Origin of the sequence: Bifidobacterium gallicum DSM 20093 = LMG 11596 (assembly GCF_000741205.1) — a bacterium.
GTDB classification, from domain to species: Bacteria; Actinomycetota; Actinomycetes; order Actinomycetales; family Bifidobacteriaceae; genus Bifidobacterium; species Bifidobacterium gallicum.
The window spans coordinates 1-57,671 of record NZ_JGYW01000011.1 but is presented as its reverse complement, the minus strand read 5'-3'; the positions used below and the strand labels follow the sequence as shown (position 1 = coordinate 57,671).

Below are 57,671 nucleotides of genomic sequence, written 5' to 3'. Positions count from 1 at the left end.
TCGTGATGAGGATGACGGTTGGGTCTGCGTGTTGTTGGCGGCTCCTGTGGAGGGGGCGGCACCGACGAATCCATGGTGCATCATTTGTTCAATCAGACGCTTCGTGGCCGTGGGCGCGATGATCGCGTTGCCGTCACGCACTGTACGGATGGAACTGAGCAAGGTTTCCGGCTCGGTGTCTTTGAGCAGGAATCCGGATGCTCCGGCATTGATCGCGGCCATCACGTATTCATCAAGATCAAACGTCGTCAAAATGATCACGCGCGTGGGTGGCGTGCTGTTGGTGTCGAGGCAAATTTGCCGTGTGGCCTCAATGCCGTCCATGCCTGGCATGCGCACATCCATGAGCACCACATCAGGATGCAACGTTTGGGCCAACGCTACCGCTTCGGCGCCGTTGGCCGCTTTGCCCACCACATGCATGTCGGGTTGCGAATTGATGACCATTGCGAAGCCCGCGCTCACGAGTTCCTGGTCATCGGCGATGATGACACGGATTGGTGAGGATGCGCCGCCCGGTGTAGTAGGCAATGCGGTGGCGATGCCAAGTCGCATGATTGACGGATTCGCGGACGTGGCGCTCATGCTGTTGCTCCTTTCTGATGGTGTTGCAGTTGTTGCTCCAATGGCGCGGCCGGAGTCAATGCCATGGGCTGGGTATGCGTTGCGTCGTCGGTGTCGCTGCTGGCCGTGCTACGCAGCACGCCGAGCAATTCACGCATACGTGCCAGAGCCATGCGTCCTTCCTGACCAATACGTGCAAACGCTTGCGTGATCTGATTGCTGGTCGGGGTCGCGCCTTGTGCGCTGGCCGTATCAATCATACGGATGCCGGCTGTGGCTTGTGCGGCCACGCTCGTGAGCACCTGGTTGACATCTTGTTGGATTTGCGCACTGATGCGGCTGCGCTCCTCATTGGCCGCCTGGACGGCTTGCTTGCGCCGCATGTCTTGCAACGTGTGTTCGCGCTGCTGCAACAACAGCGTATTGGACGCTTTTGAACGTGACCACAACGCCGCGAACACTTCAGACATGCAGAGTGCAAACGACAAGAACGTGAATTCCAGAATCGTGCTTTCCAAGTTCAATCCGGCTGAAGGCACGTCGCGTACGCCTATAAGCGCATGCCATAACGTATGGTATCCGGCTCCGAGAGCCCCGCATTTGAGTCCGAAGGCAATCGATCCGGCTGCGCAAAGCGGAATGACCCAGGCGATTGTGCCACGTTTGCCATACGTGATGACGGAATACACCGACAACAACGTAAACACGACGTCAGCTAAGTAAATGGGCGTCAATACGACCAATTGCAGGAACATCAACATGGCCGTCGCGAGCGCACTGCATCGCGGGAATCTACGGCGCATGGACAACGCGATGACGATGCCGGTCAGCAGCAGGTAATACATGGGCAGTTGCATGGTCGGTGTGACCGGCGGATTGAACGGCGAGGGATTGATTACGGTGTCGGACGCCTCACCAAAAATCAGTCCGAGCAGCACGGCTATGCACGTGTCCATCAGCACATAATGCCGTTCTGTCCATCGTGAGAAGCGTTCAATACGGTTCATGTGCACGTCATGTGGCACATTGGCTTGTTCGATAGGCCGCGATCGCAACGCGCTGAGCAAACGCGGTTTGACATGCCGCCGACGCACCGCAGACGGCAATGGCAACTGTGCATGCACTTGGAATCCATGGTCAGGTTGCGCCGTGGCGTCGAAAGTGCCGTCCAATGCTTGCATGCGTTCGCGCAAACCGATCAGCCCGAAGCCGTGTCCAGTCAACGCGGCCGGGGGCCGGGCGTCTGATGTTGGCGTGCCCGCATCGTTGGTGATGGTCAAGGTCAACGATTGCGGTTGCCAGTCTTCCTTGATCGATACGCGCGCATGGCGGCCGGCATGGCGGCGAATGTTTGTCAATGATTCCTGCAGCACATGCACGATCGCATCAGTGTGTGACGCATCAAGATCGCTGCGGCGCGATCCATGTACCACATGGTCCACTTGCATTGTCGGGTCGATACGCATGGCGTCGGCGAGGATGACATCAATGGCATGCGTGTCACCGGAGCGCGCATCATTAACGCAAGCCGTTGCGTCGGCGGCATGCTGCGCGGCCATGGCCACGGAATGCTTGTCAATGGTTTGCGCCTGCTCTTGTGCTTGGGGTGGCACTGCAACATCCTGGGGTGTGGCGCAAGGGTGTGCGTCCAACGGGTTCGCCTTGGTCGCCGGCTCGGGGGAGAGCGTTTGCAACACGTCATGCATGGCATGCAACGCGTCATGTGATTCATGTTCAATGGTTTGCATGACCGACCGGGCCAATTGGGCATCATGGGCCGCCGCATACCGGCCGCCATCCGATTGGATAATGATCGTGGACAGTGTATGGGCCACCACGTCATGCATGTCACGCGCAATACGGGCCCTTTCGGCTTCAGCAGCAATACGCTGCTGCTCCTGTTCGGATTCCTGCAATGCCGCATTGCGCAAACGCAGCATCTGCATCGTGGATTGGCGAGCCCGCTGCCAAAACCCTGCGATAACGGTAGGCGTGACAATAATCGCATAAAACACCCACATCACAGCGAAATTGAAGACGGTCAAATCCAACGCTATGTTGCCGAATTCCTTACGCATGAACAACGAACCAAACGTCCACGTCACCGCAATCAACAGCATGTCAATCGTGATGTACAGGTATGCCAACGCGATATAGCGTCTGGAACGTTGTTTGGGTACGCGCACAATCAGCGTATAGAGCACCGGCATCCCCATGACATCGCCGATGACCGCGAGCGGGCCGACCAGCATTTGCAACGTCACAATGATAATGAACGCATTGGCTGCACCGACCGGATAGCGTCGATGAAACACAAACGGTATTGTCGCTGCAATTGTCCATAAGAAGCACACCCACTCGGGGAAAGCCCACAACAACCCCACATCGTTGTTCATCGATAACGGCCCTGCGAAGAATATGAGCAACACTACGGCCAAGGCGGCATCCTGTACGATGACATGCTGCTGCCACCATTTCCATACGCTGCGCATGAAGCTAACCCTAGCGCAGTTATAATGGCATCGGATATCCGTCTCACGGATGATTGACAGCAGGTACGGCGGCGAGGTCCACCCATGAACATTTCCGGCAACCAGCCCATGCAGCAACGTAGCGGTACGCGACGCTATGCTGTGCCAGGGTTGCATATTGAGGAATCATCAATCCAAGTGCCACTCGACTGGACCGGCAATGAACCGGGACATACCGTGAGCGCAGAGACAATCGACGTGTTCTACCGTGTGGTGGACGCGCCGGAACATGTGCACGCGGACCTGCCGTTCCTGATGTTCCTGCAAGGCGGTCCGGGCGGAGCGGCCCCGCGGCCGATGAACCCTGAATCGGATGGGTGGATTGCGCAAGCCATCCAACATTTCCATGTCATCCTGCCTGACCAGCGCGGCACCGGACGATCCTCACACGTGGACGCGCGCACCATCGCCGGCATGAGCGGCACACAAGCCGCAGACTATCTCAAACATTTCCTCGCCGACTCGATCATCCGTGATTTTGAACACCTGCGATTGACCAGATTCGAAGGTCGCCAACTCGTGACCTTAGGCCAAAGCTACGGCGGATTCCTGACACTGACCTACCTGTCGTTGTTCCCACAAGCGCTCGCTGCATGCTTCACAACAGGCGGTATTCCGCACGTGCCAGCCTCGGCAACTGAAGTCTACGAGCATACAGTGCCGCGCATGCAACGCAAAACCGAACAGTATTACGCGCGTTACAAGCACGACAAGCAGCGCGTGGCCGCCGTCGCCGATTTCCTGACGGCCGCCCAGCGTAACGACACACCGGTGCTATTGCCCAATGGTGATGTGCTGAGCGTGCCGCGCCTGCAAACCGTGGGGCAATGCCTCGGCATGAAACCCAGCTTTGAAACATTGCACTGGCTGTTCGACACAGCGTTCCGCACGGGCTCGGGCGACGCTCCATCCTTGCAGATGGATCCTAGGGATGCACTGACCGACGCATTCGTGCATGAAGTGGGGGAGCACACGTATTCGCGCGCATTGTATTGGCCACTTCAGGAATTCATTTATGCGAACGGTGAGCTTGAGGAGCCAATCAACTGGGCGGCCGCTCATGTGGTGGCATCCCAACCGCAATTCAGTCCGGAGGCCAGGCCGTTGCTGTTCTTCGGGGAAGCCATTTTCCCATGGATGTTTGAGCAGGAGCGTGAGTTGCGGCCATTCAGGCCGGCAATGGATGTGCTGATGCAAGACACGCATTTCGGGCGCATCTATGACGCCGACCAGTTGGCACGCAACGAAGTGCCATTGCAAGCCGCCGTGTATTTCGACGACATGTATGTGGACGCCACGCTTTCACTCGACACACTGTCACGCTTGGGCAATGCACATGCTTGGGTGACGAACGAGTTTGAACATGATGGCGTGCACGGGCCCGTAGTATTCAAACATCTGTACGAACTGGCATTGGATCGCGGCGACTTGGAACCGCTGTATTGACAGCGCTAACGTGCGCTGTTCGCCATCGAGCCGAAACACGGGGTTCTCTTGGTGACATCGGCGGCTAAGGTGAATGCCAGCAACACTTGAGCCATGCCAGACGATCAAGCACTGGCGGACGGAAAGGGACGATCATGAGCGATTTCACCGTAGGATTCATCGGATTTGGCAACATGGCGCAGGCCATCACCAAAGGCCTGATCGAGGCTGGCGTGGTCACCGGTGAGCAGATTATCGCGTGCGCCGCGCATTTCGACCGGTTGGAGCGCAACGCAGCCAAATATGGTGTCAAAGCCGTGCAAACCGCCGAAGAAGTTGCCGATGCGGCAAAGATGATCATTGTCGCGATCAAGCCCTACCAGATTGCATCAGTATTGCAGCCGATGACGGATCTGCTGGCCGACCGCGACTCGTTCATTGTCTCGATCGCCGCCGGCTGGACGTTGGCTGATTATGAACACCTGTTTGGCGACAAGCACGAACACATCCATGTGCAATGCACGATTCCGAACACGCCGATGGCCGTGGGCAAGGGCGTGCTCGTGACGGAAGCCGTACACACGCTCAAGGATGACCAGCGTGTGCTGTTTGAACAGTTGCTGGGCTCAATCAGCCTGGTGGAACGCGTCAACACCGAACACATGGGCATTGGTATGTGTATCGCCGGTTGCGCTCCCGCGTTCACCGACATGTATTTGGAAGCGTTGGGAGATGCGGGCGTCAAATACGGTTTGCCACGTGCCACAGCCTACCGTTTGGCCGCCAAGATGATTGAAGGTGTCGGCGCATTGTATCTGGCATCCGATCAGCATCCAGGTGCCATGAAAGACGCCGTGTGCAGCCCTGGCGGCACCACAATCAAGGGTGTGGCCAGCTTGGAGGAGTCCGCGTTCCGAGGTGAGGTGATCAAGGCCATTGATGCGATCGAACAGTGACGGTCTCATGATCTGATGGCTTGGCTTATTGCATGGCCGAGTGCCGTCAAGTATCATGACAGACGACATGATAATTTCCTTAATGTCATAGCCGCCGCATTCCGCGGCGGTTTTTCGTATAATAAGCGAAGATGTCAAGGGCATTGAGGTGCCAAGATGCCGAGGTGCTCTGGCAGCCGCAAGGCTGCAGGGGATGGCATTGTGATGGCGGGAATCGAGGTGAAGGGTTGGGCAATTTTGATTTCGTGTATGACGTGTTCCCTGACATGTACGACGATTGCGCGCTCGCTGAAGCCTACCTGCATGCCGACTATGCTGTGGCCTGTTTTTATGCGCGGCGTGCGGCATATGCGCTGACTGATTACCTGTATTATTTTGTGTTCCAATTGGCCGGCCCCAGTGATGAGCCTATTGCCTTGCGCGATCAACTATCCGATCCAGATTTCCGTGAACTCGCGGACCTGCACCTGATTCATGATCTTGACATTGTGCGCTTTGCAGGCAACGCGGCGGCTCATGGGCGTGGCATTGGTGAACCTGACGCGTTACGTGCCGTCGCAGCATTGCACCGGGCTTTCTTGATTGCTGCGCACCAATGGCCCGACCAGTACGCCAAAGTCGATGAACACACGCCATTTGATCCGCAAGCTACGGGCGACCATGTGGCCTTGAATCCGTTCCAAGCCCAGGAACTCATTGATGATTATGACAGCGCGCTGCACGAACAGATGGACACGATTGACGAACAACTGTGCCAACTCGATGAGCAAACCCAGCGATTGGAGGAGCAAAACAATCAAATCGCCCGGCTTGCACAGCAAACGTTGAGCCAGCAAGAGCGTATCGCATGGCTCGAGGCGCAGCTGGACCATCAGCTCGCGCAAGGTGGCGTGACTCGCAAGCGGCATGGGGGTAGGCGCCAGCGCAAGCGCACCTGATTGCATGATGAGTTGCGTCCTGGCGATGGGCTCATAATGCTCCGCTCTGGACCACCGGCTGTATTGTTAGAATATACGCAAGTTTTGTGTCGAGGCTGCGACTGATTGCAGCTGATTGGAGGATGGCACGCTCATGCATATCCTGGTTTCCGGCTTGGCCAATGTTGAAGCGAACGCTCCCGTCCGGCAGTTCCCAGTGGACTATTATCCGATTGACTATCCGTTCTTTGGCGTGAATGTTGATGTTTCAGGCGTCGGCGTCAACGTGGCCAAAGCGCTCACCACACTGGGCGACAGCGTTGATTTGTGTTCGTATGTGGGCGATGACGCATGTGGCCGTATGGTCCTCAACGAATTGGCGGACGAAGGCATTGACACACGCAACATTCGTACCTCGTTGAAGGCCACGCCAACGAGCGTGGTATTGCATGATCCGAGCGGACGACGCCAAATTTATTGCGATCTGAAAGATATCCAGGATTGCCGTTACCCGGCTGATCGGGGATTGTTCCAAGACTGCGACATCGCAGTGCTATGCAATATCGCGTTCAATCGGGATTTGCTTGGAGCGGCTCGTGCCGCAGGTGTTCCTATTGCCACGGATGTGCATACGTTGAGCAATGTCAATGATGAATACAACCATGATTTCATAGTGAACGCCGATGTGCTGTTCCTGTCGAATGAAGCCGTGAAAGGTCATGAAGCCGAGTTTTTGCAGGAGCTGGCTGCCGTGTCGCCGGCGCGGGTGCTGGTCATGGGATGTGGCGAGCAGGGCGTGTGCTTCATCGATCGCAGCGGTCTGGGCACGGATACTGCGGATACTGCTGATGTGGTGGTTGACTCGTTGCCAGCCTGCCATGTTGATGATGTGGTCAATACAGTGGGAGCGGGGGACGCATTGTTTGCGGCATTTGTGCATTACCGCGTGCAAGGGTTGCCTGTGCGCGATGCGCTTCAACGCGCTCAGGCTTTTGCCGCGTTGAAGATTCGGGTGGATGGTGCTGCGCAAGGATTTGTCAGCGAAGAGGAAGTCGAATCGTTCTTGGCTGTCTAAAGCAATCGCTTGTGCTGTGGCATCGCTAGGCTGGTAGCCATGTCTCTTACTATCGGAATTGTCGGCTTGCCCAATGTTGGCAAGTCCACCATGTTCAATGCGTTGACCCGTAATAACGTGTTGGCGGAAAACTATCCGTTCGCCACAATCGAGCCCAATACAGGTGTGGTTCCATTGCCGGACAAGCGCCTGCCTGTATTGGCCGAGCTCGTGCACACGCAGAAAGTGGTGCCGGCCACAGTGACGTTTGTCGACATTGCAGGCATTGTCAAGGGTGCGTCTGAGGGAGAAGGCTTGGGCAACAAGTTCCTTGCCAACATCCGTGAAGCCGATGCCATTTGCGAGGTCGTGCGCGCATTTGAAGATGACGACATTGTGCATGTCAACGGACATGTGGACCCGGCAGACGACATCGACACGATCAATACCGAGCTGATTCTTGCCGACATGCAGACGATCGACAATGCACTGCCCAAATTGGAAAAGGATTTGCGCGGCAAGAAGATTGAGCCGTCATACATGGAGGCCGTCAAGAAGGCCAAGCAGATTCTGGAATCGGGCCGCACGATTGATCAAGCTGCCCAAGCCGGCGAGATCGATAAGGCTGACATTTATGACTTGCACTTGTTGACGGCCAAGCCGTTCATTTACGTGTTCAACGTGGATGATGCCGAATTGACGAATGAGGAATTCAAGAACAAGCTGGCCGCATCAGTGGCTCCAGCTCCCGCCATCTTCCTCAATGCACAGTTCGAATCGGAACTGACGGAACTCGATGAAGCTGATGCCCGTGAAATGCTCGCTGACGCCGGTCTCGAGGAATCCGGTCTCGACCAGTTGGCCCGTGTGGGCTTTGACATCCTAGGCCTGCAGACATTCCTGACGGCCGGCGAGAAGGAAGTGCGCGCCTGGCAAATCCACCAGGGATGGACCGCTCCGCAAGCCGCTGGCGTGATTCACACGGACTTCGAGAAAGGCTTCATCAAGGCCGACGTGGTCTCTTATGACGATTTTGTAGCTGCCAACGGCTCGATTCCCGCCATCAAGGAGGAAGGCAAGCTGCGCATCGAAGGCAAAGACTACGTGATGCAAGATGGCGACATTGTCGAATTCAAATTTAACGTCAGCAAAAGCTGAACCAAAACCATAAGAAACGGCGTGCTTCCAACGGTTTCACCATGCGGAACCCTGGAAGCACGCCGTTTTTCACGTTTGTCAAAAATGCTTGGAAGCACTGCATTCGCATCCATGACAGGGTGCTACCTCGATATTTTGAAAACCAGTTCATTTCTTAGGCTCATCACGCTTCGCATGGATAGAGTAGCATTTTCTAATCTCATTCATGTGTGCATCGAGGTCGGTAATCTCGGAGAATCCCATAGCCGTGTATACACGTGTATACATAGGCCATGCGTTCGGGAATTTCTTTTCCTAACTTGGTAAGCAATGACCGCAGCTGTTGTAAGAATTCAAGATATTGTGGCTTAGTGGCCAGGAAACGCAAATCTCGGACAAGCTGGAACACCGTGGCATTGTTGTCGTGCGAATGTGCGCAGTATAGCCGCTCATCATGGGCGCAGATGTTCTTAAAGTCCTTCACGCGCCGATACACCGTATCCAGTCTCGCGGAGGTGATTTCTACTGTATTCGGGACACCGCACATAGTTGTTGTGCAGCTATCGAATAATTATTGGCTGTATGGTTCCGATTAAACGCAGAAAGTGGCCGCGGGCAGGGGAGGGGCCTACGGTCACTGGAGGGGATTCAAGCAGATGCCGGTAAGGCAATGCTTGGGTTGGATTAGTTGCGCGTGGATGCGTTCAGGGCCTGCATGGGTTGCTGGCCGTTGGCTTCGTTGTAGGAAGCGCCTTGCGATTGGTTGCCTCGTTCAGCGCCGACACCGCCGTTTTCGTCCCCTTCTCCGATGCGCGGGTCGTCCGGGTCCATGATGCCGGTTCCGTCTGCGTTGGGAGCTTCGATGCCGTCTGCGGGTGAACCGTCGGTCTCGTCTGTGGTGTTGGCGTTGTCAGTGTCGTCCTGGTCAGGAGCCATGGCGCGGTACTCGCCTTCGTGCTGGAAATCGTTGGCCATGTACTCGGCGTCTACCGGATTGTCTGCTGCGGTGCCGTTGTTGGCGTGGTCATTGTGCTGGCCGTCCGAACTGTTGCTATCTGACGCGTTGTTGCCTATTTCGTTGCCGTTCGTCGCTTCGCTGTCGCGCTCGTCTTGCTGGTTGGTTTGATTCTGATAATCGGTGTCGCCGTCTGAGCTGGCGCCTTCATCTTGAGTCATCTGGTTGGTTGTATTGTCTTGGAACATTGTGTTCCTCCTTTTGGTTGGTAATACCTACTCTACGCAGCCATTCAGGGAGGGGACTGCTGTGCGGCTGGGTATTGGGTGGCCAGTTGACTGGGTGTAGGGCTTGCTCTGTGTGAGGAAAGGCCGATGGGAAGCTGGGGATAGACAGAAAAGTTGAGTTTTGTGGAGTTGAGTTCACCGTAAACATGGAGCTGCCGTGGCGCTCGTGGCATCAGTGACGACGGGCCTATGGATGTGGCATAAGCTTGCTGCACAAGCACCGACCACAGCCATTTCCCAAAGCGCCACCAACGCAGTCATGCAAGACCAATGCAGCACGATGGTCACTGTGGCCGCTTCCGTCAACCAATGGCGTGCGCTATTTGTTCACGGCGCAAGGCCCGGTGCCCGATGGTGTGCTGCATATCGTGCAATTCTCCGACCATGGTATTGCGCCAGACAAAGCGTCCCACTTCCACCTGTTCGCATCCAACACATCGCATGAAGAGACGCTCAAGGAAATGGACCATTGGCCAACCTATTATCCCGACAACATGAGCGGTCATGAGGTGGCGCAAGACATGATGGCGCACTGAGGGCAGGGCGCCCTAGCCGAGCGTACCGATTCCCCATTCCGTCCGACCCCGGCTTGGGCAATCCAATGCCCAGCCGCATGAAACAAAAGCTGTTCAGCATCCCGATGCTCAATCAGGCATGCTGAACAGCTTCATCGTTATTGCCCAAGTATTGAGGACTAGTGCCGCGTTATAGCTGCCTCGTTCCTCAACTGCACGGTATCGTTCATCGGCAACGCGTCAACGCGAAATCGCGTATCTGCTCAAGTACCTGCACGCTCTGCGCCAGCCATGTCAAACACACGGGGAACACATGGCCCAGCGTTTGCGTGCATGGCACTTTGACATCGTTGAGTTGAAAATCCGCGCCGTGCTGAGCCAGCAGTGTGGCCAAATGCAATGATTCGCTCTGCACAAAATCATCGGAACTTGTCACCAGATACACTGCAGGAACGCGGTTCATATGTGCGAGTGCATCCGCGGGATTCAGCCAATCCACACCGTCACCTGCGATGCCGTCAAAGAATGCGTCCCCCAATCCGTCCGCCAGTCGCTTGCGCACTGAGACTGCGAACTCCTGCGGTTGGGCACCCAAATCAAACACGCCGCTGACCAGCGCGGCTCCCTGCAACGGCAGTCCCGACGCACCTTGAACAATGCCGAACGCTGCGGCCGCACGCCGGTCACTTTCCATGACCATCGTCAGCCACGCCAACGCGCCGCCCGCCGAATCTCCCGTCAGGAACATGTTGGATGGGCTGATCGGCCATCGTCCAGCGTTGGCCGCATCCCGGATCCACCGCAGCGCAGCCTGGATGTCGGCCAGTTGTCCTGCAAGATTCGTCTGCGGCGCCGGCCGGTAGTTCAACGAGAACACGGCAAAGCCCAGCGCGGCCAGATGCGTGCAAAAATTACGGTTCAGTTCCTTGTATCCGTAGCTAAATCCGCCGCCGTGGATATCGATGAACACGGGGCACGTATTGCCGCCCGTCAGCACGCGTTCGTGAGGCAGATACAGGTCGAGCAAGTGGCCGCGCACCTGCCCGTTGTCATATCCGCCGTCCGGCAGGTAAGGCATGTCGGCAAACACGTCAACACCCTCAGGATCAATCCAATGGTCAGTACGCGGGTAGTCAAATCGTGCGATGCCGAGTCGATCGGCTGCGATATGTTCGGCGATGCGCGCCGCGGCACCTCCCGCCTGCCGCAATGGGGCAAGGTCCGCTGTGGTTTCCGTCCAATACTGCGCGATTGTCGCCATCGTCGCGTCATCAAGATCATCGGGACGTTGCGCATAGGGGATGAAGGGATATGGGTTGGTGGACATGACAACGATCCTTTCCGTTTCAGGACGCTTGAGGGCTGTTTCAGGGCGCGACGTTGCGCCAGCGATTCCAGCGCGCCGCTAGCCGCTTGCGTTCGCGTACTTGCGCATCGTAAGCATGTCAAGCTGGGAACGCTATGAAGGGTGGGCGGAAATATAGGAGAAATCGTTGCTCGTCCTTGACCAAACGCAACAATGTTGGGCGAGCGGGCGCGCTATAAAGAAAAGGTGAAAGAGTTCTGTAAGAAGTGGGGCAAGCGTATCGCAACCCCTCAGATGGCTGTAATCGCCGTCATCACCTTGATTGCATCATTCATTGGCGCATGGCTCAAGCAGTATCCGGGTTTCAGTTTGCTTGGCGCGTTGATTATCGCACTGCTGATCGGCATGATCGTGCAGTTCCCGATTCGCGCCTGGTATGTGCGTAACAACGAGATCCGCGCTGCAGGTGTCAAGGACGCCGCCGGTTTGATCGCCAACAAACTGTTGCGTCTGGGCATCATTCTGCTCGGTTTCAAACTCAATTTGGACGTGCTGTTCACGACCGGTATCAAATGTTTGCCATTGGCCGCCGTTATCGTGGCCGTCACCGTTGTCATGACCTATACGATCGCCCGTTGGCTCGGCGTCGATCCGCTGTTGGCCATCCTTGTGGCAGGTGGTACGGGTATCTGCGGCGCCGCGGCTGTCATGGCGATTTCCGGTTCCATCAAGGTCAGCAAACACAAGGCTGAAGAGAAGTCCAACGACGAGGTCATCGCTGTGGCCATCGTGGCCATCATGGGTGTGATTTTCGCGTTGATTGAACTCGTGTTCGGTCCGATGACAGGCTTGTCAAAAGAACAGTTGGGCATTGTCGCCGGCGGTTCGCTGCATGAGATCGCGCACGCCGTGGCCGTGGGTGCCGCGCTTGGCGCCGAAGGTGAGACAATGGCCATGATCATGAAGCTTTCGCGTGTGCTGATGCTCGTTGTGGCCGCCATTCTGATCGCCATTTGGTGGGACAAGACCAAGTCCGACGTCAAGTCCGACGGCAAGCGCAAGATCGCGTTCCCGTGGTTCATGCTCGGCTTCATCGCCGCTTCCGTGCTCGGCACGCTGTTCATCAGCTGGTGGGGCCAGGGCGGCCAGCAGTTCTCGAACGTTTGCGTGGATATCGCCTACATTCTGTTGGGCATGGCCATGGCCGCGCTCGGCATCAACGTGAACTTCACCGTGCTCGCCAAACGTGGAGGCAAAGCCTTGCTGGCCAGCGCGATTGCGTCGGTCATCCTGCTCGGCTTGTGTGTGCTGATCGCCATGCTGTTCTTCTAAATGCACTGCAGTATTGTTCCGGGACGGTCCATCAAGGGCCGTCCTTTTTTATTGATTTCCGCAACCCATCATATGGCTTACCGCACCGTCATATCAATCCGTAACAACGAGGCCGCTCTCGTCAAGTCATATGCATGTAACGCGTCATCGAGTACAATGTGCGAGGCGGAAATCCGTGTGCGGCAGACCATGACCTTTGATGCCTACGGGGCATGGGCCAATCAGGCTGCCTGACGCCAATTCGTGGCGTTGGAAATTCGCCATCCCCAGAAGAGAAGAAATTCAAGGATGGTAGTCCTATGTCCAAGTTGTTCTCATGGCAACTCCATGGAGACGGCAAAACGCTGAAACCAGGGGAGATTGTTGAACCGGATGAGCGTCTCGCGTGGTCACGAGTCGTCGGTATTGGCGCCCAGCATGTGGTGGCCATGTTCGGTGCGACATTCCTCGTGCCGATTTTGACGGGATTTGATCCGTCAACCACGTTGTTCTTCACGGCATTCTCCACGGCATTGTTCCTGTTGATCAACAAGAACATCCTGCCAAGCTACTTGGGTTCCTCGTTCGGTTTCATCGCGCCGATCACGGCGGTCACTGCTGCGGGCAAAGGCATTGCGGCAGCGAGTTTCGGTATCATGTGCACCGGTATTTTGCTTGCGCTGGTGGGCGTGCTCGTGCATTATGCGGGTGCCCATTGGATCGATCGCATCATGCCTCCTGTTGTCAACGGCGCCATTGTGGCGATCATCGGCTTCAACTTGGCTCCAACCGTGTGGACGAACTTCCAGGCTGCACCCGACACGGCACTGATCACGTTGCTGGCTGTGCTGTTGTGCGCGATCCTGTTCAAAGGATTGCTGGGACGCTTGAACATTTTGCTGGGTGTGCTGATTGGCTACGCCTATGCCTGCATGCGCGGCCAAGTGGATTTTGGTCCGGTGGGCCAAGCCGATTGGGTCGGCATTCCGCAATTCCATCTGCCACAGGTTGATTTCGCTGTGCTGCCGATGTTCCTGCCCGTGGTGCTCGTGCTGATTGCCGAGAACGTGGGCCATGTCAAATCCGTGGCCGCCATGACGGGGCGCAACTATGACGACATGATTGGTTCGGCGTTGTTCGCTGACGGTTTGGGCACCTCGATCGCCGGTTTTGGCGGTGGTTCCGGTACCACAACCTATGGCGAGAACATTGGCGTTATGGCTGCCACGAAAGTCTATTCGACAGCCGCCTACTGGTGTGCTGCGGCATTCGCGTTGATTTTGAGCTTGTGCCCCAAGTTCGGTGCGATCATCAACACGATTCCGGCTGGCGTGCTCGGCGGCGTATGCACGTTGCTCTATGGCATGATCGGCATGATCGGCGTGCAAATCTGGGTCGACAACAAAGTTGATTTCGCCAAGCCGCTCAACCTGATGACCGCGGCCATCACCATGATCATCGGCATCGCCAACTTCCAGTTCGCGTTCAACGACATCCAGTTCAACGGCATCGCCATCGGTTCCATCGTGGTGCTCGTGGCCTACCACGGCCTCAAGGGCATCGGCCGCTTGACGGGCACCGTGCCACGCACGGCGCATGAAGCCGAAGTGATTGAACGTCGCGAAGCGCATGAAGAAGCGCAGTTCCGCAACGCGACGCGCGATATAGACTAACGTGAGTTGACGTTCTTCGCGCACCATTAGGGGAGGGAACCGCTGATGCGGTTCCCTCCTTTTGGTTGGTGCGTGGCATTGTTTTTACGCAAGACACTGCGTTGCATATGGGAGGGGGTGTTCCCCGCGGCAAAGTAGGCACCGTTGGCTACAATTGACGAGTTTGCGCCGTTGCCGCGCATGAACTTCAAGACGAAAGGCCATGGTGCCACACCATACAACGCTTGCGGATATTGAAACGTCCGCTGATTTTGATGAATCCGCCGCACACGAAGAATCCGTGACATTCGCCGAGCTTGGCGTGCCCGGACCCTTGGTGCGCGTGCTCAACGCCGATGACAAGACCACGGCGTTCCCCATTCAACGCGATACGCTGCCTGATTCGCTGTCGGGCCGTGATGTGCTCGGCCGAGGACGCACTGGCTCGGGCAAGACGCTTGCTTTTTCGATTCCACTCGTCGCACGCCTCGGCGAGGTCGACGGCTCGTTCGGCGCTGAAGATTCGATGGCCGAGTTCCGCAAAGCCGTCAAACAAGTGCAAAAACGCCATCGTGCCGAACGCATGGAAGCGGGATTCGTACCGCATCCGCGTGGCCTCGTGTTGGCGCCGACGCGCGAACTGGCCAATCAGATCAATGATGTGCTTGAACCATTGGCCAACATCTATGGCATCAGCACGACCACCGTGTATGGCGGCGTGCGCTATTCACGCCAGATCGGCGACCTCAAAGCCGGCGCTGACATTGTTGTGGCATGCCCGGGACGTCTTGAGGATCTGCTTGAACAGGGCGCACTGACACTGGACGCCGTGCAAATCGTGATCATCGATGAGGCCGACGAAATGGCCGACATGGGATTCCTGCCACCCATCAAACGGTTGCTTTCACAGATTCGCCCTAATGCACAGCACATGCTGTTTTCCGCCACGTTGGACCATGGTGTGGATGCTGTCGTCAATGAATTCCTGCATGATCCGATTGTGCACAGCGTGGATGAGGCGAATGCGCACGTCGATTCAATGACCCACCATGTGTTTGTGATCTCACGCAGTGACAAGCCCGAACTCGTGCGTGCACTGGCATCTGGCACCGGTCGGCGCATCCTGTTCACGCGCACGAAGTTCCAGGCGAAGAAACTCGCCAAATCGCTGACCCAGCAAGGCATTCCGGCTGCGGAACTGCATGGCAATTTGAGCCAGAACCAGCGTGACCGCAACTTGGCCGCGTTTGAACAAGGCAATGTCAACGTGCTTGTCGCCACCGATGTGGCGGCACGAGGCATTGACGTCAGCGGTGTTGATCTGGTCGTTCAGGTCGATCCTCCCGAAGATCCCAAAGCGTTCTTGCACCGTTCGGGCCGTACGGCGCGCGCCGGCCGCGAAGGCGATGTGATCACAATCATGACACCCGACCAGCGTCGCTATGTCAAATCGTTGTTGCATCGCGCGAACATTGACGCCAAGCCGCATCAAGTCAATGTGAACGATGATGAAGTCATCGCGTTGATCGGCGAAGTCGCTGAACCCGTGTTCGGATGGGATTTGGACAAGACGCAACCGGCAGGCAATCCTCGCAACCGCAGAAATCGTCATGAAGGACGTGGCTCAAGCCGCCCCGAACGCAACAATCGTGGCGGTCGCAAAGATCGCGGACGCGCCAAACCGCAGCGTCAGGAAACCGAACAGGAACGTGAGGCGCGACTGATTGCCGAACGCAAGGCGAAGAAGGACCGTCGCCGCATGCGGGCGGCTGAACGATTGCTGGCCCAAGGCAAACCGTTGGATGCCACCTTGGCCAAGTTCCATGCCGAGCATGTGCAGGACTGGACGGATGAAGCCTCGCGTGACGTGGAACGCGGCAATGCGCATTCACGTAAGCGCCGCAACGCCCAGAAAGGCCATGCTTCGAATCGAAACGGTCGTAACGATCGTGTGAGCATGCGCCGTGACGGCGATGCGTTCAACCGTGACGAACGCTCCGAATCGGCGAAACGTCAAGACCGGCGCAAGCAAGCCCATCAACGTGCGCAAGATGATCGGCGAGAACGTAATGCCGCACGCCATGACAGCAAGATGCGACGCAAGTCCGAGCAGCGTGGGCATCAAGGCAGCCCCAAGCGCATACGTGCCAAACAGCATGCCACGCTGTTCTCGAGCGTGAACAAGAAGCGCCGTTCCGGCAAGAAACGCTGAACAGGCGCGCTGTACGCAAACACGACACCGCGTCGTATAACCATTGGGCTGTCCATCTTCACGATGGACAGCCCAATGGTTATTGCTCCCGTCATAAACCGGCGTGCCGAGAATCAAAACGGATGATGTCAAGCGGCAGTATTGTGTGGCGTGGAGGATGAGGCTGTAGTTGTGCTGGGGGTCGACGTGGCTGATGCGTCAGCGCCGTGAGTCGGGTCGCCACCATTCATCGTTGCCGCGATGGCCGTCATGATGCGCGTGGGCATGATTCGTGCCCAGAATGCGCCAAGCTTGGCGCCAGCTCCTTGGAACGCCAGTGTTTTGCCGGCGCGCATGCGACGATAGGCGAATCGTGCGGCTTGCTCGGCCGTGGCCGGATGCATCATCGTGAAGAAGTTCTTGCCATGCATGGCCGCTTTCTTTTCAAATCCGGTCGTGATCGGGCCTGGGCATATCGTGGTGCAGTGCACGCCGCTGCCGCGCAATTCGTATGCCAATGCCACGCCCAATGAGGTCACGTAGGCTTTGGTTGCAAAATACAACGCCATGTATGGGCCGGGCATGCGGCTGGCCAGTGAGGAAATGTTCAGGATGCGGCCCTGATGCTTCGCTTTCATGTCGTTGCCATACAGATAGGTCAACTGTGTGAGCGCATGCATGTTGACCATCATCATGGCGTTGATCGCTGACCATGGGGCATCAAGGAAACGCGTCCATGATCCAAATCCCGCGCAATTGATCAGCTCAGTCACATCAAGACCATGCGAGGCCGTGAAATCATGGATGGTGACGCCCGCGTTGGCATCGCTCAAATCACAGGCCAGCGTGTACACGTGTACGTGGTAGGTTTGCTCAATAATCTGCTGTTGTTGCGTCAACGCGTCGGCATGCGTGGCGGTCAACACAAGGTCCTGGCCTGTTTGTGCCGCTTGGTAAGCCAGTTGTTTGCCCAATCCGCCTGTCGCTCCGGTCACCACGGTATATGCCATGCTTGTCTGCCCCTTTGTGTCTGGAGGCGCACCATGAGCGCCTCATTGGTTCCAGCATTAGACCGCATGGCTTGAAACAATGTGGGAATCATATCCGTTTTGGCATAGGGCGCAAGAAATTGCGGGACTGATACATGGCCTCCTATGCAAAAAGGGGTCCATCGTTGGCGATGGGCCCCTGGTGCATGCTCACAGGTTGTGGTGACGGCTTATTGCTCAATCAGCGCCAAATAGCGTTCGGGATCGGCGTCGAACATTTCGGCGCAGTGGAGATTGCAGAACGCGATCGTCTTGCCATCCACCTGGCGGGTGGCGGCTGCATATTGCGGATCCACAGTCATGCCGCATACGGGATCGGTCGTGATGATGGTGGGTGCTGGTTGGTTCATGGAATGCTCCTTGATGGTTGCGGCCGCTGGCCGTTCGGAGGTTCCGGACGGCGCGGATACGGCGGGGTCATGTGATGCGCATGATGACGATGCCGTCATCGTAGCGCGGGTAGGGGATGCTGCGGCGATCGCTTGCAGGCTTGCCATATCGATGGCGCTCTTGGAACGCCGGTTGGCGTGCAGGCTGGCATTGTCAGGATGGAATGCGTTGAGCCGGCTGGCATTGAGCACCACGCTCAATGAGGAGAACGCCATGGCGGCACCGGCGATCATCGGGTTGAGCAGCACATGCCAGAGCGGATAGAGCACACCAGCTGCCACTGGAATGCCCAACCCGTTGTATCCCAACGCGAACGCGAGGTTTTCACGGATATTGCGCATCGTGGCGCGAGACAACGCGATGGCCGTGCTCACACTATGCAAATCACTATTCATCAGTGTCACGTCGGCGGATTCAATCGCCACATCAGTGCCTGACCCCATCGCGAAACCGATATCGGCTTGCACGAGGGCCGGGGCGTCATTGACGCCATCGCCAACCATGGCCACCACATGGCCTTGGGCTTGCAATGCGGATATAATCTGCGCTTTGTCTTGCGGCAACACGTGCGCGATGACATGCTCAATGTCGACGTCATGCGCAATGGCTTCAGCGGTGTCTTGCGTGTCACCGGTGACGAGCACTACATGGAACCCCTGAGTTCGCATTGCGGCAATGGCTTGTTGCGACGTGGGCTTGACGGCGTCGGCAATCGCAAAAGCGCCGGCAGGATTGCCGTCGACAACGATGACGACGGGTGTGCGTCCCATACGCGAATTGTCCGAACACCATGCCGTGATCTGATGCCATGCATTGGTTGCGGTCATGTGTGGGTTGAGCTGCTGTTGTACAAATGGTGCGTTACCGATGGCAATATGCTTACCGTCCACAATCCCGGTCACGCCACCACCAGCATGGCTCATGAACTCATGGGCTTCTGCCGCTGGCTGTGTATGTTGCGCCGCTGCCACGATCGCTTGGGCTAGGGGATGTTCGGAGCGTGACTCCACACTGGCCGCCAAGGCCAACAAGCTGTTGTCATCGTCAGTATCACTGACGCTCATGCGATTGACGAGTGTCGGTTTGCCTTGAGTGATAGTGCCGGTTTTGTCGAGCACAATCGTGTCGATACGATGCGCTTGTTCGAGCGCCTGGGCTGACCGGAACAGCACACCGAATTGTGCACCTTTGCCCGTGGCGATCGTGATGGACAATGGTGTGGCCAAGCCCAGCGCGCATGGGCAGGCGATGACGAGCACGCTGATAGCGCAGACGAGCCCTTGCACATGCATGCTCGGCGCGCTTGCAAGGAACCAGATGGCATACGTCCAGATTGCGATGATGATGACCGCTGGCACAAACACGCCCGCGACTTTGTCGGCGATACGTTGGATGGGCGCCTGTGAGGTTTGGGCCGTGCGCACCATGCCAATGATATGCGCCAGCACTGTATCAGCCCCCACGGCAGTTGCGCGATACCGCAACGAGCCCGTAGTGTTCAGCGTCGCTCCCGTAATATGGTCGCCGTCATGTTTGGATACGGGCATTGATTCTCCGGTGACCATCGATTCATCCACCGATGAGGAGCCTGAAATCACGATGCCATCGACAGGGCATTGTTCACCGGGGCGCACTTCGAGGATGTCGCCAACGACCACCTGCTCAGTGGGTATTGTGTGCACAGCGCCGTTACGGACCACATGCGCCATGCTTGGATTGAGATCAGCCAACGCGCGGATGGCGCGCCCCGTACCAGCGCGCGCTTTGGCCTCAAACATTTGACCCACAATCATCAACGTGATAATCACACCGACTGATTCATAATATGGTTCGCGTGACGTGCTGGGCAGCACTTGAGGCCACATCGTGACGACCAAGGAATACCCGAATGCCGCAATCGTACCCAACGTGACGAGCGAGTTCATCTCCGGTGCGCGATGCACAATCGCCAACCATCCTGTGCGATGCACGGGCCAACCGCTGTAGAACATGACAGGAATGGTCAGCGCCAGCTGCAACCATGCGCTGGACAGCCATGCCGGCACATCATGGTTGAACCAGTCGTGTATGGCTGGAATCATCGGCAACATCGTCACTGCCAACAAGGGAATCGTGCAGAGCAGCGCCACAATCAACCGTGTGCGCAGTTCCTGGAATTCTTCTTGTCGTGCCGCATCCTCGGCATCCAGTTGATCAGCCAAACGAAGCGACGACATGGATTGAGCCTGTGAAGAGGCGGGCGTTGCCACCGTGGTGGCGGCAGGAGACGCTGTAGCGGTCCCAGACTCGTCGCCAACGGCGTGGATCATACCATGCAACATGTTCATGCCGCATGCATACGCATGCTCACCGGCAGACAACGCGGGCAACGTGACGATGGTACGCTCGTTCGCCGGCAATGTCACGTCCATGCCAAACTCGGCAAATACGACGTGGCTTGAACATTCACCACCTTCCTGACGGTCGAAAACCAATTGCACAGGCCGTCCGGCTTGCACCTCGAGCACAGCGGGGGAATAGCCTCCCCGAACCGTAATCACAGCCGTTTGCATGGCTCCATCAGATTGTGCCGATACGGCACGTTTCGGTCGAAACGCATACCAGCCAACAGCCAAACTCAGCAATACGGCGCAAAGCACCACCACAACCGACATGGCACCTCCATATGTTGTCATCGGGGTGACGGACTGTCCCACCTTCCTACCAACCCAAAATTCAGACGGTCAGGATTATTCCGCCGGTGCGTCATATTGGGAGTGGCGTGAACAGGAACCAACATACGGTACATAAATGTTGCATTCCAAGCCAGCGTAACGCTTGATATGCGACGCGGATGACTGCCATGTATGGGACATTGCGCGCTAAGCGCACTGAATTCTTCGGGTCTGAGGAACATGCCTAAGACGGAGGTGGCATGGAACAACAACCCACACGGCATCTGACATTACAGCGCATGGCCAAGCTGGCCATGGCGCTTTTACTGACGTTGACCATCATGACGGGTTTGCCCAAACCAGCGGCAGCTGTACCCGCATCAACCGGTCCATCCAGGGACGCCACCACATCAAACGACACTGCGCCAAACCGGAACGCGACACCCGAGTGCCAACCTGCTGGAGGTGCTGACGGCAACGACCCCAATGCGACCTATGTGACCACACGCACGTTTACGCAAGATTGCGGGAAGCCCACGATGGCATACGCGTTGTCACATATCGGCATCGTCACCCAAGCGGATCTGGACATGCACACGCCGCAAATGATCGGGGAAATGCTCGTCGGCGGCGACGTGCTCCAATATGGAAGTCGTCAAGGCGCACTGACCTGGGGCAACGGCCGATGGCGCAACCTTGTACCGTCCTATATCCGTGGCAACGCGGATGTGATTGGCAACGGCAATCTCAATCTCAGCGACAGTCAACAACCTGATACCCCGGTCACGGGCGTGCTGCCCATCTACCTCGGTACCACAAATGCGGCGCATTGGATGACGTCCCAATCCGACTTCGGACATCGCACCAGCGTACGCCGCTACACCCAATTGCGGTTCACCGACACCTATGCGGACATTGACGCGATCATAGCCGATGCGGCAACGCAAACCACAGCGCTCGCCGCACGTGCCAGCATTCATATTGATACGCAACCCGACGCATCCTCATGGACAGGGTGGCGATTTGCCATAACCGGAGCCGACAGCGCACATTGCTCGGTATCCAACGTGGTCATGATCGCCTGCGAACCCGGCTTTACGATTGCACTCACCAATCGCGCGGCCACCAACATGACCCAAGGATTGCGCATTGATCTGCGCGGGTATCAGATCCATACCGAAGAAGTGCAGCAAGGGTCTGACCGATTTCTCAGCGTGCCCGAAACAACAATCGTGACGAATGACGAAGGTTCGGCTGAGCACCCTGTAGTCATGCCATTCCTGCTATTTGACACACTTGACGCGCCGCAAGGCATACAACCAGCCAACATTGACGACAACTCGCCAGACAGGCCACACCGTCCACAAATCCTGTTCGCATACCCCAACGCCACCGAAGTGCATGCGATGGGGGATACTTACGGATTCGTTGTCGCACCACATGCCCATGTGATCGTCGGGCAAGGCTCGTACGGTCAAACAGCCAATGGGGCGTTCATTGCGCATAGCCTGCAATTGGCCACACCATTGCATGAGTTCTTACGTGACGCCACCACAGTGCAGCCCCAACCCGATCCCACCACACCTCCCAGCAATCCTGATACGCCACCCACCACGCCCGATACTCCCGTCGGCCATTACGGGCACGTACCGTTACGTCTCGTTGTTGACGATCCCCAAGGCCACGCGAACGCCGATGAAGACTACGCTTTCGACTTGCAAGAAGTGGATGTAGGCACTGACGGGCAAGGCGAACCGGTTGTCGATGAAGCGTCGCGATATACGCACGTGCAACCCAAGAAAGATGCGCCGATCCAGACTCATCACATCAGCCAGCGCACCTGGGACACCACCATATGCACGATGCTCAACGATGAGGCGTATGCACAGGAAGGCACGCATTACTACCGGCTCACCCAACGCATGCCGCAATCAGCCGCATACACGAGTGACATGCCTGAGCAAGGACTCGTGTTACGCGTCAACGTGGCACGCGACGAGCAAGGCTACCATCCACAACTGCAATCATTGACTGCACAGAGCGGGCAACTGCCAGCTCACACATGGGATTTCGCCACGGACGCGGGTCCCGGCGTGCAAGTGCATGTGCGATATCCCGCAGACACGCCCACACCGCAACCGCATGACGACGCTACTGGTCCACGTTTGCCCGATACGGGAGGCCCAGGATGGGATGGCGCATGGGGAGGTGTTCTAGTTGCTCTTGGCGTCACAGGGTTGCTAATGTGCTGGCGCAAACGCCAACACGAGTGAGGCGCATGATTCCTGTGGTGGCAACGCCACTGAGGCCAACCACAGGAATCAAAAAAGAAACTCACGGGCGACCTGAACCATGCACAAACTGCACAATAACGCCAATGCACACGCCCACAAGCGCGGGCAGTACCCAGCCCAACGTCAACGACTGCAACGGCAACCAAGCCAACAATGATTCAATCCAGCCGATGCGCCCACCCAAAGCCTGTGCAAAACCGGCAATGCACTGCAGTATGCTGACCACGCACGTGCAAGCCACACTCCACACATATACCGGACGGAAACGGCTGGTAAACGGTTCGTCGAGCAACGCAAGAATCACGAGCACAATGGCAATCGGATACAACGCTTCCAATACGGGCACCGAGAACCGAATGATCTGCTCAAGCCCAAGATTGGCAATAGCGAGTGCCATAAATGTAAACACCACGCTCCACGCGCGATAACTGACAGACCGGCCGCATACCGTCGGGAAGCGGCCGCTGAAGAACGAACTGGCCGTGCTGATCAATCCCACGCACACATTGAAGCAGGCGATAATGAAGATGATTCCGACGAATACGGTGCCTGCGCGGCCGAATGCATGGTCGGTCAAGTTGGATAGCACATCGGCTCCGGTGGCGTGCTGCGCGTCGATTGGCGTGATGGAGTCGGAAATGGTGCCGATGAATCCGAGCATGCTGTACACCGCAACGAGCATGATGCCCGTGACCAAACCGCCGATACCCACTTCGCGGCGCACGCGTTGCTCCTGGGTGATGCCGAACGCGCGGATGTTTGCGGAAATGACAATGCCAAAATACAGCAGCGCCAACAAATCCAATGTCTGGTAGCCGTCGACGAAGCCTTGCATGAGCTGGGTGTGTGCGTATGCGCCTTGGGGCGTGGCGACGGGCGGATGCGGCAGGAACAGGCACATCACAAACAGCACCACAATCATCGCCAACAATATCGGGCCCATGATGCGGCCCAAAATCTTCGAGAGTTTCTCAGGATGCTGCGCCACGAGCCAAGCCAGCGTGAAAAATACGATTGAATAGCCCAATTGCAGCGCCCAGTGCGAACCTGCTGACTCGAACGGCGCGATGGCCATTTCATAACTCGTGGAGGCCGTACGTGGGATGGCGAAGAGCGGGCCGATCGTCAAGATGATGGCCACGGCCAAAACGGTGGCGAAGCGAGGGGATACGCGGTTCGCGAGCTGTTCAAAACCGCCAGCGAACGAGACGGCCAGCACGCCCATGATCGGCAGTCCCACGGCGGAAATGATGAATCCGATGAGCGCGGCCACTGATGCCGTGCCGGCTAGCGCGCCAACCAATGGTGGGAAAATCAGGTTGCCGGCGCCGAACATCATCGAGAACAGCGTCACGCCAACCAGCACGCGTTGTTTGCCTGATAATGTGCCAGACGATGAGCCAGAAGATGTGCCGGTTGATGCGGAGGCTGTGGTCGTCAAAGACGATTGGTCTGGAGCGGGTCCCGATTGGACACTGGTGCCAAGCTGTGCAGTGGCGCTATCATTGGTAGTTTGGACGGTATTGGAGTTTAGGGGCATCGTTTCACCGTAATGCCATGTATCGGCATAATAGTGCCGATGGCCGCATGGTGGAGGCTTCGGGGGTATGCGCCTGTATAACGGGGGTGTCGTTCATGTGATGCGTCAATCGCGAACAGGCTTCAAGGCCTCGTCCTAGACTGGAACATGTTGCAAACATGTCGAAGGCACTGTGATGACCGGAGTCGTTAGGTGTCGGTGGAGGAAAACATGACATCCCAAAATGAACAGGAAGCGAATGTCGGTGTAGTCGGTTTGGCGGCCATGGGAGCCAGCCTTGCCCGCAACCTGGCGCATCATGGCAATCGTGTGGCTGTATATAACCGTACCTATAAGCGCACTGAAGCGTTCATGCAGGAGTATGGCTCGGAAGGCGTGTTCATTCCTTCCCAGACGGTCAAGGAATTTGTTGAATCGTTGAGTGTGCCGCGCACGGCCATCATCATGGTCAAAGCGGGAGAGCCCACCGACCAGGTCATCAAAGAGCTTGCCGAATACATGGAGCAGGGTGACATCATTGTTGATGGTGGCAACGCGTATTTTGAAGATACGATCCGTCGCGAAAAGGAAATGGCCAAGCTCGGTATCCATTTCGTGGGTATGGGCGTGTCCGGTGGCGAGGAAGGTGCGCTGAATGGTCCGAGCATGATGCCGGGTGGTTCGGATTGGTCATGGAATACGCTCAAGCCGATTCTCGAATCGATTGCGGCCAAGGCTCCGGACGGTGAACCGTGTGTGGCGCATATTGGCCCCAACGGTGCAGGTCATTTTGTCAAGATGGTGCACAACGGCATTGAATACGCCGACATGCAGCTCATTGCCGAAAGCTATGACTTGATGCGCCGTGGCCTGGGCATGGCCCCTGAGCAGATCGGCGACGTGTTCGCGCAGTGGAACGAGACGGAACTGGATTCGTATCTCGTGGAAATCACGGCCGAAGTACTGCGCAAGCGTGATGAGAAGACCGGTAAGCCGCTCGTCGATGTGATTGTGGACCATGCGGGCATGAAGGGCACGGGCACGTGGACTGTGCAGACGGCGTTGTCGCTTGGCGTGCCGGTGACGGGTATCGCCGAAGCCGTGTTCGCCCGCGGACTGTCGGATCAGACGCAGCTGCGTGAGCAGGCGCAGAAGGATCCATTCAATGGGCCGGACGCCTCGCTGGCTTTGGATGACGAGGCCAAGCAGGCGTTCATCGAACTGATCCGCCAGGCATTGTATGCGTCGAAGATTGTGGCCTATGCCCAAGGGTTCAATGAAATCGCCGAGGCCGGCAAAGTGTACGGTTGGGACATCGATATGGCCCAATTGGCCCGCATTTGGCGTGCCGGGTGCATCATTCGCGCCAAGTTCCTCAATCGCATTTCCGATGCATTTGAATCCGGTGCCGCTGACGTGTCGCTGCTGTTCGCTCCGTACTTCAAGCAAGCGCTCGAAAACTGCGAAGCCGCATGGCGCAAGGTCATCGCCACTGCTGTGGAACATGGCATCCCGACGCCCGTGTTCTCGTCGTCTCTGGCCTACTTCGACGGCTTGCGTGCCAAGCGTTTGCCGGCCGCATTGATCCAAGGCCAGCGCGACCTGTTTGGCGCCCACACCTACCAGCGTGTGGATGAACCAGGCGCATTCCATACATTGTGGGCCGAACCGGGCCAGAAGGAAATTCAGGTTTCCCACTGATTTTCCAACCTTCGTGCGTAGTACACACGAATGCGAATAGGGCGCTCCACCGGTGTGGTGGGTCGCCCTATTCGCATTCATAGGAGCCGCTTAAGGTTGCTTGGTTCACACCTGCACAGCCTGGTCGGTGAACCAGATGGTCTGCTGCTTGCCGTTGACAAAGGAACCGGGCCATGCCGGATCGTTGTGCCGCGTGAACGTTTCTTGCACAGCCTGCGCTTTGGCCGCGCCTGAGCCGATCATCCATACTTGGGCTGACTGGTTGATCATCGGCACAGTCAGTGTCAAGCGCAACGGCGGCATTTTCGGTGAGCCGGCCACGCCCACGCACAGAATGTCATCATTGTCGATCAACGTTTGCGGGAAGTTGGGGAACAGTGACGCGATATGACCGTCGGGGCCAATGCCGAACATCGCGATGTCGAGCGAGGGCCTGCGCGCATTGCTCGCGAGCTCGGGATGGTCCAACGCCCGTTCATACGGTTTGAGTCCCAGTTCGTTGACCATGACCGACTGGTAGACGCGTGAGGCGCGTGCCAACTTCTCATCATCTTCAGCGTCGCTTGCGCTATCAATCTCAACTGCGCTGCGGCCGTCTGCAGGCATTTCATGGATTTGCGAACCGTCCAGCGCCCCCGAGCGCAACAGCGTGTTGAGCAGCGCTTTACGTGCGGCGCGTGCATTGCGCTCCGGCGAGTCAGCGGCCACAAACCGTTCATCACCCCACCAGATATGCACGCGTGACCAATCCACGGCATCGCGAGCAGGGGAGTCGTTGATCGCAGCCAGAGCCGCCGTGCCATCGGTGCCTCCGCTGACGGCCACATCAATGCGTGTGCGCCCCGGTTCGTCAAGCAGGCGACGTGCCGTCATGATGAACCGGTCCGCCACATTCTGCGCAGTTTCCGCGCGGCTGCTCGCCGCGACAATCGTTCGTGTTGACATTTCTTATGCCCCTTTTGTTTTACGTATCCAGATATCTATTCGATGCCCGGATACCATGTATGCCAAGCTGCGTTGTCGCCCGGCCGCGTTACTTCACACTGTCGAGCGGCAACGCTTTGAGCACTTCACCGTAAATCTCGTCGGGATACAAGCGCCCCAATTCTTCCGACAAGCATTCCTGCATCGTGCGCGTGGGAACCGGCGTGCGCTGCGGTTGCTGCCCCGGCACGCTGACCGTTGCTTCACCTTGGTCGGCAGGGCGTCGTTCCAGTGACAGCACGCCATCCTTGCGTGTCAAATACACGCCCGTAACAGCCGTGGCATCAGGTTCGTCTTCAATCGTGACAGGCACGTTCAAGCGCAATCTCAGCCATTGTGCCAACAAATCCATAGGCAGGAACCCTTTGGGGCCCGTGACTTTGACACTCGTGATCGGCAGATGCGGCGGCTGGTCGAGCAACGCGGCCAGCATGGCACGCCATACAGTCAGACGCGTCCACGACATGTCAATGTTTTCGGGCGACCAGTTACGCTGCAAATCAGCCAGCGTGCGATGTGGGTTCGCGCTGCGCAACGCGTCGGTGATACGACTGTTGGCCATGGCTCCCACCAGATGCGCCGACGGGTCGCTGGGAGCATCGGTCGGCCACCACGCCACAATCGGCGCATCCGGCACGAGCAGCGGAATGGTCAACGTGTCCAAGTGGTGGCTCAGCCCTCCGCGCGTACGCAACACGATGACTTCACCGGCGCCGGCATCCGCACCAAAGCGCACTTCCGCATCCAGATAGGTGCGCGAATGCTCCTCGCCGTTGGCTTTGCGCGTGCTTGGCACAATCGCGATGACACGGCACGGATGCTCACGGCTTGCCTCATTGGCCAAGGCCAGTGAATCCTCAAGATGGGTTTCGTCGGTCATAATGATCAACGTCAGCACACGGCCCAACGCCGCTTCGCCACGCTGTTCATGCAGCTCATCAATTTTGTTGGAGATCTCGTTGGTCTCCGTGTCTTTCATCGTGATAATCACGGCTTCCTCCAGCGGTGTCCGTCGCGGGCCAACATTTCAGCGGCTTGTGCCGGACCCCAAGTGCCGGCACGATACGGTTCGGGCTGGCCCAGCGTGGACCAGAACTCTTCAATCGGGTCAAGGATTTTCCACGACAAGTCCACTTCCCGCGTCGTCGGGAACAGCGGCGGGTCGCCCAACAGCACGTCGAGAATCAGACGTTCGTAAGCTTCCGGCGAGCTTTCCGTGAAGGAACTGCCATAGTTGAAATCCATCGACACGTCACGCACCTCCATCGAAGTGCCGCCTGGCACTTTCGATCCGAACCGCAGCGTGATGCCTTCATACGGCTGCACGCGGATCACGAGTGCGTTCTTGCCGAGTTCCTGCGTGGCTGTTGAATCGAATGGCAGATGGGGAGCCCGTTTGAACACGACGGCGATTTCGGTGACGCGGCGTCCCAAGCGTTTACCCGTACGCAAATAGAACGGCACGCCGGCCCAGCGTCGCGTGTCCACGTCCAAGCGGATCGCCGCGTAGGTTTCCGTCGTCGAGTCCGGGTCGATGCCTTGTTCTTCGAGATAGCCCACCACTTCGTGCGAGCCTTGCCATCCGGCCGCGTATTGGCCGCGCGCCGTGTGCGCTCCCAAATCCTTGGGTAGTTTGACTGCCGAGAGCACTTTGGTTTTTTCCGCTGTCAGATCACAGGCTTTGAACGAGAGCGGCTCTTCCATCGCCGTCAGGGCCATGAGCTGCAGCAAATGGTTCTGGATTACGTCACGGGCCGCGCCAATGCCGTCATAGTATCCGGCGCGTCCGGCCACGCCGATGTCTTCGGCCATTGTGATTTGCACATGGTCGACATAGTTCGCGTTCCAAATCGGCTCATACATCGTGTTCGCGAATCGTAACGCGAGCAGGTTCTGTACGGTTTCCTTGCCGAGGTAATGGTCGATGCGGAACACGGAATCCTCGTCGAACACTTCAGAAATCACGGTGTCGAGACGTTTGGCGCTTTCCAAGTCGTGTCCGAATGGTTTTTCAATGATGACACGTCGCCACGCGTCACTATCGGATTTCGCCAGTCCGCAATTGGACAGCTGCTTGGCTACGAGAGGGAAGTCGCGTGGCGGCACCGACATGTAGAACGCATGGTTGCCGCGTGTGCCGCGGTCACGGTCGAGTTCGGCCACCGTGTCGGACAGTCGTTCGAACGCGTCGGCGTCTTCAAACGTGCCGCGTACAAAACGAATGCCCTCGGCCAGTTGGGTCCACGTGTCCTCACTGAAGTGCGTGCGGCAATGTTCCTGCACGTTCTTCTTGACGAACTCACGAAACTCGTCTTCACTCCAGTCACGGCGGGCGAAGCCCGTCAATCCGAAGCTCGGTGGCAGCAGGCCGCGGTTGGCCAGGTCATAGATGGCTGGCAGCAGTTTTTTGCGTGACAAATCTCCGGTCACGCCGAAAATAACAATGGAGCACGGCCCTGCGATGCGTGGCAGACGAAGGTCGCGCGGGTCGCGCAACGGGTTCGTCCACTCACGTTCAGGCGTGTCCTTCGGCTCCGATGCGTTCTGTGTCGCGTCGGCGGTGTTCGTAGTTGTTGTCATGGGTTCTAGTGTAATGCCCATAATTCGCCGTTCGCTGAGCGACCGTCCCTCTGTGAGCTGGATTGTTCACGACTGCGGCACGGGTGTTAGCTGTGCCGCAGCTGGACTCGTTGTGCAAGACGCCGGAACGCTGTTTTCGCCAGGTTGCGTCGTTTGATACCGCCCGTTGACGCCAACGGGCACGACGCGCACACCACGGACTCGGGATCAGGCACGCAACTCGACCCGCATGCCGCATTCAGTTCAACAATCGTCAGCTTGCCGAGCGCGCGTTCATGCTCGACGATTTGTTCGATGAACGCTTTGGGCAGACGGTATTGTTCTGCCACTTGGGCCACCGTCACGCCACGCTGCAACGCTTGCGTGACGGCGGCCACAATATTTGGTGAGGATGTTGATTCCTGTGGCGCCGACTGTACCGTGCCCGTAGCCCCACGCGTGGTGCGTCGGAAATCATTGGTCATTTACAGCACCCACCGTAACGTTTGGAACGCGAGCACGGCGAGGATATAGGCCGTCACCAACCCGAGCCCCACGGTCTGCCAAGCAATTTTGCGACCGAACTGACGTTTGAGTTCGGCGACCGTGGCCAAACAAGGCGTGTATGCGAGCGTGAACAGCAGGAAAGCCACGGCGGCGGCCCGGCCGTGCCCACCCGAGGATTCATCGAATGAATGGCGAATGGCTTCACCCAACGTGCCTTCACCTTGCTGCTGCTCGTCCTCATTGCCCGAATTAATCGCATAGGATTGGCCGAGCGAACCGACAACTACTTCCTTGGCCACAAAACCTGTCATCAACGCGGCCGAAGCATGCCAATCATCGAACCCGGCCGGAGCGAACACGGGAGCGACCGTATCGGCCACGACGCCATAGACGGACTGGTGCACATCATCCACATGGCCGAATGAACCGGCGTTGGCCGTGGCCGGAATGCTTTGCAGCAGCCACATGAACGCGATCATTGTGATGATGATCGAGGACGCGCCCTTGATGAAATCCCAGAGTTTGACGAGCACGGGACGAACCAACGTCACCAACCGTGGCACCTGGTAAGGCGGCAGGCTCATCGCGAACGGTTCGCTCTGCAAATCGCGGAACTTGACTTGACGTAGCAAAATGCCCACACCCAAAATCAGCAGCACCGAGCATACGTACATCAGGAACACGACGAGACCAGCCTGATCACGGAAAAACGCGTAGGCCAACACGAGATAAACAGATAGGCGCGCCGTGCAACTCGAGAACGGCACGAGCATGCCGACAAGCACGCGTTGACGGGAATCAGGCAGCGTACGTGTGGCCGCCAAGGCGGGAAGGTTGCAGCCGAAACCGATCACAATCGGCAGGAACGCGCGTCCGTCCAAATGCATGGCGCGCATCGCCTTGTCCATGACGAACGCGGCGCGTGCCAAATAGCCGGAATCTTCGAGCAGGCTCAGCATGATGAACATGATGCCCATCGGCGGCAGGAACGTGAGCACCGTGATGCAGCCATCGAGAATGCCATCGACAATCAGGCCATGGAACCAGGAGTCGGTGGCGTTGGGGCCAAACCAGCTGAACACCGTATTGATGCCCGCTTCGCACCATTCGCGCACGCTGCCGTCAATCCAGTCTTGCATCGGACCGGCAAGCCAAGTCGTGGCTTGGAACACAATGAACATGACCGCGAGAAATGCGAGTATGCCGAACACGGGGTTGAGCAGCACACGGTCGATGCGGTCGGAACGCGTGATGCGTGCGCGGCTTTCCAAATTGAGGTGTTCGAGCACGTGCGCGGCCCATTCAAAGCGCGCATCGGCGTTATCTTCCACCCAGGAGGCCACGTCCACGCTGTGCGTGTCGATGGCATGCAAACCGCGTGGCATCGGAGTGCCGTGGAAACTGGCCGCGATCGTTTCCATCAGCGTCGAGGCGCCCTTGCCAGTGCGGCCATCCACTTCCACCACGGGCACACCGCCCAATGTGGCCGACAATTCGGCAGGATCAAGCCCCACATTGTTGCGTCGCGCCAAATCATTCATCGTCAACGCGACCACAGTAGGACGGCCCAACTCGAGCACCATTGCTAAAAAATACAGTGAACGCGCAATATTGGTCGCATCCAAAGCGGCGACAATCAAGTCGGGCTGCGGCTGGCCGTCAGTACCCATGGCCGCCTGCGAGGCGACCTCTTCATCCGGGGACAGCGGCAACAGTGAATACGTGCCAGGAGTATCGACAAGGTTCCAGGTTTCGTCACCATAACGGTATGAGCCGCGTTCGAGCAGCACGGTGGTGCCTGGAGCGTTCATCACACGGGCTTTGGCACCCAGCAGGCTATTGAACATGCTGGATTTGCCCACATTGGGATTGCCAATGAACACGACGCGACGATGATGTACCGCTGTAGCGCCATCGGCCGCACCATGATGGTCGTAATCGTGGTTGTGATTGTGGTCTTGCGGCCGGTCTGCACCATGATGCTGGCGTTCGGGCAGCAATGCGGCCAAACCGCGGCGATGGCCGTGTCCACCATGGGCATCGGCTTGCATGTGGGCCGTGTGTTCGCAGCTGGTGGAGTTGGAGTCTGCGGCTGGTTGATTGGTGTCGGACCGGATGGTATCAGACCGGTTGATATCGGACTGGGGGGAGCGTGCCATGAAAAAGAACCTTGAAATAAAACGGGGGAGGAGGGAATGGTAATACAATGCCGCCGAGTCAGGCGTTGGCTACCGCCAGATCAAGCATGATGCTATTGGCCGTGGCGCCATCCAACGCGATGCGTTCAGCACCGCGAGCCACCACGCGGCCGCCCGCATTGGACCGTTGCGTCACACGCACCGTGGTACCGACACGCAACCCCAACTCGAGCATGCGGAAACGATGCCTCGCATCCAAACGGATACCCGTAATCGTGGCATCCACATGCAACGGACAGTTGCGAATCGTCAACGGCTGGCCGTCCGGCGTGCGGCCGCTCGCAGTGCGTCCTGGTGTGGGACGGAATTGTGCAGTGCTCATAATCGTGATTGTGATAGGAATCACGCCGCCAGTCAATACCCCATGACCATATATTGAAAACTACGGGCGTGTTGACGGCGGGATTCACTGCAGTATTGCCTGAGGGTTGGGGCGCTCGACAATCGTTGCAATCATTGCTGTTCACGGCAGGTTTGATGCAATGTACGAGACAATTTGACCACGTCGAGCATCGAGTCAAGTTCGGATGCTGGAATGTCGGTGCGCTCGCCGGCCACCTGTCGAATCGTCTGATTGGTCTGCTCGGCTTGTAAGGCGATGGCCGACGCCTGCTCATAACCGATGCGCTGATTGAGCACCGCGGCCAATGACGGGGACTGTTCAGCATACAGTTTGCCGACAGCCGCATTGATCTCAATGCCGGCAATGCACTTGGTACGGAACATGTCCATCGCGTTGATCAGCAACGTCATGCCGGTCAAAATCTCATGGATAATCACGGGGTCGAACGCATTGAGCTGCAATTGCCCTTCAGCACAGGCCCAGTTCACGGTCACATCCATGCCGAACACCATGAAGCAGCATTGGTCCACGCATTCGGGAATCACAGGGTTGACTTTGGCCGGCATGATCGACGAACCGGCTTGGCGCGCGGGAAGCCGCAAATCCTCAAAACCGGCGCGAGGCCCAGAATTGAGCAACCGCAAATCGTCCGCCGCTTTTTTCAAATGCACAGCCAGGTTTTTCAACGTGGCAGACGCCGCAATATAGGCGCTCATGTCGGTCATCGAGGCAATCGGATCATGCGCGGGCCTGACCGGCAATCCCGTCAGCGATGCCACTTCCTGCTGGGCAAGGTCACGGAATCGCGGGTCGGCGCAAATGCCCGTGCCGATGGCCGTCGCACCAAGATTGAGGCTGCACAACTGTGGCAGCAACGTGTCCATCGCCTGCATGTCGAGTTTAAGAAATGTCGCAAACGCATGCAGTTCCTGGCCGTACGTCATTGGCACGGCGTCTTGCAATTGTGTGCGGCCGAGTTTGACATCATCACGATGCTTATCCGCCAACGCATGCAACGCTCGACGCAAATCCTCACAACTGCGGCGCAACGGCGTCAACCCGTTGGCAATAGCGAGTTTGCTGGCAGCGGGGAACGTGTCGTTCGTCGACTGCGACATGTTGACGTCATCATTGGGATGAATATAGGCGTAGTCGCCAAGCGGATGGCCCGCCAAGGCAAGCGCCACATTCGCAATGACCTCGTTCATGTTCATGTTCATGCTTGTGCCGGCGCCACCTTGCAACACGTCCACGGGGAATTGGTCAAGGAATTCACCCTGCTCAATGCGCTCGCACGCTTGCACAATGTAATCGGCTTTCACAGGGTCAAGCAATCCCAGACGCTGGTTCGCCAATGCGCAGGCGTGTTTGACTACCGCGTAGGAATGCACGAGGCATTCATGATCCGATTCATGGATGCCGCTGACCGTGAAGTTCTCAATCGCGCGTTGCGTATGAATACCCCAATAGACATTCGCCGGAATCGCAAGTTCGCCAATGCAATCATGTTCGATGCGTATCGGGGCAGGTGGTTGTGATTCAGCAGGACGCTCGGTTGGTGAAGTGGCAGAGCATGAGGATGATGTGGGCGAACCGAGGGAAGAAGTGTGGCAGGTCGATGCGTTGCTCGTCATGATGCGGGTCCTTCGTACGATGCGAGAATATGCGGATTCATATGCTAGGTGCTGTGGCTTATCTTGGCGCTGAGGTGATGCGGCTCGCCCGGCTGTTTTACCGATGGCATAATCAGATTCCCCTCAGTCAACTGCGATTCAATGCAAGCATGAGTGAATTACATATTGAGGAAACGATTGATTTCCGGTCTTCCGAACCAATTTATGACTATTATGTGGCAGGTCCTTTCTTTACCGACGACCAGATGAAGAGCATGGAACGGTTGGAGCGTGTGCTGCATGACCGCCATAAGAGCACATTCATGCCACGCTTCCGTTCCAATATTGCACAAGACGGTGTGCAAGGATGCTTCGACAAAAATCTTGAAGGTATCCGCCAGTCACGTATTGTCATCGTCAACGTGGTGGACCAGGACCCGGGCACCCTGTTCGACATGGGCTATGCCTATGCGCTGGGCAAGCCGATTTATGTCTATGCCGAAGGCATCATGCCGGGCGACAAGATGAACCTGATGATTTCGCGCGGTGCCAAAGCCGTGCTGACCGGCCCGGCTGACCTCGAGGCGTTGCTCGATTCGGGTGAAACCGCCGCCGTGCAGATTGACGAATACTGATTTACTGGTACTGGTTGTAGGCAACCGCTGACCGGTTCCCACATGCATGCCATTGGCAATCAAGTATTGCCAATGGCAACGATCCGTTCAAGGGGATGCGCATACATGCGCATCCCCTTTGCCATGTGTAGCGAGGGACAATGCAACCAATATGCGGGACTTGACCGCCCATAGGCACACATCGCGAAGGCGGCCACGTTTATGGAAACTACACTGGCCCATGAGTGAAGAGTAATCCTCCAAGGAACCCAAGTGACAAGACCTAGATTGCGGTTGACCTATGCCCGCACGCCCTGATTGCCGAGCACATGCCGTGAGTTTTTCCTGGGGACTATGCAGAGAGGAAAGGTTCATGCGATTGGTCCTGCGGTTTGCACGACCGTACTGGTGGCTTGCGGCAATCATTGTGGCGCTGTCATTTGTCGAATCAGTCGCCACCTTGCTGATCCCCACATTCTTGGCCGACCTGATTGATGAAGGTGCCACCACAGCCACGTTCCAAGCCATGGCCAATACGTGCGTGAAGATGGTCGTTGTCGCCGTCATCGCGTCATCCTGTGCAATCACGGGCGGTTGGTTGGCGGCGGTATTCTCGAGCCGCATCGCCAAAACCATGCGTGACGCGCTGTATAGCAAATCATTGGACCTGTCGATGTTCGATTTCCGCTCTTTCGGCATAGCGTCCATGACCACGCGCACGCTCAATGACGTCAACATCATTCAGGTCATGGTCACGAACTTCATCATCATGATGATGCCGGTGCCGTTCATTTTCGGCATCGCGTTGTTCCTCGCATTCCAGCTCAACGTGTCGCTGGCCTGGTGGCCGGTCGGATTCATCATCGTCATTGTGATCGTTGGCGCATGCATTCTGCGTTCAGCCACACCTCTTTATCGCAAGCTGCAACGCATGCTCGACCGCATCGACACCGTGCTGCTCGAAAACATGACGGGTGTGCGCGTTATCCGCGCATTCGGCAAAGAACGCTACGAGCAACAGCGCATGGACGGCACGTTCCGCGATTATGCGAACACTGCCATCCGCGCCAACCGTCTGTTCGCCAACCTTGACGGCATCAGCTATTGCGCGAGCGCTGGAACAAAAAGGTTACATTACGCTGTTTCGATCTGCGGATGACGCGCGTAGCGTGTGCATGTCTTTCACTGAAAAAGGATTGCGATTCAGTAGGGAAAACAGCCGCAAGGGTGAATTGGTCCACGAAGCGGTTTTCCGGGAGTTTTCCGATGATGAGATACGGCAATACTTTGCGTTATCGGTAAAGATGATGCATGGTATCGAACATTTGGAAAAAGCGTTCCAACGTGGGGATATAGCCGAATGAGCCTTGTTTGTGAGTGCGGAGGTCAATTGTAGATAGATACGTAACTTATTACTTATAGGAGTATCCATGGGAATGATATTGGTATATAAAAGCAAATCAGGTTTTACCCAACGATATGCGCAATGGGTTGCCTGGGACATGGGCTGTGAGATTGTTCCCGTACGCAAAGTCAATATGTCCACATTGGAGGGTTGTGATGTGTTCGTATATGGTGCACGGATTCATGCCGGACGAGTGGATGGTTTACCCAAGGCGCGTGAGCTATTTGCTGCTAGTAAAGCAAAGCGTTTTGTCATATTTGCTACGGGTGCTACCCCATGTTCTCAAACCCGAACGGTAAACGGCATGTGGCGTAATTCCCTGACTCCTGATGAGCTTGTTCATGTCCCGCATTTTTATATGCAAGCCGGAATTTGTTATGAAAAATTAGGTCTCTTGGATAGAATGATGTTAAAGCTGGCAGCTTCTATGTTGGGACGACAAGAACAAAGAAATCCAATGGAAGTCGGGGCCGGTAAGGACGGCATTGTCCGGCCGAGCACATTTCAAGCGGTATGGAACTATCCGGATGGTGATTTTGTCTATTTTGATGGCAACATAAGCGCTGTATCTTATGGCTGACATCGTTGCTGCATGTATGCGCCGGTAATCCGCAGAAAGCCTGAAGCGACTGGAAATAGGGCGTCCTGTCGCTTCAGACTGTCAATCCATTCGTATACGTGTCAGTTTTTCTCAATCAGATGCATCTCGTATTTGAGCGTGAGCACACGTTTGGCGCTGGCTTTGACGAGATTGGCGAAGTCGGGGGAGTTCTGCGCCTGGTAGACGATGCCGTCGAGCACGGGGCCGACCATTGACAGGTCACTCAGGCATACGATGTCGCCCCCCGCCTGAATGAACTTCGTGCCCAAATCAGCCGGCACGTAACCTTTGACGGCTTGAGCCGACAACGAGTCGGAAATCACGACGCCGTCATAACCCGTGGAATCACGCAACACGGTGTTGATGATGTAGCTGGAGAATGCGGCTGGCACATTCGGATCAAGATTTTCGTAGATGCCCAAGGAAATCATGACCATCGCCGGATTGACCTGCGCAATGGCATTGTTGAACGCTTGCAACTGGATGCTGTTGACATCGGTGACCGTATCCACGGTGCCATCAGCCGTGAAATCAGTGTTGCCCGTCACGGCACCCAAACCGGGGTAGTGCTTGATTGTGGCACCCACATCGGCCTTACGCATGCCTTCCACAAACGCGATGCCATGCTGTGCGTTGCCTTTGGCGCTCAAGCCAAAATCTCGGTCCAACGCGCCAATCGGCGCGTTGGAGGAACGGTCAATCACCACAGTGTCAAGAGAGGGTGCCAGATCAATGTTGACGCCAGCCTGACGCAACTGTTGACCCCATTGTTCTGCACTCGTCATGAGCTTGTCATCACTCATCTGACCTTGCTGACGGGCTGACGGAATCGTCGTGAATCCTGAACCCGTCAGATGTTGCACGGCGCCACCTTCCTGATCGGTGGCAATGAACATCGGAATATTGTCGTTGACATACTGCTGCAACGTCGTGGTGGCTTGGCGTACGCCTGCAATACCGGAATCCCAATTGCCCAGCAGCAATATGGAGCCAAGATGGCGGTCCTTGATCATCGGTTCCAATGTGCTTGGCTCAGTGCCGGCCGTCAATGGGGCCATGACCAACTGGCCAGCCTGTTCTTCCAAACTCATATGCTCCACAGCTTGCTGAGCTTGCTGCTGCGGGGTAGTGGTGGTAGGGGTGGCTTCCAACTCCTCTTTGAGTGACTCATGCTTCTTGTCCTGAGGCGAGGAAGACGAGGAAGGTTGAGGACTGGCCTGCGCATCCGTATAGCCATTGCCGTTCGCCGACACCATGTTCTGCTGCTTCAGACCCGATGCGGGCAAATTGGGCTCAAACGTAATCCAGCCGAACAAGCCGAGCGACGCAATGACAATGATCCAAATCAGCACAATAACCACAATGCGAATCGGATTGTGTTTGTTCGTCAAATCATGCAACCAGTGGTGGTGGTCATGATGCTCGTTGCTGTTGCTATCGCCGTTGCTGCTGCTATTGCGGCCGGCGCTGCCGTTGCCGCGGCCGTTGCCACTGCCACGTGAGTCATCATGGTTGACGCCATGGGACCCGTCCGGCTGTGCTGGCGTATCCTGCGTGGTGTCATGCTCGTGCTCATTGTCTGATGTCATAGCGCCATTGTCTCACGCCCCATGCCAGCTTCGCTAGCCAGCCAAGCCCCATACGCCAGGAACGTACGCCAATCTGTGCCGCTTTGCTAGCAACGGTTGTCCTGCCAAGGCTCAGGCCCGTTAGTTCGCAAGTCTGCATCCCTGCACAGCATCATCACACAGAATGATTGCCCAGATGGCCATCCACCCGCTAATCTGGGGGAATGTCCTTTTTCAACCCCTTCGACATGTTCTCGCCCGGCAACCGCAAACCCGCCGGAAAGCGTGGCCAATCACAGCCTGCCGACGACGAGCCCATCATCATCAACGTGCAAACCGCAGGAGAAGAAGATTCCTCCAACGCAACCACAAACCCGTCAGGCCACACCGGCGCGGGCGGACCACGTGGCCCCCAAGGACCGCGACTGACCAGCCGCCGCAGCCCCAACCCGCACCACTCCGGCCGCGGCACCAAGATATTCCTCGGCATAGTCCTCGCACTGGTCGTCATCGTCGGACTATTCTTCGCCTTGTCACGCTTCATCACCGACGTCATGTGGTACGGCCAGCTCGGCTTCTCAAGCATCATCTGGACGCAGCTGGGCACACGTGTGGGCCTGTGGATCGTCTATGTGTTGCTCATGGCCGCAGTCGGCTATGTAAGCGCCACACTCGCCATCCGTACACGACCCGATTTCGCCGACGGATCGACAATCCGCATCAACGGCGACGTCATTGAAATCGGCAAATCGGTCTCATCCAAGAGCGCTCGCCGCGTGGCCGTGGTCGCCGCGATCATTGTGGGCCTCATTGCCGGTTCACGATTCAACATCCATTGGTCGGAACTGTTGCTCATGTTCAACACCCAATCGTTCGGTACGACCGATCCTGTATTCGGGCTGGATACAGGCTTCTATGTGTTTGTGCTGCCCGGCTTGCGCCTGATCATGGGAGAGATCGGTCTGCTGTTCGTCGTCGGCCTTGTGTTCAGCGTCATCGCGCATGTGATGGTCGGCGGCATCCGGTTCACGATGCCTGTTAACGGTCACGGCATTGTCGCTCTGACCCGTCACGCACGCCGCCAAATCGCCGTATGGATGCTGCTGGCCATGCTCATGTGGGCCGCCAACCAGGTCATGGGCGTGTTCAGCACGCTCACACAAACAGGAGATCGCATCACAGGCGCCACCTACACCACGGTGCACGCCACGATTCCCGTCACGTTCATCATCGCAGGCCTTACCGTGGTCACGGCCATCGTGCTGTTCGTATGGTTGCTGCGCACCAAGTCGCTCAGTGAATCCTCGGGCACGATCTACACGAACGCCGCCACAGCTTGGCGCGCTTGGCGCGTGCCCGTGATTACTGTGGCGTCGGCGCTTGTGCTCGCGTTGCTCATGGCCACCATCTGGCCGATGGTCATGCAGCGCTTCCGCGTCAACCCCAACGCGCAGGAAGTGGAGTCGACGTACATCCAACGCAACATTGACGCCACGCGCGCCGCCTACGGCCTTGACTCAGTTCAGACCAGCGAATACCAGGCCACCACCAAGGGTGAGGCTGGAGCGTTGAGCAAAGAGACCGAAACGACGGCCCAGATCCGTTTGCTCGATCCGCAGATTGTGAGCCCCACGTTCAAACAGCTGCAGCAGCTCAAGCAGTATTACACGTTCGCCGACACGCTTGCGGTTGACAAATACGACATTGACGGCACGAACCAGGACACCGTCATCGCCGCGCGTGAAATCAACCTCAACGGCAACGACAACCGCAACTGGGTCAACGACCATACGGTCTACACGCATGGGTATGGCATTGTGGCCGCTTATGGCAACAAGGTCACGGCCGATGGCCAACCCGAATTCTTCGAGTATGGCATTCCTACGCAAGGGTATTTGACCCAAACGCAGCATTATGAGCCGCGCATCTATTTCTCGCCGGAAGCTCCCGAATACTCGATTGTGGGCGCTCCGCAAGGTACAACGCCATGGGAGTTTGATTATCCGACGGGGTCCGAAGGTGCCACGACGACGTTTACGGGCAATGGCGGCCCCTCGTTGGGCAACATTTTCTCGCGTTTGCTCTACGCCGTGCGTTTCGGTTCGGATCAGATCCTGTTTTCCGATCGTGTGAACGCTGATTCGCAGATTCTCTACGACCGTTCACCTAAGGAGCGTGTGGCCAAGGTGGCTCCGTACCTGACGTTGGATGGCCGCGTGTATCCGGCTGTCGTCAACGGTCGTGTCAAGTGGATCATTGACGGCTACACCACGTCCGACCAAGTGCCGTACTCGCAGAAAACAGATTTGGCATCGGCCACTGAGGATTCGACGACTGTTTCGTCCGACACGGTACACAGCTTGAACAAGCAGCAGGTCAACTACATGCGCAACTCGGTCAAAGCCACGGTTGACGCGTACGACGGTTCCGTTGATTTGTATGCGTGGGATGTCAACGATCCCGTGCTCAAGGCTTGGCGTCAGATTTTCCCGGGCCAGTATCATGACATCTCCGAGATTTCAGGCGACTTGATGGCCCACTTGCGTTATCCCGAAGGCATTTTCAAGGTGCAACGCCAGTTGCTGGCCAAGTATCACGTCACGAGCGCGAACCAGTTCTTCTCAGGTGAGGATTTCTGGCAAACGCCTGTCGACCCGACCGAGCCGTCCGACCAGCAGAGCCGCCGCGTGTTGCAACCGCCGTATTACTTGACGTTGCAGACTGGCGGTTCCGAGGAGCCCGTGTTCTCGTTGACGTCATCGTATATTCCGGCAGGTTCGTCCACGAGAGAGATTCTGACGGGATTCCTGTCGGTGGATTCCGATGCGGGACGTACGAAAGGTGTGATCGGTCCGGACTACGGCACGATCAGGCTGCAGGAGTTGCCGAAGGATTCGAACGTTCCCGGCCCCGGCCAAGCGCAGAACAATTTCAACGCGAATGCGGACGTGTCCAAGGAACTCAATCTGTTGCAGTCGGGTTCCACGCAAGTGGAGCGCGGCAATTTGCTGACGTTGCCGTTGGGTGGCGGTCTGGTCTATGTGGAGCCCGTCTATGTCAAGTCGTCGGGTTCGACGAGTTATCCGCTGCTCAAGAAGGTGCTCGTCGCGTTCGGTGACCAGGTCGGGTTCGCCAATACGCTCGACGAGGCACTCAACCAGGTGTTCGGTGGTGATTCGGGTGCGTCCGCCGGTGACGCGTCGAACGCCGGCTCGTCCACGCCTGCGACGCCGTCCGAATCTACCGGTTCATCAGGTTCGTCAGGCTCGTCTTCGTCGTCCACTATTGATTCCTCTGGCACCTCACCTGACCTCAAAGCTGCGTTGCAAGATGCATCCCAAGCTATGAAGGATTCCGATGCGGCCATGAAGAAGGGCGATTGGGGCGCATATGGCGAGGCTCAGAAACGCTTGCAAGAAGCCTTGGACAAGGCGGTCAAGCTCGGCGAATGAATGGGCCATGACCCAGGTATCGGGTTCGAGTAGCCGATAGCCGCAGTGCAGGGGTGCATCCACACGGGTGCACCCCTGCACTGTATTGTGGGGCGCCCAAGCTGCATGTGATGCACCATGCGTTACGATATTCGCCATGCACTATCGCTATCAGGCGCGTGTGGCCACGGCGCACGATGCACAAATAGTGGCGGCGATATATAACGCCGCTGTAGTGGAAGGCGGCGCTTCCGCAGATACTGCGGCCGTCAGTGTCGCTTCACGACGCGAGTGGATTGAAGCGCACACCGACCCTTACGCCGTTTTCATCATTGAAGCCGTTGACGAGCAAGGCGTGCCAAGTATTCCAGTGGCATTTTGCGCATTGTCGAACTATTATCCGCGACCCGGATATGACGGTGTGACCGATTTGGCATATTATGTGGCGCCCGAGTGGCGTCGCCGTGGAGTGGGACAGTTCGCCTTGCGCACGTTGCTCGATGAAGCGCGCAACCGCGGTATGCGTAAAGCCGTGTGCATCATTTTTGCCGACAACACTGCCTCAATCGCGTTGTGCACGTCATTCGGCTTTACACGCTTTGGATTGATGGCCCAAGCCGCCACTGATGCGTTGGGTGTCATGCGAGACATGGCGTACTACGACCTTGACCTATGATGATGGGCGTCTAACGTCGTCTGAGGATTGTTGCGATAGGTCTTCTAAGCGCTTCATATCACGCGCTTATAGAGGAGCCTGGGTCCAATAAGAGTCCAGCAATGCTAGAGTGTGTACGGCAACCTGAACATGGGGTGCTGCGGCCTGGTTCCTTGCATTGTGCGTGCAATGCGTCGGTCAAGGAATCGGGGTAGTCGTGTTGGCTGAACCATCTGCCACACGCGCATTGAGGCATGGCGGAAAGGACAGGCATGGCAGCGGAGTTTTGGCTCATTGTGGGGCTGGGAAACAAGGGCGTGCGCTATGAGGGCACACGGCACAACATGGGCTTCATGGTGGCCAATGAATTGGCCGCGCGCTGGCAAGTCAAGTTCTCAAATTTCAAAGGGTTGGCTGAGCTGGGCCAAGGCACCATGAATTTGCAAGGCCAAACCCACAAGTTTTTGTTGGCCAAACCGTTGACCTACATGAACAATTCCGGACAGGCTGTGGAATCCATAGCCAAGTATTACCACGTCAAGCCCGATCACATCATTGTGATCCACGACGATATGGATTTGGAATTCGGACGCATCAAACTCAAGTCCGGCGGTTCGGCTGGCGGCCATAACGGTATCAAATCCATCGACGCCTGCCTACATACACCCGATTATGCGCGTGTGCGCATGGGTACGGGCCATTCGAGCCGTGCAGGCGATGCGCACAGCAACTCGATTGATTTTGTGCTCGGCAAATTCAACGCCGCACAGCGCAAGGAGCTTCCCGACTTCCTGGCTGATGGCGCGGATGCCGCGGAAACCATCATGTTCAACGGCTTGCAAAAAGCGCAAGACAAATACAACGCGCGCTAACTGGATCCCTGGCGCTTCCAGCATCCCTCGTTCATTCTTCCGTTGTTATACGCAAAAAGGACTTCATCATGGCGAACGCGCAGCACACCGGGCGTATCGAACATGCCGCAGACGACCATACGCCGGAATTGATGCATGCGGCACTGGCCGATATCACCGAGCAACTGCATCAAGATCCGGGCTTTGCCGCACTGGCCATAGGAACTGTGTCTGTTGACGACGATGACAGTGATCCAAGTATCCTGGTGGGCGCTCCAAATGGTATCCGTCCGGCATTGGTGGCTGCGACGGCTGAGCGCAAACCTGTCGTCATGGTCGTGCCAAGCGCGCGTGAGGCTAATGAGATGGCTGAAGCCATCCGTTCCTATTATGATGGCGATAGCAATGCTGTGGCTGTGCTTGATGCATGGGAAACGTTGCCGCATGAACGGTTGAGCCCGCGTGCTGATACGGTTGCCAACCGTATGCAAGTGTTTGCCAGACTGTGCCATCCACAACCCGGTGACGCCATGTTCGGTACGATTCGCATCCTCGTCATGCCGGTACGTTCGTTGATCCAGCCCGTCGTCACCGGGGTGGGGGATATCAAGCCGTTGGTATTCCGCATTGGTGAGCAGATCGCATTGGATGATGCGGTGGCCGCACTCGTACGCAACGCATATACGCGCGTGGAACTCGTGATGGACCGTGGCGAATTCGCGGTGCGTGGCGGCATTCTTGACGTGTTCCCACCCACAGCCAAGCATCCGGTACGCATTGATTTCTTCGGCGATGAAATCGATTCAATCCGTGCGTTCCATAGCGCCGACCAGCGTACGTATGGTGAGGTCATCGACCGTATTTGGGCCACGCCATGCCGCGAACTGCAACTGACCGATGCCGTGCGGGAACGTGCCAAGTCGTTGATTGGGCGCATCGCGAATGCCGACGACATGCTGCAATCCATTGCCGACGGCATTCCTGTGGAAGGCATGGAATCGCTGATGCCGGCGCTCGTGGATGACATGGAACCCATTGTGGGCATGCTGCCCAAGGACGCGGTCGTGATGATGTGCGATCCGGAGAAGTTGCACCGTTCCGTCGATGACCTGATCAAGACTGCCAACGAGTTTTTGGCCACAAGCTGGCATGTGGCAGCATCAGGACATGGTGCCCAGGCGCCGATTTCATTCGACCATGCGAATTTCTATGATTTGCCGCACATCACGGATGCGCTGTTGTATTCCACGCGGGAATTGTGGAAGGTAACGGCGTTTCCTGTGGATGGATCGCGTGCCGGCCATGTGCAATTGGAGGCCATGGCACCGCAGAATTTCCGCGGCGATGAATCACGCGCGGGCGCGGGCCTCGAAGCGTTGCATGATGACGGATATGCGATTACCGTCACGGCTGTGGCGCAAGGCACGCTGTCGCGTCTCAAGCGCATGCTGCATGAAATTGGCTTCACGCATGTCACGATGGTCCGCGCCCAAGCCGTTGATGGATTCCTTGATGAAGCCGCGCATATTGCGGTGCTGACCGAGCGTGATTTGACCGGTCATGCGAGTACGGCTGGTGTCGCGGGCAAGACGCCGAAACGCCGCCGTAAGCAAATTGATTTGATGGAACTCAAGCCAGGCGATTTTGTGGTGCATGATCAGCATGGTATTGGCCGGTTTGTCGAGCTTAAACAGCGTTCTGGCGGTTCTGGCCGCAATGAAGCCAAGCGTGAATACCTCGTCATTGAATATGCGCCGAGCAAGCGCAATGCGCCGCCCGACAAACTGTTCATTCCCACGGACCAGCTCGACCAGGTCAGCAAATACATTGGCGCCGAAGTACCCAAGCTCAACAAGCTTGGCGGTTCCGATTGGGCCGCCACGAAGGCGCGTGCCAAGAAGCATGTGCACGAGATCGCTGAGAACCTGATTAAGCTTTATGCGGCGCGCCAAAGCTCCAAAGGGTATGCGTTCAGCAAAGACACGCCATGGCAAAAAGAACTTGAAGACGCGTTCCCGTATCAGGAAACGGCGGATCAGCTGACCACAATCGACGATGTCAAATCGGACATGGAAAAAGAAATACCAATGGATCGTCTAATTTGTGGTGATGTGGGCTTCGGCAAAACCGAAATCGCCGTACGCGCCGCATTCAAGGCCGTACAAGATTCCAAACAGGTTGCCGTGCTCGTACCCACGACGTTGCTCGTGCAGCAACATTTGGAAACATTCAGCGAACGGTTTGAAGGGTTCCCGGTAACCGTGCGCGCCATGAGTCGTTTCGAATCCACAAAGCAAATCAATGAAACGAAGAAAGGCTTGGCTGATGGCACGGTGGATGTGGTCATCGGCACTCACAAGCTGCTGAACCCGAGTATCAAGTTCAAGGATCTGGGCCTCGTCATCATTGATGAGGAGCAGCGTTTTGGTGTGGAGCATAAGGAAACGCTCAAAGCGTTGCGCACGAACGTCGATGTGTTGAGCCTGTCGGCAACACCAATTCCACGTACGCTGGAAATGGCTGTCACTGGCATTCGTGAAATGTCGACATTGGCGACTCCTCCTGAAGACCGACTGCCTGTGTTGACCTATGTCGGCGCGTATGAGGACGCCCAAGTCACTGCGGCCATCCGTCGCGAACTGATGCGTGGCGGCCAGGTGTTCTTCCTGCACAATCGTGTGGAAGACATCGATAAAACAGCCCAGCATGTTGCCGAGCTCGTGCCTGAAGCGCGCATCGGCATCGCACATGGCAAGATGGGCCGCAAACAACTTGACCAGGTCATCCAGGATTTCTGGCATCGTGACATTGATGTGCTCGTTACGACCACCATCATTGAAACGGGTCTTGATATCTCGAACGCCAATACGTTGATTGTCGATCATGCCGACCGTTTTGGCCTCTCGCAGTTGCATCAGTTACGTGGCCGCGTGGGTCGTGGCCATGAACGTGCTTACGCGTATTTCCTGTATGACCCCACTAAACCGATGACGGAAACCTCGCATGAGCGTCTTGTCACGATTGCGCAGAATACGGCATTGGGATCAGGGTTTGATGTGGCCATGAAGGATTTGGAGTTGCGTGGTACGGGCAATCTGCTCGGGGACGAACAATCTGGCCATATTGAAGGTGTCGGGTTTGATTTGTATGTGCGTATGGTCACGCAGGCCATCGATGAATACAAGGAACCTGAACGCGTCGAGCCAATCGCGGTCACGATCGACCTACCTGTCGAAGCCTCCATTCCGACGGATTACATCGACTCCGACAAGCTGCGACTTGAGGCGTACCAGAAGTTGGCTGCGGCACGCGATGACCATGATCTGGAAGAATTGCGTGAAGAGTTGACCGATCGCTATGGCACACCGCCGCAGGTGTTCGATTCGTTGTTCGATATCGCGCGGCTGAGGGAAAAGGCGCGTGCGTTGGGCATTCGCGACATCATCGCGCAAGGCAAAACGATTCGCGTGTCTCCCGTGGCACCGCCTGAATCCACGCAAATGCGTTTGTCACGTATTTACAAGGGGTTGCAATACCGTCCCGTGACCAAAACGCTGGTCATCCCCACACCATTTGCCGGTTCCTTGGGATCGGCGCCAATGGCGGGTGATGACGTGGTGCGTTGGACGGAGCAGCTGCTGGATGATATCGGTTGGCATCCTCAGCCGCGCAGCAGCGAACGCAAATCATCCTCCACAGCTGCGTGATTGCGGGGACGTCCGGCATCGTCCAGTTCGGTGCGGTCCAAATGCTTCTGATGGCAGATTGCACCATGGTCAAGCACGAGGACGGTGTCAGACAACCGCACGGCTTCGGCGATATCGTGGGTGACGAGCAATACGCCGAAGCCATGGTGGCGTTGTGTGGCCATCAGCAGGTCTTGCATGTCGAGTCGCGTGAGCGCATCAAGTGCGCCGAACGGTTCGTCAAGCAGCAGGAAGTCAGGGCGCCTAAGCAGGGCGCGGGCCAATGAGGCGCGTTGCGCCTGACCGCCTGAGAGTTCCTTGGGCCAGGCCTCGTGGCGTCCGGATAATCCTACTTCTTCCAAGGCGTCGGCGGCTTGTTGGCGCAGCTGGTGGCGCGTGCCGGGTAACCCCAGCGTGAGATTGCGCCACAATCGTTGCCATGGCACAAGCCGTGGCTCTTGGAAGGCCGGGAGAATGTGCCCGCGGGTTTCAATCTGGCCGTCATGCAATGCCTGTAAGCCGCATAGCACGCGCAACAACGTGGATTTGCCACATCCTGATCGGCCCAATAATGCGGTGACTGTGCCGTATGGCACGTCGAGGTCCACACTGTTCAGCACGGCGGATGAGGCTCCGGCGAAGTGCACGGTTCCTTGGCTCAAACGCAACTGTGGATGCCCCATCGTCACTCCGAGCAATCAAGGCTGTGGGCGGCGATGTCAGGTTTGGCATCGATGAACCCGAAGTCCACATACTGTTGCGCTTGGGCTTCCAACAATGCGCGACCCTCGTCATCCAATGGGATGATGTGTGGCACGTCAAACTGCTTGACTTGGTTGACAATGTCGTCGCTGGCGCCAAATGTCGTATAGGCGTCATAGATGAATTGGGGATCCTTGGCCGCTTCATCGGAACGGCGTCGCAGCGCTTCATAGAGCTTCTTGACAATGTCGGGATGCTGATTGGCGAACGAGGATGCGACCATATGGATGCTCACGTTCTTCGAATCGTATTCGCTGCCGTCGCAAATCAGCTTGGCGCCAGGGGTTGCAATCGCTGCGGCCAGATTTTGGTCATAAGTGGCGAGCGCGTCGATACGTCCGCTCGTGAATGCCGCTTGGAAATCGGGCTGGCTTAATTCCACGGTCTCTACGTCGTCATAGTGCAATCCCGCATGGTCCAACGCGGCATGTACCACATAGTCTCCCGTGGCGCCTTTGGTATCGATACCGATTCGTTTGCCTGCCAGGTCGGCTACTGAGGTGATGCCGGAGTCCGGTGCGGCCACAATGCCTTGCGAATCACCGTCATAGTATTCAATGGCGTATGCCGTCCAATCCGCATTCTGAGCGATCAGATTGATGAAATGGCCTGTTCCTGTGCTGGACGTGTCCGACGCGCCAGCCATCACCGACTGGAAGGCGTCGGTGGGAGGGTTGAACGGGCCTTGGAACTGCACATGGTATGGTGCCATGGCTTCATCAATCCACGAGGCGTCTTTCAACGTGGTCAAATAATTCGCGGTGGACAAGTATGCCACGCGAATCGTGTCGGTTTCGTCACTGGCCTGGTTGTTTGTGCCACACGCCGGCAATGAAGAACACAATGCAGTGGCACACAGGGCGGCCAAAGTCATGCGCAGCGTACGCCCCTTGCGCTTGGTAGTGGGCGAGGTGAAAAAGGGGTGGTTGATCATCATGATTCCTTCGTAGGTGTTCTCTTCTCTGGCAAACGGTCAGCGCCAGACCAATACGACACGTTCGGCAAACGTCACGATGGCTTCGCAGGCCAATCCGAGCAATGCGTAGATGAGAATGCATACGGCCATCTCGTCCATGCGTGAAAACTGCTGTGCGCGTGAGAGCACATAGCCGAGTCCTTGCTGGCAGTTGATGGTTTCGCACGTCACCAACGCAATCCATGCGACGGTGGTGGCGAAACGCAAGCCTGTCATGAACCCTGGTAGCGTGCCCGGAATGATAATGCGTCCGATTACTGTGCGACGTGGCAGTCCGTAAGTGTGTGCCACTTCAATGAGTTTGGGGTCGATGCCAGCAATGGCGTCACGCACATTGACATAAATCAACGCGAATGCGCCAATGGCGATCAACACGACTTTCATGCCCTCATCAATGCCGATCAGCATGATCAATATGGGAGCCAATGCCGGAAACGGTATGGCGCGCAACATATGGATGGGTGGGTCGAGCACACGACGACCCCATCGGCTCATGCCAGTAGCCACGGCAAAGGGCACAGCCACCGCAATGCCGAGCAACAATCCCATAAGCACGCGCAGCACGCTGGCGCCCATGGCGGGTAGCAATATGCCAGATGATACGAGTCGTGTGAACGCATGCGCCATTTGTAACGGGAAAGCGTCAGTGTCAGCCGCGCTCAATGTCATGGTGGACAGGGGAGCGTGATGGCTGCTCACAATGGATGGCAGGGCGTGTAGCCGTGCACTTGGATATGGCACGGTGAGCACGCCGGGCATGAAGCCGGTCATGGACAATTCCTCCGGTAGGGTTAACTACATCAGGTTCGCGGGTATAATCTCAGCCCCTGTCGCCCGGCTTTCGTGCATACTCAAGCATTCCAGCCAACATTAAGGGTTCGGTGCGGGCACCCCGTGTCGCGTTCTACAGTTCACAATAACCCGTGGACGAACACTGCTCAGATGTGCTTCATGTCTGATATTGCAAGGGTTGACGGTGCGTGTGCATCGAAACGCTTCGGTGAACCGTTAGACATGTGAACACTCACTGCAATGCGCGGCGCATCCCCCGTCCTCGTCCAATAAGGTCAGTACGCTGGAGCATGTCATCACAACCTATACATACAAGGAGTAGTTGTGGCAGCAATTGAAAGCGTGTATGCACGCCAGATTCTTGACTCCCGTGGCAACCCGACCGTCGAGGTCGTGCTTGACTGCGAAGACGGCGCTCGTGGCATCGGTCTGGTGCCGTCCGGCGCTTCGACCGGTGATGCCGAGGCTTGGGAGCGTCGCGATGGCGACAAGTCCACGTATCTGGGCAAGGGCGTTCTCAACGCCGTCAAGGCCGTCAACGAGGAGATCGCTCCGAAGGTCATCGGCATGGACGCCGAAGACCAGCGCGCACTCGACGATTTGATGATCGAGCTTGATGGCACCCCGAACAAGGGCCGTCTGGGCGCCAACGCCATCCTCGGCGTTTCGCTCGCCGCCATGTATGCAGCCGCCGAGTCGGCTGAGCTGCCGCTGTACCGCTACATTGGCGGTACCAACGGCCACATTCTGCCTGTGCCGAACATGAACATCATGAACGGTGGCGCCCACGCTGACTTCGCCACCGACATCCAGGAATACATGATTTCCCCGTACGGCTTCGAAACCTATTCCGAGGCTCTGCAGGCTGGCGTTGAGGTCTACCACACGCTCAAGAACGTGCTCAAGAAGCAGGGCCTGGCCACGGGTCTTGGCGATGAGGGCGGTTTCGCTCCGAAGATGAAGACCAACGAGGATTCGCTGCGTTACATCATGGACGCCATCTCCGCCGCCGGCTATGAGCCGGGCAAGCAGATCGGCATCGCCCTCGATGTGGCTTCCTCCGAGTTCTTCAACAAGGAGACCGGTCTGTACCACTTCGATGGTGAGGATCGCGATTCCGCTTACATGCTCGACTTCTATGAGAAGCTCGTCGACGAGTTCCCGATCGTATCCATCGAGGATCCGTTCCAGGAAGAAGGCTGGGAAGACTGGAAGAAGATCACCGACGCTCTGGGCGACCGTCTGCAGTTCGTCGGCGACGATCTGTTCGTCACCAACCCTGTGCGCCTGAAGAAGGGCATCGACATGGGCGCTGGCAACTCGCTGCTTGTCAAGCTCAACCAGATTGGCACCGTGTCCGAGACGCTCGACGCCATCGAACTGGCCACGAAGAACGGCTTCACCTCCATGGTGTCGCACCGTTCGGGCGAGACGCCGGACACCACGATTTCCGATCTTGCCGTTGCCAAGAACACCGGCCAGATCAAGACGGGTGCTCCTGCACGTGGCGAGCGTATCGCCAAGTACAACCGCCTGCTCGAGATCGAGGAGGAGCTCGGCTCCACCGCTCAGTACGCCGGCTACAGCGCCTTCAAGGCCTGCAAGAAGTACATGTGATCCGACCCAAGCCGTGATGGCACGGCTTGATGTCTGATTCCAAGGGACCTGCACCGCTTAAGCGGTGCAGGTCCCTTCTTGATGTTTAGGCGGCACGGCGGCCAATATGGATTGAGACGGTGTGTAATCATTGGACGCCAGCCAAGTGGCGCTCGTCTCAAGTGACGCGTAGGTTGAATGATATGACAAGACGCACCAAGAACCAGTCTTCGCACAACATGCAGAAGCCTTCGGCCAAGCCGAAAGGAAGCGGTCCTATCGCCTTGTTTATTGCACTGTTCATCATCGCGTTGGGCGCCATCCAATTGGTCTCCACATTCCATACGTATGCGTTGGACCTTTCCGAACTCAACGGGTTGAAAAAACAGGAAGCCGCACTGATTGCCAAAAAACAACAGTTGGAAAACGATATTGAACGCTGGGACGACAAAGCCTATGTCACCGCACAAGCTCGTGAACGGTTGGGATACGTGTTTGCAGGCGAACAACCGATTCGTGTTGAGCATCCCGAAGCCGTGACAGGGCAGCCAGCACCAACCGATACCAACAATGATGATGCAGGTGCCACCACCAACAAGCCGTTGCCTTGGTATAGCGAATTGGCCTATGCGTTGAAAGAATCGGATGCGGATCGCAAGCAGGCTAAAGACACCTCATCCACCTCCGATACGCCAGCGTCTGCACCCCAGCAGGATGCGTCGGATACGCCCCAGCCATGAGATAACAGGAATGGCGTGCGGTGACGTGCGTCATGGCGCATAATGCCGCTACCATATGCTGAAGAATAGTCATCAGTGAAGTATGACCGTCAAGTACAGGGAAGAGCAAGTGAACGAAACGACCGAGCAAATTGCACAGCAGGCCACAGCCATGTTGGACCGCATCATGGAACATCCGGCAACCGAAGAACAAATCGCCACCGTAAACGAGCAGTTGGGGCGCTATCCGCGAGGCATGGAAGCCGTGGGAGCGACCTGCGTATGTGGCAAGCCGTTGGCAGTTGTCACCAGGCCATTGCTGCCCGGTGGCGTGCCATTTCCCACGACGTGTTATTTGACCAATCCCGTGGCAGTCAAGGCCATGAGCCATCTTGAAGCCAATGGGGTCATGGCTGAGTTCACCACCATGCTGGCCCAAGATACAGAGCTGCAACAGCAGTATGAGCGCGCCCACCAGTATTATTTGGCATTCCGCCATGCCTTGGCGCAGCGCACTGGAGATAGTGAGGAACATATCGAAGGCATCAGCGCCGGAGGCCTGCCAACGCGCATCAAATGTTTGCATGCGTTGCTTGCGCAAACATTGGTCATGGGACCGGGCATCAATCCGATTGGCGATATGGCGCTAGAGCGTGCGCGTGATGAATTTGACCCGCAGGTCTGCCGTTGTGAACAATAATCAGCACACTGCAGATATGGATACTCCATCGCGGTGGGCCGGTTCTTGATGGGCATCGCAGCAGGTGAACGCGGCATACCCGTTTTTATGATGGGTAGGTATGCGTCCGGCATGTTTGCGATGTGACCAATAGCAAATTCGAGGAGGAGTCGTTATGAGCATGGGCTGCGATCAGCCTATGGATGGCAATGTGCAACAGGATGCCGCCGAGTGTGCCACCACGTCCGGTCATGCCGTAACTGTGGCGGGTATTGATTGTGGTACCAATTCCATTCGACTCAAGATTGCGCGTATTGATGAGCAGGGCATGACCGATGTGGTGCCTCGTGTGTTGCGTGTCGTGCGCTTGGGCCAAGGCGTGGATCAGACGCACCGGTTTGCTGACGAAGCGCTCGAACGCACGTACGCGGCATGCCGTGAATTTGCGCAAATCTTAAGTGAACACCATGTTGACGCATTGCGGTTTGTGGCCACATCGGCCACCAGGGATGCCCAAAACCGTGAGGAGTTTGAACGCACGGTCGAATCGATCCTTGGGGTTCGTCCTGAAGTGATTCCAGGCACGGAAGAAGCGCGATTGAGTTTCCTTGCGGCTACGGGCACACTGACCAATCCTGACGCGCAACCGCCGTATATTGTCATTGATTTGGGCGGCGGATCGACTGAATTGGTACTCGGTGGCGATGGTGTCAGTGCGCCGGCGACTGAGGTGGTGGCGGCGTATTCGATGAATGTCGGATCGGTGCGCATGACGGAACGCCATCTTGTTTCTGACCCGCCCACCGCTTCGCAGATTGATGATGCCATGGATGATGTGGATCGTCATATTGACGAAGCCTGCGCGGTGGTACCCATCGGCAAGGCGCATACGATTATTGGTGTGTCGGGTACCGTGACGACGATGACGGCCTTGGCCATGGGTCTGCAGACTTATGACCATACGAAAGTTGATGGTGTGCGCGTTGATTTTGAATCGGCATTCGCTACGGATGACACGTTCCTGCATATGACTCGCGCACAACGTGCCACATTCAAGACGATCCATCCGGGGCGTATCGATGTGGTCGGCGGTGGCGCCGTGGTGCTTACGCGAGTGTTGGACCGCATTGGCCAAGCCGCCTATGATGACCATGGCCAACAGCTTGACTCGTTTATCGCCAGCGAACATGGTCTGCTCGACGGTATTGTGCTTGATTTGGGTCATCGCCTGCTTGCGAATGGCCTGTAATAGTTCGCTGTTTTTGACCTGCCACATGTGCGCCGGGCCGACACGTTCGACCTGAAGCGGATTTCGTGGCATAATGGCTCACGGCCGCGCATGGATGTGGCCAAGCCCCTGTGGCGAAATGGTATACGCAGTCGACTTAAAATCGACCGCTTCGGCTTGCGGGTTCGAGTCCCGCCAGGGGCACCTTGCTATTGCTGCACATGGTTGTAGCGTTTCTGTAACGCTGATGAATCATTTGCCCCTTACACTGCCCGACGGATATACAATCCGAACCAATACCGGATTTCTGACGCGATTTGGGTGGAATGACATGAACGCTTCAACACAATTGACCAAAGGCTCCACGACTTCTGAGCGCTCATCGCGCATGGCAGTGACACGCGACGAACGCTCCGGTTTACCGATCATGCTGGTGCAAGCCATCCTCGTGGCGGCCGCCTTGTGCATTGGCGAATTAATCAGTGCGCCGATTTATACCACCTTGCAGCCGGGTGTGTTCCCGTTGCTACCGTGGGCTGCTGTGGCCATGCTGCTATCTGTGGCATTCGCCTATGTTGTGGGGTTTGCGCTGCTGTGGTGCGCTGAATCATTTGCATATCGACTGAATGCCAAGATTCAACCATTGATTTATGCGATTATTGGCGCTATCGCGTTTGCCGTATGGACCGTATGGGTGGTGCTCGGCATCATGAACAGCATCCTCGTGCGCGTGGGCGAACCCGCATTGACCTCACAAGCCACGACCACGGCGGCAATCAACGGGGCTGTGCTTGGCCTGTGCGCATTCTTTGTGGCAGTCACAATCACACCACGTTTGGCCAAGTATCGCATCGCCGCCATCATCATCGGCGTTGTCACAGTGCTGCTGGCGGTCCTTGGAGGTATGGTCCTGGCCAGCATGATGGCAGCTGTGGCCTGAGCGCCAATCTAAGATGCTGTTGCCGTGGTTTCCAGCTAACCTTCAGCAGCCTGGACTTCACTAGGTGCTATGGTTTTGCCAGAATATGGCAAGGATACAAGGAGGACAAATGACAGCTGAAATGCCACAGGTGGCGGCGGAATTCGGTGGGGATCCGCAAATCACGTTCCCGCCGGCCGCAGCTCCGGCAGGACTCAAGGTCATTGAGGTTGTGGAAGGCCATGGTCCCGTGGTACGTCGCGGCGACACGATCACCGTGAACTATCAGGGTCAGGTGTGGGGCAATCCTGAGCCGTTTGACTCGAGTTTCGCTCGTCATGATCCCACCAGTTTTGGCATTGGCATTGGGCAGGTCATCCAGGGTTGGGACCGTTCCATTCCAGGACATAATGTTGGATCGCGACTGCTGATTTCCATTCCGCCTGAATATGGGTATGGTTCGCGTGGCGTTCCGCAGGCTGGAATTGGCGGCGGCGATACGCTCGTGTTCGTGGTCGATATCATCGCCACGCGCTGAACCGCGATGCGGGGTTGATCAGAAATCATCATGATTGTTGACGCCGCCGATGCTTTCATGCACGGCGGCGTCTTGAAATGCACATTGTTGTGAGGAGGAACCATGGCAGATGAAGTGGAAGAAAAAGTTGTGCTGCTGACGCAAGATGCAGTGGACAAGCTGCAGGAAGAGTTGACGTGGCGTCAAGGTGAGTATCGTGACGAAATCACCGAACGTATCGCGGCGGCACGTGCTGAAGGTGACCTGTCGGAGAACGGCGGCTACCAGGCGGCCCGTGAAGAGCAGGGCAAGAATGAAGGGCGTATCAACGAGCTGATTGTCAAGTTGCGCAATGCCAAAATCATTGAAGCCCCCGAAGCTGGCGTGGTCGGTAACGGGTCGGTCGTGACGATTGATTTGGGCGGCAATGAAATGACGTATGTCATTGGTTCGCGAGATATTGCCGTAGCCACCGATATTGACGTGATCAGCCCCGACTCGCCGGTCGGTGCAGCCATCATGGGCGCCAAAGTCGGCGATACCGTCTCCTATACACTGCCGAATGGCCGCGAGATGAAAGTCGTCATCAAGGAATCCAAGCCGTTGTAATCCCAAGGCACGCATGTACAAACCCGTACCAGATGGCCCCAATTCTTGCAAGGAATTGGGGTCATCTTGCATATTGGTGGTATCCGTATCGGAACAATGCAGTCCACACCAAGGAATTCTTTGCATATCCCCCCGTCGTCCCATATGATGAATGTATCCGGCAAAGGGGTCGGGTCTATCGATCAGTGTCAATCGATACGGGGAGAGGTGTAAGGGAAACTCATGGGGGTTTGCCATGCGTGGGCGTAAGTATGGTGTACTGGCGGTTGTTGTAGCTGTGATGGCTATGATTCTGGGATTGTTCGCGCATCCAGCGTTGGCGTGGCAAGCGCAAATCGGTGCGGATGCGTTGCAACGCCACACCACGAGCACAGACCAAGCGCGCGTGGTATTTGAAGCCGGCGACGGTGCCGGAATGATGGCGGATGATGCCATCGTCACAGCCGAATACCAATTGGATGCACAAACCGGCCAAAGAACGGGTTTGCCGACAGTGCCAACCACCACGTTGCCCAAATCCCACATGCGCAAGGATGGAGCGACGTTCATAGGATGGCAGCCCAAAGGGGATAATTCGATAGTGCTGCCCGACAGGGCGGTGTTGCACGGCCTGACCTATGAAACGGATACGGATGGCGATGGGGTTCCCGAGTCCTTTTCGTTGATCAATAGTGTGGATGCGTCGGATGGCGCTTTACATCTTGTGGCCCAATATGAGGATCAGGGACGTCTGGCCACACAACAGGGGACCCGTGGAGCCTTGATGACGGCGGCAGCCCGGCGTACGGATGCGTTGAGTGTGCACGTACAGGCGCGCAAGATCCTGAACGACAGGCCGCTTCGCCAAGCCGAGTTCGCATTCGTGTTGCAAGATGGTTCAGGCACAATAGTGCGTACGGCATCGAACAGTGATGATGGCCTCGTACGCTTCGGCGCATTGTTCTTCACCACAAGCGATGTTGGCGAGCATTGTTACACGATGCGAGAAATCGAACAACGTCTTGGTGGTGTTGATCTTTGTTTCTCGGCGCAGACTCCCGTCTCTGTAGGCGGCAGTTAGCCGAGTTTATGTTTGTTATTCTATGGTGGTGTAATAACAAACATGGGAACGTGTCGGGCACAACGGGCCTACAGGTTCCGTTTCTATCCCACGCCGGGACAGGAGAACCTGCTACGGCGCACATTGGGGTGCGTCCGGCTTGTCTACAACAAGGCGTTAGCGTTGCGTAGCGAAACGTGGACCCGCGAACAACGCAACGTGTCCTACCGGGATACCGGCAAGGCGCTGACCGGGTGGAAGAAAAGCGAAGGGCTGGCGTTCCTCAACGACGTGTCCTGCGTACCATTGCAGCAGGCGCTACGTCATTTGCAAACCGCGTACTCGAGCTTTTTCAACCACACGGGGGACTTCCCCGCGTTCAAACGCAAGGCGCATGGCGGTTCGGCCACCT

46 protein-coding genes and 1 tRNA gene (1 of these 47 running past the window's edge) are annotated in these 57,671 nt (G+C 56.8%); 29 read left to right on the top strand and 18 right to left on the bottom strand.

All coding sequences use genetic code 11. The features are described 5' to 3' along the window. A protein-coding gene (locus BGLCM_RS07580; protein ID WP_044085317.1) for a response regulator crosses the window boundary here: on the bottom strand, positions 1–555 show its 5' portion. Its footprint begins 243 nt before the window's first position; the window shows 555 of its 798 coding nt (coding positions 1–555); it begins with the start codon at positions 553–555; the stop codon falls past the left edge of the window. Between the two features lie 26 nt (positions 556–581). Then, positions 582–3,056 carry a sensor histidine kinase gene (locus tag BGLCM_RS08530; protein ID WP_044085281.1) on the bottom strand — a complete coding sequence of 825 codons (2,475 nt, stop codon included), beginning with the start codon at positions 3,054–3,056 and terminating at the stop codon, positions 582–584. Positions 3,057–3,140: 84 nt separating this feature from the next. Here BGLCM_RS08530 and BGLCM_RS07570 point away from each other — a divergent pair, with 84 nt between their 5' ends. The 5 genes from BGLCM_RS07570 to ychF all read left to right on the top strand — a co-directional run bounded on the left by BGLCM_RS07570 (position 3,141) and on the right by ychF (position 8,605). Then, the gene (locus BGLCM_RS07570) at positions 3,141–4,541 is read left to right on the top strand and encodes an alpha/beta fold hydrolase (RefSeq protein WP_006293941.1); all 1,401 of its coding nucleotides are present in this window, start codon (positions 3,141–3,143) and stop codon (positions 4,539–4,541) included. A 134-nt stretch (positions 4,542–4,675) separates the two neighbouring features. Further along, complete coding sequence (gene proC, locus BGLCM_RS07565) at positions 4,676–5,476, top strand: pyrroline-5-carboxylate reductase (protein WP_006293942.1); 801 nt, start codon at positions 4,676–4,678, stop codon at positions 5,474–5,476. Between the two features lie 131 nt (positions 5,477–5,607). Beyond that, positions 5,608–6,414: a DUF4145 domain-containing protein gene (locus BGLCM_RS07560; RefSeq protein ID WP_006293943.1), complete on the top strand. Its 807-nt coding sequence runs from the start codon at positions 5,608–5,610 to the stop codon at positions 6,412–6,414. Positions 6,415–6,547: 133 nt separating this feature from the next. Continuing rightward, complete coding sequence (locus tag BGLCM_RS07555) at positions 6,548–7,468, top strand: carbohydrate kinase family protein (protein WP_006293944.1); 921 nt, start codon at positions 6,548–6,550, stop codon at positions 7,466–7,468. Positions 7,469–7,507: 39 nt separating this feature from the next. After that, positions 7,508–8,605 carry a redox-regulated ATPase YchF gene (ychF, locus tag BGLCM_RS07550; protein WP_006293946.1) on the top strand — a complete coding sequence of 366 codons (1,098 nt, stop codon included), beginning with the start codon at positions 7,508–7,510 and terminating at the stop codon, positions 8,603–8,605. Positions 8,606–9,268: 663 nt separating this feature from the next. Here the strand turns inward: ychF and BGLCM_RS07545 are convergent. Then, a complete protein-coding gene (locus tag BGLCM_RS07545; RefSeq protein ID WP_148401572.1) occupies positions 9,269–9,760 on the bottom strand; it encodes a hypothetical protein in 492 nt (163 codons plus the stop codon). Between the two features lie 380 nt (positions 9,761–10,140). On the opposite strand from BGLCM_RS07545, the gene BGLCM_RS07540 reads away from it, so the two are divergent. Next, complete coding sequence (locus BGLCM_RS07540; protein WP_006293948.1) at positions 10,141–10,362, top strand: ZinT/AdcA family metal-binding protein; 222 nt, start codon at positions 10,141–10,143, stop codon at positions 10,360–10,362. A 205-nt stretch (positions 10,363–10,567) separates the two neighbouring features. On the opposite strand, the gene BGLCM_RS07535 is transcribed toward BGLCM_RS07540, so the two are convergent. After that, positions 10,568–11,668: an alpha/beta hydrolase gene (locus BGLCM_RS07535; protein ID WP_006293949.1), complete on the bottom strand. Its 1,101-nt coding sequence runs from the start codon at positions 11,666–11,668 to the stop codon at positions 10,568–10,570. Between the two features lie 225 nt (positions 11,669–11,893). Here BGLCM_RS07535 and BGLCM_RS07530 point away from each other — a divergent pair, with 225 nt between their 5' ends. The 3 genes from BGLCM_RS07530 (at position 11,894) to BGLCM_RS07520 (ending at position 16,822) form a co-directional block, all read left to right on the top strand. Beyond that, positions 11,894–12,979, top strand: a complete 1,086-nt coding sequence (locus BGLCM_RS07530; RefSeq protein WP_044085314.1) for a YeiH family protein — start codon at positions 11,894–11,896, stop codon at positions 12,977–12,979. A 299-nt stretch (positions 12,980–13,278) separates the two neighbouring features. Then, positions 13,279–14,631, top strand: coding sequence for a uracil-xanthine permease family protein (locus tag BGLCM_RS07525; protein WP_006293952.1), 1,353 nt, complete (start codon positions 13,279–13,281; stop codon positions 14,629–14,631). 202 nt (positions 14,632–14,833) lie between these two features. Then, positions 14,834–16,822, top strand: a complete 1,989-nt coding sequence (locus tag BGLCM_RS07520; RefSeq protein WP_006293953.1) for a DEAD/DEAH box helicase — start codon at positions 14,834–14,836, stop codon at positions 16,820–16,822. Positions 16,823–16,950: 128 nt separating this feature from the next. Here BGLCM_RS07520 and BGLCM_RS07515 read toward each other — a convergent pair whose 3' ends face one another. Further along, the gene (locus tag BGLCM_RS07515; protein ID WP_006293955.1) at positions 16,951–17,811 is read right to left on the bottom strand and encodes an SDR family NAD(P)-dependent oxidoreductase; all 861 of its coding nucleotides are present in this window, start codon (positions 17,809–17,811) and stop codon (positions 16,951–16,953) included. 209 nt (positions 17,812–18,020) lie between these two features. Then, on the bottom strand, positions 18,021–20,894 hold the full coding sequence (locus BGLCM_RS07510) for a heavy metal translocating P-type ATPase (RefSeq protein ID WP_044085276.1): 2,874 nt from the start codon (positions 20,892–20,894) through the stop codon (positions 18,021–18,023). 260 nt (positions 20,895–21,154) lie between these two features. On the opposite strand from BGLCM_RS07510, the gene BGLCM_RS07505 reads away from it, so the two are divergent. Next, positions 21,155–23,167 carry a collagen-binding domain-containing protein gene (locus tag BGLCM_RS07505; protein ID WP_044085275.1) on the top strand — a complete coding sequence of 671 codons (2,013 nt, stop codon included), beginning with the start codon at positions 21,155–21,157 and terminating at the stop codon, positions 23,165–23,167. Between the two features lie 61 nt (positions 23,168–23,228). Here the strand turns inward: BGLCM_RS07505 and brnQ are convergent, their stop codons facing one another. Beyond that, positions 23,229–24,629, bottom strand: coding sequence for a branched-chain amino acid transport system II carrier protein (brnQ, locus tag BGLCM_RS07500; protein WP_420796160.1), 1,401 nt, complete (start codon positions 24,627–24,629; stop codon positions 23,229–23,231). Between the two features lie 309 nt (positions 24,630–24,938). On the opposite strand from brnQ, the gene gndA reads away from it, so the two are divergent. Continuing rightward, positions 24,939–26,408 (top strand): NADP-dependent phosphogluconate dehydrogenase, encoded by a 1,470-nt coding sequence (gndA, locus tag BGLCM_RS07495; RefSeq protein ID WP_006293960.1) that lies wholly within the window; start codon positions 24,939–24,941, stop codon positions 26,406–26,408. Between the two features lie 105 nt (positions 26,409–26,513). Here the strand turns inward: gndA and pgl are convergent, their stop codons facing one another. The 7 genes from pgl to BGLCM_RS07460 all read right to left on the bottom strand — a co-directional run bounded on the left by pgl (position 26,514) and on the right by BGLCM_RS07460 (position 34,633). Further along, positions 26,514–27,353, bottom strand: coding sequence for a 6-phosphogluconolactonase (gene pgl / locus BGLCM_RS07490; RefSeq protein WP_006293961.1), 840 nt, complete (start codon positions 27,351–27,353; stop codon positions 26,514–26,516). An 88-nt stretch (positions 27,354–27,441) separates the two neighbouring features. Beyond that, entirely contained in the window at positions 27,442–28,383 is a 942-nt protein-coding gene (locus BGLCM_RS07485) for a glucose-6-phosphate dehydrogenase assembly protein OpcA (RefSeq protein WP_006293962.1), read from the bottom strand. Further along, a complete protein-coding gene (zwf, locus tag BGLCM_RS07480; RefSeq protein WP_044085273.1) occupies positions 28,380–29,972 on the bottom strand; it encodes a glucose-6-phosphate dehydrogenase in 1,593 nt (530 codons plus the stop codon). The genes BGLCM_RS07485 and zwf overlap by 4 nt, the downstream gene beginning before the upstream one ends. Positions 29,973–30,058: 86 nt before the next feature. Continuing rightward, entirely contained in the window at positions 30,059–30,436 is a 378-nt protein-coding gene (locus BGLCM_RS07475; protein WP_006293964.1) for a hypothetical protein, read from the bottom strand. Beyond that, the gene (gene feoB, locus BGLCM_RS07470; protein WP_044085312.1) at positions 30,437–32,509 is read right to left on the bottom strand and encodes a ferrous iron transport protein B; all 2,073 of its coding nucleotides are present in this window, start codon (positions 32,507–32,509) and stop codon (positions 30,437–30,439) included. Positions 32,510–32,675: 166 nt separating this feature from the next. Continuing rightward, positions 32,676–32,978, bottom strand: a complete 303-nt coding sequence (locus BGLCM_RS07465; protein WP_081450364.1) for a FeoA family protein — start codon at positions 32,976–32,978, stop codon at positions 32,676–32,678. Between the two features lie 131 nt (positions 32,979–33,109). Further along, the gene (locus BGLCM_RS07460) at positions 33,110–34,633 is read right to left on the bottom strand and encodes an aspartate ammonia-lyase (RefSeq protein WP_081450352.1); all 1,524 of its coding nucleotides are present in this window, start codon (positions 34,631–34,633) and stop codon (positions 33,110–33,112) included. 149 nt (positions 34,634–34,782) lie between these two features. On the opposite strand from BGLCM_RS07460, the gene BGLCM_RS07455 reads away from it, so the two are divergent. The 4 genes from BGLCM_RS07455 (at position 34,783) to BGLCM_RS08360 (ending at position 37,211) form a co-directional block, all read left to right on the top strand. Further along, on the top strand, positions 34,783–35,247 hold the full coding sequence (locus BGLCM_RS07455; RefSeq protein WP_044085271.1) for a nucleoside 2-deoxyribosyltransferase: 465 nt from the start codon (positions 34,783–34,785) through the stop codon (positions 35,245–35,247). A gap of 352 nt (positions 35,248–35,599) precedes the next feature. Continuing rightward, positions 35,600–36,385, top strand: a complete 786-nt coding sequence (locus BGLCM_RS07450) for an ABC transporter transmembrane domain-containing protein (protein ID WP_006293972.1) — start codon at positions 35,600–35,602, stop codon at positions 36,383–36,385. A 16-nt stretch (positions 36,386–36,401) separates the two neighbouring features. Then, positions 36,402–36,590, top strand: a complete 189-nt coding sequence (locus BGLCM_RS07445) for a hypothetical protein (RefSeq protein ID WP_006293973.1) — start codon at positions 36,402–36,404, stop codon at positions 36,588–36,590. A gap of 66 nt (positions 36,591–36,656) precedes the next feature. Further along, positions 36,657–37,211 carry a flavodoxin domain-containing protein gene (locus BGLCM_RS08360; protein ID WP_006293974.1) on the top strand — a complete coding sequence of 185 codons (555 nt, stop codon included), beginning with the start codon at positions 36,657–36,659 and terminating at the stop codon, positions 37,209–37,211. Positions 37,212–37,312: 101 nt separating this feature from the next. On the opposite strand, the gene BGLCM_RS07440 is transcribed toward BGLCM_RS08360, so the two are convergent. Further along, complete coding sequence (locus tag BGLCM_RS07440; protein ID WP_006293975.1) at positions 37,313–38,821, bottom strand: glycoside hydrolase family 3 N-terminal domain-containing protein; 1,509 nt, start codon at positions 38,819–38,821, stop codon at positions 37,313–37,315. Positions 38,822–39,024: 203 nt separating this feature from the next. Between BGLCM_RS07440 and BGLCM_RS07435 the strand changes: the two genes are divergently transcribed. From BGLCM_RS07435 to mfd, 4 genes are all read left to right on the top strand, one after another. Beyond that, positions 39,025–42,252, top strand: a complete 3,228-nt coding sequence (locus tag BGLCM_RS07435; protein ID WP_006293977.1) for a UPF0182 family membrane protein — start codon at positions 39,025–39,027, stop codon at positions 42,250–42,252. Between the two features lie 136 nt (positions 42,253–42,388). Then, complete coding sequence (locus BGLCM_RS07430; protein WP_006293979.1) at positions 42,389–42,907, top strand: GNAT family N-acetyltransferase; 519 nt, start codon at positions 42,389–42,391, stop codon at positions 42,905–42,907. 251 nt (positions 42,908–43,158) lie between these two features. After that, on the top strand, positions 43,159–43,758 hold the full coding sequence (gene pth, locus BGLCM_RS07425) for an aminoacyl-tRNA hydrolase (RefSeq protein ID WP_044085270.1): 600 nt from the start codon (positions 43,159–43,161) through the stop codon (positions 43,756–43,758). 131 nt (positions 43,759–43,889) lie between these two features. Then, positions 43,890–47,444 (top strand): transcription-repair coupling factor, encoded by a 3,555-nt coding sequence (gene mfd / locus BGLCM_RS07420; protein ID WP_162013708.1) that lies wholly within the window; start codon positions 43,890–43,892, stop codon positions 47,442–47,444. Here mfd and BGLCM_RS07415 read toward each other — a convergent pair. The 3 genes from BGLCM_RS07415 to BGLCM_RS07405 are packed head-to-tail and all read right to left on the bottom strand — an operon-like array spanning position 47,399 to position 49,932. Beyond that, entirely contained in the window at positions 47,399–48,106 is a 708-nt protein-coding gene (locus tag BGLCM_RS07415; protein WP_148401570.1) for an ABC transporter ATP-binding protein, read from the bottom strand. The two genes, mfd and BGLCM_RS07415, sit on opposite strands and share 46 nt — an antisense overlap. Positions 48,107–48,108: 2 nt before the next feature. Next, on the bottom strand, positions 48,109–49,122 hold the full coding sequence (locus tag BGLCM_RS07410; protein WP_052380780.1) for an ABC transporter substrate-binding protein: 1,014 nt from the start codon (positions 49,120–49,122) through the stop codon (positions 48,109–48,111). Between the two features lie 36 nt (positions 49,123–49,158). Then, a complete protein-coding gene (locus tag BGLCM_RS07405) occupies positions 49,159–49,932 on the bottom strand; it encodes an ABC transporter permease (RefSeq protein ID WP_052295065.1) in 774 nt (257 codons plus the stop codon). 345 nt (positions 49,933–50,277) lie between these two features. On the opposite strand from BGLCM_RS07405, the gene eno reads away from it, so the two are divergent. The 10 genes from eno to BGLCM_RS07355 all read left to right on the top strand — a co-directional run. Beyond that, entirely contained in the window at positions 50,278–51,570 is a 1,293-nt protein-coding gene (eno, locus tag BGLCM_RS07400; RefSeq protein ID WP_006293987.1) for a phosphopyruvate hydratase, read from the top strand. Positions 51,571–51,752: 182 nt separating this feature from the next. Further along, positions 51,753–52,289: an FtsB family cell division protein gene (locus BGLCM_RS07395; protein ID WP_006293988.1), complete on the top strand. Its 537-nt coding sequence runs from the start codon at positions 51,753–51,755 to the stop codon at positions 52,287–52,289. 82 nt (positions 52,290–52,371) lie between these two features. Continuing rightward, positions 52,372–52,968, top strand: coding sequence for a DUF501 domain-containing protein (locus BGLCM_RS07390; RefSeq protein WP_006293989.1), 597 nt, complete (start codon positions 52,372–52,374; stop codon positions 52,966–52,968). A gap of 178 nt (positions 52,969–53,146) precedes the next feature. After that, positions 53,147–54,196: a Ppx/GppA phosphatase family protein gene (locus tag BGLCM_RS07385; protein WP_044085301.1), complete on the top strand. Its 1,050-nt coding sequence runs from the start codon at positions 53,147–53,149 to the stop codon at positions 54,194–54,196. A 104-nt stretch (positions 54,197–54,300) separates the two neighbouring features. Continuing rightward, a tRNA-Leu gene (locus BGLCM_RS07380) sits at positions 54,301–54,379 on the top strand. Between the two features lie 127 nt (positions 54,380–54,506). Further along, complete coding sequence (locus BGLCM_RS07375; RefSeq protein ID WP_238548655.1) at positions 54,507–55,115, top strand: cadmium transporter; 609 nt, start codon at positions 54,507–54,509, stop codon at positions 55,113–55,115. Between the two features lie 109 nt (positions 55,116–55,224). Then, positions 55,225–55,632, top strand: a complete 408-nt coding sequence (locus BGLCM_RS07370; protein WP_044085269.1) for an FKBP-type peptidyl-prolyl cis-trans isomerase — start codon at positions 55,225–55,227, stop codon at positions 55,630–55,632. 102 nt (positions 55,633–55,734) lie between these two features. Then, positions 55,735–56,220 carry a GreA/GreB family elongation factor gene (locus BGLCM_RS07365; RefSeq protein ID WP_006293995.1) on the top strand — a complete coding sequence of 162 codons (486 nt, stop codon included), beginning with the start codon at positions 55,735–55,737 and terminating at the stop codon, positions 56,218–56,220. A 280-nt stretch (positions 56,221–56,500) separates the two neighbouring features. After that, positions 56,501–57,280 (top strand): hypothetical protein, encoded by a 780-nt coding sequence (locus BGLCM_RS07360; RefSeq protein WP_148401569.1) that lies wholly within the window; start codon positions 56,501–56,503, stop codon positions 57,278–57,280. Between the two features lie 42 nt (positions 57,281–57,322). After that, on the top strand, positions 57,323–57,671 hold a 349-nt coding region (locus tag BGLCM_RS07355; RefSeq protein ID WP_044085299.1), incomplete at its 3' end, for a helix-turn-helix domain-containing protein.

What these genes read in the sequence shown, in the direction of transcription:
- BGLCM_RS07510 (WP_044085276.1), bottom strand. Translation starts at nt 20,894, where the DNA reads ATGTCGGTTGTGGTGGTGCTTTGCGCCGTATTGCTGAGTTTGGCTGTT.
- BGLCM_RS07450 (WP_006293972.1), top strand. Translation starts at nt 35,600, where the DNA reads ATGCGATTGGTCCTGCGGTTTGCACGACCGTACTGGTGGCTTGCGGCA.
- BGLCM_RS07505 (WP_044085275.1), top strand. Translation starts at nt 21,155, where the DNA reads ATGGAACAACAACCCACACGGCATCTGACATTACAGCGCATGGCCAAG.
- BGLCM_RS07535 (WP_006293949.1), bottom strand. Translation starts at nt 11,668, where the DNA reads ATGTCCACCAACCCATATCCCTTCATCCCCTATGCGCAACGTCCCGAT.
- zwf (WP_044085273.1), bottom strand. Translation starts at nt 29,972, where the DNA reads ATGACAACAACTACGAACACCGCCGACGCGACACAGAACGCATCGGAG.
- BGLCM_RS07560 (WP_006293943.1), top strand. Translation starts at nt 5,608, where the DNA reads ATGTCAAGGGCATTGAGGTGCCAAGATGCCGAGGTGCTCTGGCAGCCG.
- BGLCM_RS07440 (WP_006293975.1), bottom strand. Translation starts at nt 38,821, where the DNA reads ATGACATCAGACAATGAGCACGAGCATGACACCACGCAGGATACGCCA.
- BGLCM_RS07410 (WP_052380780.1), bottom strand. Translation starts at nt 49,122, where the DNA reads ATGATGATCAACCACCCCTTTTTCACCTCGCCCACTACCAAGCGCAAG.
- BGLCM_RS07415 (WP_148401570.1), bottom strand. Translation starts at nt 48,106, where the DNA reads ATGGGGCATCCACAGTTGCGTTTGAGCCAAGGAACCGTGCACTTCGCC.
- BGLCM_RS07475 (WP_006293964.1), bottom strand. Translation starts at nt 30,436, where the DNA reads ATGACCAATGATTTCCGACGCACCACGCGTGGGGCTACGGGCACGGTA.
- BGLCM_RS07445 (WP_006293973.1), top strand. Translation starts at nt 36,402, where the DNA reads ATGTCTTTCACTGAAAAAGGATTGCGATTCAGTAGGGAAAACAGCCGC.
- BGLCM_RS07515 (WP_006293955.1), bottom strand. Translation starts at nt 17,811, where the DNA reads ATGGCATATACCGTGGTGACCGGAGCGACAGGCGGATTGGGCAAACAA.
- BGLCM_RS07525 (WP_006293952.1), top strand. Translation starts at nt 13,279, where the DNA reads ATGTCCAAGTTGTTCTCATGGCAACTCCATGGAGACGGCAAAACGCTG.
- BGLCM_RS07460 (WP_081450352.1), bottom strand. Translation starts at nt 34,633, where the DNA reads ATGACGAGCAACGCATCGACCTGCCACACTTCTTCCCTCGGTTCGCCC.
- feoB (WP_044085312.1), bottom strand. Translation starts at nt 32,509, where the DNA reads ATGCAAGCCGATGCCCATGGTGGACACGGCCATCGCCGCGGTTTGGCC.
- BGLCM_RS07365 (WP_006293995.1), top strand. Translation starts at nt 55,735, where the DNA reads ATGGCAGATGAAGTGGAAGAAAAAGTTGTGCTGCTGACGCAAGATGCA.
- pgl (WP_006293961.1), bottom strand. Translation starts at nt 27,353, where the DNA reads ATGTCAACACGAACGATTGTCGCGGCGAGCAGCCGCGCGGAAACTGCG.
- BGLCM_RS08530 (WP_044085281.1), bottom strand. Translation starts at nt 3,056, where the DNA reads ATGCGCAGCGTATGGAAATGGTGGCAGCAGCATGTCATCGTACAGGAT.
- BGLCM_RS07455 (WP_044085271.1), top strand. Translation starts at nt 34,783, where the DNA reads ATGAGTGAATTACATATTGAGGAAACGATTGATTTCCGGTCTTCCGAA.
- proC (WP_006293942.1), top strand. Translation starts at nt 4,676, where the DNA reads ATGAGCGATTTCACCGTAGGATTCATCGGATTTGGCAACATGGCGCAG.
- BGLCM_RS07570 (WP_006293941.1), top strand. Translation starts at nt 3,141, where the DNA reads ATGAACATTTCCGGCAACCAGCCCATGCAGCAACGTAGCGGTACGCGA.
- BGLCM_RS07375 (WP_238548655.1), top strand. Translation starts at nt 54,507, where the DNA reads ATGAACGCTTCAACACAATTGACCAAAGGCTCCACGACTTCTGAGCGC.
- pth (WP_044085270.1), top strand. Translation starts at nt 43,159, where the DNA reads ATGGCAGCGGAGTTTTGGCTCATTGTGGGGCTGGGAAACAAGGGCGTG.
- BGLCM_RS07545 (WP_148401572.1), bottom strand. Translation starts at nt 9,760, where the DNA reads ATGACTCAAGATGAAGGCGCCAGCTCAGACGGCGACACCGATTATCAG.
- BGLCM_RS07520 (WP_006293953.1), top strand. Translation starts at nt 14,834, where the DNA reads ATGGTGCCACACCATACAACGCTTGCGGATATTGAAACGTCCGCTGAT.
- BGLCM_RS07395 (WP_006293988.1), top strand. Translation starts at nt 51,753, where the DNA reads ATGACAAGACGCACCAAGAACCAGTCTTCGCACAACATGCAGAAGCCT.
- BGLCM_RS07435 (WP_006293977.1), top strand. Translation starts at nt 39,025, where the DNA reads ATGTCCTTTTTCAACCCCTTCGACATGTTCTCGCCCGGCAACCGCAAA.
- BGLCM_RS07430 (WP_006293979.1), top strand. Translation starts at nt 42,389, where the DNA reads ATGCACTATCGCTATCAGGCGCGTGTGGCCACGGCGCACGATGCACAA.
- gndA (WP_006293960.1), top strand. Translation starts at nt 24,939, where the DNA reads ATGACATCCCAAAATGAACAGGAAGCGAATGTCGGTGTAGTCGGTTTG.
- BGLCM_RS07555 (WP_006293944.1), top strand. Translation starts at nt 6,548, where the DNA reads ATGCATATCCTGGTTTCCGGCTTGGCCAATGTTGAAGCGAACGCTCCC.
- BGLCM_RS07360 (WP_148401569.1), top strand. Translation starts at nt 56,501, where the DNA reads ATGGCTATGATTCTGGGATTGTTCGCGCATCCAGCGTTGGCGTGGCAA.
- mfd (WP_162013708.1), top strand. Translation starts at nt 43,890, where the DNA reads ATGCATGCGGCACTGGCCGATATCACCGAGCAACTGCATCAAGATCCG.
- BGLCM_RS07385 (WP_044085301.1), top strand. Translation starts at nt 53,147, where the DNA reads ATGGATGGCAATGTGCAACAGGATGCCGCCGAGTGTGCCACCACGTCC.
- BGLCM_RS07405 (WP_052295065.1), bottom strand. Translation starts at nt 49,932, where the DNA reads ATGACCGGCTTCATGCCCGGCGTGCTCACCGTGCCATATCCAAGTGCA.
- BGLCM_RS07390 (WP_006293989.1), top strand. Translation starts at nt 52,372, where the DNA reads ATGACCGTCAAGTACAGGGAAGAGCAAGTGAACGAAACGACCGAGCAA.
- ychF (WP_006293946.1), top strand. Translation starts at nt 7,508, where the DNA reads ATGTCTCTTACTATCGGAATTGTCGGCTTGCCCAATGTTGGCAAGTCC.
- BGLCM_RS07465 (WP_081450364.1), bottom strand. Translation starts at nt 32,978, where the DNA reads ATGAGCACTGCACAATTCCGTCCCACACCAGGACGCACTGCGAGCGGC.
- BGLCM_RS07370 (WP_044085269.1), top strand. Translation starts at nt 55,225, where the DNA reads ATGACAGCTGAAATGCCACAGGTGGCGGCGGAATTCGGTGGGGATCCG.
- BGLCM_RS08360 (WP_006293974.1), top strand. Translation starts at nt 36,657, where the DNA reads ATGGGAATGATATTGGTATATAAAAGCAAATCAGGTTTTACCCAACGA.